General features: G+C 63.8%; 47 protein-coding genes and 1 pseudogene (1 of these 48 cut by a window edge). 26 read left to right on the top strand and 22 right to left on the bottom strand.

The window, feature by feature from the left end:
* The 6 genes and pseudogenes from L867_RS27830 to L867_RS0116560 form a co-directional block, all read left to right on the top strand.
* Window positions 1-183, top strand: a 183-nt coding sequence (locus L867_RS27830; RefSeq protein WP_210163647.1) for a hypothetical protein, incomplete at its 5' end; no start/stop codon positions are given.
* Window positions 184-504: 321 nt separating this feature from the next.
* Entirely contained in the window at window positions 505-1,467 is a 963-nt protein-coding gene (gene lhpI, locus L867_RS0116575) for a bifunctional Delta(1)-pyrroline-2-carboxylate/Delta(1)-piperideine-2-carboxylate reductase (RefSeq protein ID WP_028737923.1), read from the top strand.
* A complete protein-coding gene (hrpB, locus tag L867_RS0116570) occupies window positions 1,467-3,929 on the top strand; it encodes an ATP-dependent helicase HrpB (RefSeq protein WP_408605991.1) in 2,463 nt (820 codons plus the stop codon). The genes lhpI and hrpB overlap by 1 nt, the downstream gene beginning before the upstream one ends.
* Window positions 3,930-3,955: 26 nt before the next feature.
* Window positions 3,956-5,248, top strand: coding sequence for an ActS/PrrB/RegB family redox-sensitive histidine kinase (locus tag L867_RS0116565; protein WP_028737921.1), 1,293 nt, complete (start codon window positions 3,956-3,958; stop codon window positions 5,246-5,248).
* Window positions 5,220-5,291: pseudogene (locus L867_RS28210) on the top strand (hypothetical protein); the annotation flags it as partial. The gene L867_RS0116565 and the pseudogene L867_RS28210, both read left to right, overlap by 29 nt.
* A gap of 43 nt (window positions 5,292-5,334) precedes the next feature.
* On the top strand, window positions 5,335-5,916 hold the full coding sequence (locus L867_RS0116560; RefSeq protein WP_028737920.1) for an ActR/PrrA/RegA family redox response regulator transcription factor: 582 nt from the start codon (window positions 5,335-5,337) through the stop codon (window positions 5,914-5,916).
* 3 nt (window positions 5,917-5,919) lie between these two features.
* On the opposite strand, the gene L867_RS0116555 is transcribed toward L867_RS0116560, so the two are convergent.
* The gene (locus L867_RS0116555; RefSeq protein WP_084638595.1) at window positions 5,920-6,405 is read right to left on the bottom strand and encodes an MmcB family DNA repair protein; all 486 of its coding nucleotides are present in this window, start codon (window positions 6,403-6,405) and stop codon (window positions 5,920-5,922) included.
* A 176-nt stretch (window positions 6,406-6,581) separates the two neighbouring features.
* Here L867_RS0116555 and L867_RS0116550 point away from each other — a divergent pair, with 176 nt between their 5' ends.
* Window positions 6,582-7,241, top strand: coding sequence for a L,D-transpeptidase (locus L867_RS0116550; protein WP_028737918.1), 660 nt, complete (start codon window positions 6,582-6,584; stop codon window positions 7,239-7,241).
* Window positions 7,242-7,314: 73 nt separating this feature from the next.
* Here the strand turns inward: L867_RS0116550 and L867_RS0116545 are convergent, their stop codons facing one another.
* From L867_RS0116545 to hslV, 6 genes are all read right to left on the bottom strand, one after another.
* Window positions 7,315-9,486, bottom strand: coding sequence for a malate synthase G (locus tag L867_RS0116545; RefSeq protein WP_028737917.1), 2,172 nt, complete (start codon window positions 9,484-9,486; stop codon window positions 7,315-7,317).
* Window positions 9,487-9,595: 109 nt separating this feature from the next.
* Window positions 9,596-11,602, bottom strand: coding sequence for a hydantoinase/oxoprolinase N-terminal domain-containing protein (locus L867_RS0116540; protein ID WP_028737916.1), 2,007 nt, complete (start codon window positions 11,600-11,602; stop codon window positions 9,596-9,598).
* 92 nt (window positions 11,603-11,694) lie between these two features.
* Window positions 11,695-13,113, bottom strand: a complete 1,419-nt coding sequence (locus L867_RS0116535) for a cytochrome P450 (RefSeq protein WP_037173647.1) — start codon at window positions 13,111-13,113, stop codon at window positions 11,695-11,697.
* Between the two features lie 38 nt (window positions 13,114-13,151).
* The gene (locus tag L867_RS0116530; protein WP_028737914.1) at window positions 13,152-14,078 is read right to left on the bottom strand and encodes a DUF1402 family protein; all 927 of its coding nucleotides are present in this window, start codon (window positions 14,076-14,078) and stop codon (window positions 13,152-13,154) included.
* Between the two features lie 166 nt (window positions 14,079-14,244).
* Complete coding sequence (gene hslU / locus L867_RS0116525; RefSeq protein ID WP_028737913.1) at window positions 14,245-15,552, bottom strand: ATP-dependent protease ATPase subunit HslU; 1,308 nt, start codon at window positions 15,550-15,552, stop codon at window positions 14,245-14,247.
* A gap of 32 nt (window positions 15,553-15,584) precedes the next feature.
* Entirely contained in the window at window positions 15,585-16,112 is a 528-nt protein-coding gene (hslV, locus tag L867_RS0116520) for an ATP-dependent protease subunit HslV (RefSeq protein ID WP_028737912.1), read from the bottom strand.
* Window positions 16,113-16,303: 191 nt separating this feature from the next.
* Between hslV and hisB the strand changes: the two genes are divergently transcribed.
* From hisB to coaA, 6 genes are all read left to right on the top strand, one after another.
* Window positions 16,304-16,912, top strand: a complete 609-nt coding sequence (hisB, locus tag L867_RS0116515) for an imidazoleglycerol-phosphate dehydratase HisB (RefSeq protein ID WP_028737911.1) — start codon at window positions 16,304-16,306, stop codon at window positions 16,910-16,912.
* 103 nt (window positions 16,913-17,015) lie between these two features.
* Window positions 17,016-17,666 carry an imidazole glycerol phosphate synthase subunit HisH gene (gene hisH / locus L867_RS0116510; RefSeq protein WP_028737910.1) on the top strand — a complete coding sequence of 217 codons (651 nt, stop codon included), beginning with the start codon at window positions 17,016-17,018 and terminating at the stop codon, window positions 17,664-17,666.
* A 27-nt stretch (window positions 17,667-17,693) separates the two neighbouring features.
* Entirely contained in the window at window positions 17,694-18,428 is a 735-nt protein-coding gene (gene hisA / locus L867_RS0116505; protein WP_028737909.1) for a 1-(5-phosphoribosyl)-5-[(5-phosphoribosylamino)methylideneamino]imidazole-4-carboxamide isomerase, read from the top strand.
* 13 nt (window positions 18,429-18,441) lie between these two features.
* Complete coding sequence (gene hisF / locus L867_RS0116500) at window positions 18,442-19,230, top strand: imidazole glycerol phosphate synthase subunit HisF (RefSeq protein WP_028737908.1); 789 nt, start codon at window positions 18,442-18,444, stop codon at window positions 19,228-19,230.
* A gap of 22 nt (window positions 19,231-19,252) precedes the next feature.
* Window positions 19,253-19,576 carry a phosphoribosyl-ATP diphosphatase gene (locus tag L867_RS0116495; protein WP_028737907.1) on the top strand — a complete coding sequence of 108 codons (324 nt, stop codon included), beginning with the start codon at window positions 19,253-19,255 and terminating at the stop codon, window positions 19,574-19,576.
* Window positions 19,573-20,568, top strand: a complete 996-nt coding sequence (gene coaA / locus L867_RS0116490) for a type I pantothenate kinase (RefSeq protein ID WP_028737906.1) — start codon at window positions 19,573-19,575, stop codon at window positions 20,566-20,568. Before L867_RS0116495 ends, coaA begins: the two co-directional genes overlap by 4 nt.
* Window positions 20,569-20,629: 61 nt before the next feature.
* On the opposite strand, the gene L867_RS0116485 is transcribed toward coaA, so the two are convergent.
* The 4 genes from L867_RS0116485 to L867_RS0116470 all read right to left on the bottom strand — a co-directional run bounded on the left by L867_RS0116485 (window position 20,630) and on the right by L867_RS0116470 (window position 24,028).
* The gene (locus L867_RS0116485) at window positions 20,630-21,256 is read right to left on the bottom strand and encodes an alpha-ketoglutarate-dependent dioxygenase AlkB family protein (RefSeq protein WP_028737905.1); all 627 of its coding nucleotides are present in this window, start codon (window positions 21,254-21,256) and stop codon (window positions 20,630-20,632) included.
* 42 nt (window positions 21,257-21,298) lie between these two features.
* Complete coding sequence (gene lysM, locus L867_RS0116480) at window positions 21,299-21,772, bottom strand: peptidoglycan-binding protein LysM (protein WP_028737904.1); 474 nt, start codon at window positions 21,770-21,772, stop codon at window positions 21,299-21,301.
* Window positions 21,773-21,881: 109 nt separating this feature from the next.
* Window positions 21,882-22,316: an alternative ribosome rescue aminoacyl-tRNA hydrolase ArfB gene (gene arfB, locus L867_RS0116475; RefSeq protein ID WP_028737903.1), complete on the bottom strand. Its 435-nt coding sequence runs from the start codon at window positions 22,314-22,316 to the stop codon at window positions 21,882-21,884.
* Between the two features lie 101 nt (window positions 22,317-22,417).
* Window positions 22,418-24,028 carry a phosphoenolpyruvate carboxykinase gene (locus L867_RS0116470; RefSeq protein WP_028737902.1) on the bottom strand — a complete coding sequence of 537 codons (1,611 nt, stop codon included), beginning with the start codon at window positions 24,026-24,028 and terminating at the stop codon, window positions 22,418-22,420.
* 338 nt (window positions 24,029-24,366) lie between these two features.
* Between L867_RS0116470 and L867_RS0116465 the strand changes: the two genes are divergently transcribed.
* The 12 genes from L867_RS0116465 (at window position 24,367) to trxA (ending at window position 41,982) form a co-directional block, all read left to right on the top strand.
* Window positions 24,367-25,089, top strand: coding sequence for a response regulator transcription factor (locus L867_RS0116465; RefSeq protein ID WP_210163648.1), 723 nt, complete (start codon window positions 24,367-24,369; stop codon window positions 25,087-25,089).
* Between the two features lie 82 nt (window positions 25,090-25,171).
* Entirely contained in the window at window positions 25,172-26,917 is a 1,746-nt protein-coding gene (locus L867_RS0116460) for a sensor histidine kinase (RefSeq protein WP_269748270.1), read from the top strand.
* A complete protein-coding gene (locus tag L867_RS0116455) occupies window positions 26,914-27,372 on the top strand; it encodes an HPr kinase/phosphorylase (protein ID WP_028737899.1) in 459 nt (152 codons plus the stop codon). The genes L867_RS0116460 and L867_RS0116455 overlap by 4 nt, the downstream gene beginning before the upstream one ends.
* Window positions 27,373-27,500: 128 nt before the next feature.
* Complete coding sequence (locus tag L867_RS0116450) at window positions 27,501-27,902, top strand: PTS sugar transporter subunit IIA (protein ID WP_028737898.1); 402 nt, start codon at window positions 27,501-27,503, stop codon at window positions 27,900-27,902.
* Between the two features lie 14 nt (window positions 27,903-27,916).
* Window positions 27,917-28,189: an HPr family phosphocarrier protein gene (locus L867_RS0116445; RefSeq protein ID WP_037173644.1), complete on the top strand. Its 273-nt coding sequence runs from the start codon at window positions 27,917-27,919 to the stop codon at window positions 28,187-28,189.
* A gap of 175 nt (window positions 28,190-28,364) precedes the next feature.
* Window positions 28,365-29,765 carry an adenosylhomocysteinase gene (ahcY, locus tag L867_RS0116440; RefSeq protein WP_028737896.1) on the top strand — a complete coding sequence of 467 codons (1,401 nt, stop codon included), beginning with the start codon at window positions 28,365-28,367 and terminating at the stop codon, window positions 29,763-29,765.
* A gap of 277 nt (window positions 29,766-30,042) precedes the next feature.
* Window positions 30,043-32,571 (top strand): sensor histidine kinase, encoded by a 2,529-nt coding sequence (locus L867_RS25545; RefSeq protein WP_084638597.1) that lies wholly within the window; start codon window positions 30,043-30,045, stop codon window positions 32,569-32,571.
* Window positions 32,568-34,106 (top strand): tRNA (adenosine(37)-N6)-threonylcarbamoyltransferase complex ATPase subunit type 1 TsaE, encoded by a 1,539-nt coding sequence (gene tsaE, locus L867_RS0116430; protein WP_028737895.1) that lies wholly within the window; start codon window positions 32,568-32,570, stop codon window positions 34,104-34,106. Before L867_RS25545 ends, tsaE begins: the two co-directional genes overlap by 4 nt.
* Window positions 34,103-34,846 (top strand): nucleotidyltransferase family protein, encoded by a 744-nt coding sequence (locus tag L867_RS0116425; RefSeq protein ID WP_028737894.1) that lies wholly within the window; start codon window positions 34,103-34,105, stop codon window positions 34,844-34,846. The genes tsaE and L867_RS0116425 overlap by 4 nt, the downstream gene beginning before the upstream one ends.
* 3 nt (window positions 34,847-34,849) lie before the next feature.
* Window positions 34,850-38,041 carry a double-strand break repair protein AddB gene (addB, locus tag L867_RS0116420; RefSeq protein ID WP_028737893.1) on the top strand — a complete coding sequence of 1,064 codons (3,192 nt, stop codon included), beginning with the start codon at window positions 34,850-34,852 and terminating at the stop codon, window positions 38,039-38,041.
* Window positions 38,031-41,585: a double-strand break repair helicase AddA gene (gene addA / locus L867_RS0116415; protein WP_028737892.1), complete on the top strand. Its 3,555-nt coding sequence runs from the start codon at window positions 38,031-38,033 to the stop codon at window positions 41,583-41,585. Before addB ends, addA begins: the two co-directional genes overlap by 11 nt.
* A gap of 76 nt (window positions 41,586-41,661) precedes the next feature.
* Window positions 41,662-41,982, top strand: coding sequence for a thioredoxin (gene trxA, locus L867_RS0116410; protein ID WP_028737891.1), 321 nt, complete (start codon window positions 41,662-41,664; stop codon window positions 41,980-41,982).
* 48 nt (window positions 41,983-42,030) lie between these two features.
* Here trxA and L867_RS0116405 read toward each other — a convergent pair whose 3' ends face one another.
* From L867_RS0116405 to L867_RS0116370, 8 genes are all read right to left on the bottom strand, one after another.
* Complete coding sequence (locus L867_RS0116405; RefSeq protein WP_408605989.1) at window positions 42,031-43,374, bottom strand: bifunctional folylpolyglutamate synthase/dihydrofolate synthase; 1,344 nt, start codon at window positions 43,372-43,374, stop codon at window positions 42,031-42,033.
* Window positions 43,375-43,420: 46 nt separating this feature from the next.
* On the bottom strand, window positions 43,421-44,329 hold the full coding sequence (accD, locus tag L867_RS0116400; protein WP_028737889.1) for an acetyl-CoA carboxylase, carboxyltransferase subunit beta: 909 nt from the start codon (window positions 44,327-44,329) through the stop codon (window positions 43,421-43,423).
* A gap of 38 nt (window positions 44,330-44,367) precedes the next feature.
* Window positions 44,368-45,207: a tryptophan synthase subunit alpha gene (gene trpA, locus L867_RS0116395; RefSeq protein ID WP_028737888.1), complete on the bottom strand. Its 840-nt coding sequence runs from the start codon at window positions 45,205-45,207 to the stop codon at window positions 44,368-44,370.
* A gap of 1 nt (window position 45,208) precedes the next feature.
* Complete coding sequence (gene trpB / locus L867_RS0116390) at window positions 45,209-46,429, bottom strand: tryptophan synthase subunit beta (protein WP_028737887.1); 1,221 nt, start codon at window positions 46,427-46,429, stop codon at window positions 45,209-45,211.
* Complete coding sequence (locus L867_RS0116385; RefSeq protein WP_028737886.1) at window positions 46,426-47,100, bottom strand: phosphoribosylanthranilate isomerase; 675 nt, start codon at window positions 47,098-47,100, stop codon at window positions 46,426-46,428. Before L867_RS0116385 ends, trpB begins: the two co-directional genes overlap by 4 nt.
* 72 nt (window positions 47,101-47,172) lie before the next feature.
* Window positions 47,173-47,928 carry a M48 family metallopeptidase gene (locus tag L867_RS0116380; RefSeq protein ID WP_028737885.1) on the bottom strand — a complete coding sequence of 252 codons (756 nt, stop codon included), beginning with the start codon at window positions 47,926-47,928 and terminating at the stop codon, window positions 47,173-47,175.
* Window positions 47,929-48,011: 83 nt separating this feature from the next.
* Entirely contained in the window at window positions 48,012-48,440 is a 429-nt protein-coding gene (locus L867_RS0116375; protein WP_028737884.1) for a DUF2852 domain-containing protein, read from the bottom strand.
* A gap of 136 nt (window positions 48,441-48,576) precedes the next feature.
* Complete coding sequence (locus L867_RS0116370) at window positions 48,577-49,857, bottom strand: polyhydroxyalkanoate depolymerase (RefSeq protein WP_028737883.1); 1,281 nt, start codon at window positions 49,855-49,857, stop codon at window positions 48,577-48,579.
* A gap of 333 nt (window positions 49,858-50,190) precedes the next feature.
* Here L867_RS0116370 and L867_RS0116365 point away from each other — a divergent pair, with 333 nt between their 5' ends.
* The gene (locus L867_RS0116365; protein WP_028737882.1) at window positions 50,191-50,790 is read left to right on the top strand and encodes a nitroreductase family protein; all 600 of its coding nucleotides are present in this window, start codon (window positions 50,191-50,193) and stop codon (window positions 50,788-50,790) included.
* Between the two features lie 63 nt (window positions 50,791-50,853).
* Here the strand turns inward: L867_RS0116365 and gyrB are convergent, their stop codons facing one another.
* The 3 genes from gyrB to L867_RS0116350 all read right to left on the bottom strand — a co-directional run.
* Window positions 50,854-53,289: a DNA topoisomerase (ATP-hydrolyzing) subunit B gene (gene gyrB, locus L867_RS0116360; protein ID WP_028737881.1), complete on the bottom strand. Its 2,436-nt coding sequence runs from the start codon at window positions 53,287-53,289 to the stop codon at window positions 50,854-50,856.
* Window positions 53,290-53,429: 140 nt separating this feature from the next.
* On the bottom strand, window positions 53,430-53,795 hold the full coding sequence (locus tag L867_RS0116355) for a helix-turn-helix domain-containing protein (RefSeq protein ID WP_028737880.1): 366 nt from the start codon (window positions 53,793-53,795) through the stop codon (window positions 53,430-53,432).
* Window positions 53,792-54,006 carry the 3' end of a Smr/MutS family protein gene (locus L867_RS0116350; RefSeq protein ID WP_028737879.1) on the bottom strand. The gene runs 340 nt beyond the window's last position, so 215 of the gene's 555 nt are visible here — the last part of the coding sequence; its start codon lies off the right edge, out of view; the stop codon is at window positions 53,792-53,794. Before L867_RS0116350 ends, L867_RS0116355 begins: the two co-directional genes overlap by 4 nt.

The raw sequence follows: 54,006 nt of genomic DNA, 5'->3' as shown, positions 1-54,006 counted from the left end.
AAACGTGACCGTCTGCGTATCATTCGTAGAAAAGCCCTAAAGCTCTTCCCGCGACGCCGCCGTCCACGTTTCTCTTTCTTCTCATCTTCAATTGTCAAAAAACAGACGACAATCAGCCGTCACAAAAACTCAACACCAAACCATCCGGTCCGGCAATCCATCAGCATCTCAGCCAATTTCTAGAGGTTTCCTTAGAACGAAAGACTTCGTCGCCAGCAGCGCCGCCGCCCTCGTTCAGTGAGCGGGTTATAGTTCGACCCAATATCCCAAGTCAACAGCACCAAAACAAAAAATCCGAAAAATCATGCAAGCCGTTGTTATGTAATGGATATTCAATGTCTGTGGCCTAGCGACCCGAGAGAGAGGTCCGATTTTCGCCCGAGGACGGAGCCGCAGCGGTGGCAGTCCGCGCTGCAGGCGCAAAGTCGCCCGCCTTCATGCATTGGCGCTTGAACGGTGGCCCGCTCTTGCTAGTGTCGGCACGCATTCGACAAGGAGAACAGCATGCTGGTGTTGCACGAAACCGAAACCGCCCAGGCCCTCAAATGGGCCGACCTCATTGATGCGATCGAGCGCATGTTCCGCGGAGAATGCGTCATGCCGGTTCGCCATCACCATGACGTGGCGGTGCCCGGCGAGGCGAACGCCACGCTGCTCCTGATGCCGGCCTGGGTTCCGGGCGACTATATCGGCGTGAAGCTCGTCTCCGTCTTTCCCGACAATCATACGCGCGGCCTGCCGGCGATCTATGGCAGTTATATCCTGTCCTCCGGCAAGACCGGCAAGATGCTGGCCGTGGTCGACGGCGGCGAGCTCACAGCGCGGCGGACCGCCGCCACCTCGGCGCTGGCCGCCCGATATCTCGCGCGGGCGGATGCCTCGCACCTGCTGGTGGTCGGAACGGGGCGGCTCTCCCTCAATCTCATGCAGGCGCATGCGAGCGTTCGTCCGATCACCCGCGTCTCCATCTGGGGACGCAATCTCGCCAATGCGGAAAAGACAGCCGAGGAGGCCCGCGCGCTGGGCGTCGACGCCGTCGCCTGCACGGATCTCGAAGGAACCGCGCGGACGGCGGACATCATCTCCTGCGCGACGCTTTCCAGCGAACCGCTGGTCCATGGCGCCTGGCTGAAACCCGGCGCCCATCTCGACCTGATCGGCGCCTTCAAGCCGACCATGCGCGAGAGCGACGACGAGGCGGTGCGGCGCGCAACGATCTTCGTCGATACGCGGGCCGGCGCCATGAGCGAGGCCGGCGACATCCTGCAGCCGCTCAAGGCAGGCGTGATCAGCGAGACCGATATCAAGGCCGACCTCTTCGATCTCGTCGCGGGCCGCCACGAGGGCCGCTCGGACGAGGCGGAAATCACCCTGTTCAAGTCGGTCGGGGCCGCCCTCGAGGATCTCGCCGGCGCGATCCTCGCCTACGAGACCGTCATGGAGCCGTTCACCCGCCAGGAATCGTGATGCCCGTCACGCTGCCGCATCTGCCGGTCTCCGACAGCCTGCCTGCCCTTGCCGCGGCGTTGAAGGAGAAGAACCGGGCGATCCTGTCTGCGCCGCCCGGCGCCGGCAAGACGACGATCGTGCCGCTGCATCTCTTGGGCGAGGCCTTTCGCGGCGACGGCCGGATCATCCTGCTCGAACCGCGGCGGCTGGCCGCGCGCGCCGCCGCGGGCCGCATGGCAAGCCTGCTCGGGGAGGCGGTCGGCGAGACCGTCGGCTACCGCATGCGTCTCGACAACCGCATCTCGGCGAAGACCCGCATCGAGGTGGTGACCGAGGGCGTCTTTGCCCGGATGATCCTGGAGGACCCCGAACTTCAGGGCATTGCCGCCGTTCTTTTCGACGAGTTTCACGAGCGCTCGCTCGACGCCGACTTCGGGCTGGCGCTGGCGCTCGATGCCCAGACGGCCCTCAGGCCGGATCTGCGCCTTCTGGTGATGTCGGCGACGCTCGATGTGGAGCGGATCGCCGCGCTGTTCGGCGACGCGCCGGTGATCTCGAGCGAGGGCCGCAGCTTTCCCGTCGAGATCCGCTATCGGGACCGGCCGGGCGGCGAGCGGGTCGAGGATGCCGTGGCCTCGGCCATTATGCAGGCGCACCAGCCGGAGAGCGGTTCGATCCTCGCCTTCCTGCCGGGCCAGGCGGAAATCCGCCGGGTGGCCGAACGGCTCGAAGGCCGGTTCGACGAGACCACCCTGGTCGTGCCGCTCTACGGCAATCTCAGCCAGAAGGAACAGGATGCGGCGATCCGCCCCGCGTCCGCCGGCAACCGCAAGATCGTGCTCGCCACCTCGATCGCCGAGACCTCGATTACCATCGACGGCGTGCGGGTGGTGATCGACAGCGGCCTGCAGCGCCTGCCGGTCTACGAACCGTCGACCGGCATCACCCGGTTGGAAACGGTCAGGGTATCCCGCGCCTCGGCCGACCAGCGGGCGGGCCGCGCCGGCCGTACCGAACCGGGCATTGCCCTTCGCCTCTGGCACTCCGGCCAGACGGCAGCCCTTCCCGCCTTCACCCCACCGGAGATCCTGTCGGCCGACCTGTCGAACCTCGTGCTCGACATGGCGCATTGGGGCGTGCTCGATCCGACCGGGCTCGCCTTCATCGACCCGCCGCCTGCGGCCGCGTGGAACGAGGCCCGCACGCTGCTTCGCCTTCTCGGCGCGCTGGACGCCTCGGGCGCGATCACCGCAACGGGCCGGCAGATCCGTTCGCTCGGCCTGCCGGTCCGGCTCGCCGCCATGATCCTGGCGGCAGCCAGGACGGGCGCGGCCCGCCAAGCGGCGGAACTCGCCGTGTTGCTGACCGAACAGGGCCTGGGCGGCACCGGCATCGACATCGAGGACCGCCTGCGCCGGTTCCGCCAGGAGGGTGGTGACCGTGCCGTCTCGGCCCGCAAGCTGGCCGAGAGGCTGGCCTCGAGTGCCGGCCCGTCGAAGGCGGCAACGATCTCGTTCACCGCCGGACAACTGCTGCTGCACGCCTATCCCGACCGCATTGCGCTGAAGCGCGGCGGACGCGGCCGCTTCGTGATGGCAAACGGCCGTGGGGCCGAGATCGCCGAGACCGAGCGGCTGGCCGGGGCCGACATGCTGGTGATCGCCGACCTGACCGGACGCGCCGCACAGGGTCGCGTCCTGGCGGCGGCCGAAATCGGCAAGGCGGAAATCGAAGCCATGCTTCCGGATGCCATCCAGCGCCGCGAGGAGTGCTTCTTCGATGCCGCGAGCCGGCAGGTTCGGGCGCGGCGGGTCACCCGGCTCGGCGCGATCGTGCTGGAGGAAACCCCGCTTGCCCGGCCTACCGGTCCCGCCGCGGCCGAGGCGCTGGCCGAGGGCGTGCGGCATATCGGCATCGGCGCCCTGCCCTTTTCCAAGGCGGGCGAGCAGCTGCGCCAGCGGGTCGGCTTTTTGTACCGGACGATCGGCGAGCCCTGGCCGGACCTGTCGGATGCCGCCCTGCTCGATTCCCTCGACAGCTGGTTCACGCCCTTTCAAACGCATGCGCGCGGCATCGACGACCTTTCGCCCGGCACACTGTATGACGGTCTCGCTTCGCTCATTCCCCACGGGCTGCAGCGCGAACTCGACCGGCTGGCCCCCACCCATTTCACCGCGCCGACGGGGCAGAATCATCCGATCCGTTATGACGGCGCCGAGCCCGTGCTGTCCATTCGCGTGCAGGAGCTTTACGGCCTCAAGACGCATCCGGCGATCGGCGGCGGCAAATTGCCGCTCGTCCTGGAGTTGACCTCACCGGCGCATCGGCCCATCCAGACGACCCGCGACCTGCCGGGTTTCTGGGTGGGTTCGTGGAAGGACGTACGGGCCGACATGCGCGGGCGCTATCCGAAACATCCGTGGCCGGAGGATCCGGCCGGGGCCTTGCCGACGACGCGTGCCAAGCCGCGCGGCACCTGAAACGACTGCACCGAGGAGGTGAGAGGATGAGCACACCGGACACCGCAATCCAGTTCGGACCATCGAGCCGGCGACTGCGCCTGCAGACCCTGGTATGGCTGCGTTGGCTCGCGGTCGCGGGGCAAGGTGCCACCGTGCTCGTCGTTGCTTTCGGGCTGCAGTTCCCGCTGCCGCTCGTCACCTGCGCAGCATTGATCGGCGCCTTGGCGGCGGTCAATTTCCTGCTGTCCGTCGGCTTCCCGCCGACCTACCGGCTCGAGCCGATCGCCGCCTTCGCTGTGCTCGGCCTCGACCTCCTGCAGCTCGGCGCCCTGCTGTTCATCACCGGGGGGCTTGCCAACCCGTTTGCACCGCTGATCTGCGTGCCGGTGATCATTTCCTTTGCCTCGCAGCCGCTCCGGCATGCGCTGGCGCTCTTCGCGCTCGCCATGATGCTGATCTCTGCGCTGCCGTTCTCGCCCTACCCGCTTCCCTGGTATGCGGGCGATGCCCCGACGCTCCAGCCGGTGATGCAGCTCGGCGTATGGTTCGCCATCACCTCGATGATGGCCTTTGCCGCCTTCTACGCCTATCGCGTTTCCCAGGAGGCGACGTTGCTGGCCGACGCGCTGTCGGCAACCGAACTGGTCCTGCAGCGGGAAAAGCACCTTTCGCAGCTCGACGGGCTTGCCGCAGCCGCCGCACACGAGCTCGGCACGCCTCTTGCCACCATCAGCCTGGTGGCCAAGGAAATGGAGCGCGAACTCGGCAAGGATGAACGCTTCGGCGAAGACATCCAGCTCCTGCGCAGCCAGAGCGAGCGGTGCCGCGACATCCTGAAACGCATCGCGACACTGCCCTCCGAGAGCGAGGAGCACATGCGCCGCCTGCCGCTCTCTTCGCTCATCGAGGACGTGCTGGCGCCGCATCGCGAATTCGGCATCAAGCTGGAACTGATCGAGACGTCGGATCGCGCCAAGGAACCGGTCGGCATCCGCAATCCGGCGATCCTCTACGGCCTTGGCAATCTGATCGAGAACGCCGTCGATTTTGCCCGGGAAAGGGTTACCGTGACCGTCGAGCACGACGCGTCCAAGGTGGCGATCACCATCGAGGACGATGGCATCGGCTATTCGCCGGACGTGCTGCAGCGCATCGGGGAGCCCTATGTGACAAATCGCCATCGCGACGACAAGGCAGGCGGGCTTGGGCTTGGGCTCTTCATCGCCAAGACCCTGCTTGAGCGTTCGGGCGCGCGGCTGAGCTTCGAAAACCGCCCGCCGGAAACGCCGGGTGCCCGGGTGGAAATCGTCTGGCCGCGGCACCGGATGGAAGCCTAATTGTGGCGAAATGACTTTACCGCATGGCCATTACTGGCCATAACCACACACGGACGCTCAAGATTGCCCCGCAGGATTGCCTAGCCATGACAGAAAACGCAACCTCCGACCCTTCGCCGACAAACGGCGCCAACGCCCTGGGTCCAAACCCGACCTTGCTGATCGTCGACGACGATGTGCCCTTCCTGCGCCGTCTGGCCCGGGCGATGGAATCGCGCGGCTTCGTCGTGGAGACTGCGGCTTCCGTCGCCGAAGGTGTCGCCAAGGCCAAGGCCACGCCGCCGGGCTACGCGGTGGTCGATCTCAGGCTCGGCGACGGCAACGGTCTCGACGTCATCGAGGCCATCCGCCAGCACCGGACGGACACCCATATCGTCGTGCTGACCGGCTACGGCAATATCGCAACGGCGGTCACGGCGGTGAAGCTCGGCGCGCTCGACTATCTGGCAAAGCCGGCCGACGCCGACGAGATCTTCCTGGCGCTGACACAGCGTCCGGGGGAAAAGGCGGAAGTGCCGGAAAATCCCATGTCGGCCGACCGGGTCCGCTGGGAGCATATCCAGCGGGTATTCGAGAGCTGCGACCGCAACGTGTCGGAAACGGCGCGCCGGCTCAACATGCATCGCAGGACGCTGCAGCGCATTCTCGCCAAGCGCGCGCCGAAATAACAGTCAGTCCCGCACCGGTGCGTGCGCGGCCCATTCCGCCATCATCAGGCGCTGCGCCGCAGAACGGGAAAAGTCGAGGGTGACGGCCTTGCGGGTGGCCGGCGGCAGCTTGTGTTCGGGCGCCTCGCGCAACAGGTGGGCGCCGTATCCATCCGAGAGCAGCAGGCCGCAATCCTCCGGGAAGATGTCGAGCGGTACGTCCGGATGGGTGGCGAAGAACAGCCGGTCGCAATAGGCGCGGTAATCCGGCCATTTCCGATCGACGCGAAAATCCTCGATCGAGGATTTGATCTCGATGATCCAGATCTCGCCCTTCTCCGAGAGACCGACCAGATCGGCGCGGCGGCCGTTGGCAAGCGCCAATTCGGGCAGGACGGCGAGCCGCATGTCGTGCAGCAAGACCTGGACGCCCCGCCGCACAAGCATAGCCCGCTCCGACTGGCGTCCATCGATTAACGGATTGTTTACGGCGATAGAAAGAATCGTCATGTTCTTGTCCAGGGAAGCTGATCCGCATGTTGCAAAAAAGCCATGTGGAGTCATTTTGCAACGCCGAAGCCATCGGGCGGCGATCCGCTACTTGCAAAGGCGCTTTTAATCAAAAATAAACCATAATCAAAGATGGTCGAGATCACCATCTCCTAGCCCAAATGAACGAGTTTCCCATGCGCCTCCGCAATGCACTGACTGTGTTCGGCCTCGTCGCGACGATCGCCCTGACAGGTTGCACGACCACGACCGATACCCAGCAGGCCGAAGCCACGACGGCCAAGATCTTCACCGACTCCTATGGCAGCGTCACCGACGCTGGCTATGCACTGCCGGCGATCCCGATCAACAAGGTCAACAAGAAGTTCCACCGGCAGATCGTCGCCTACCCGACCACGGAAAAGGCCGGCACGATCGTCGTCAACACGCGCGAGCGCTTCCTTTACTATGTCCTGCCGAACGGCAAGGCGGTCCGCTACGGCATCGGCGTCGGCAAGCAGGGCTTTGCCTGGCAGGGCGAGGCCTATATCGCCTGGAAGCAGGAATGGCCGACCTGGCACCCGCCGAAGGAAATGGCCGCCCGCAAGCCGGACGTCGCCCAGTATGTCGAAAACGGCATGGGCCCTGGCCTTCGCAATCCGCTCGGCGCACGCGCCCTCTATCTGTTCAACGAGAAGGGCCAGGATACGCTGTTCCGCCTGCACGGCACGCCGGAATGGGCCTCGATCGGCACTGCCGCCTCGTCGGGCTGCATCCGCCTGATGAACCAGGACATCATCGACCTCTACAGCCGTGTCCGTCCGGGCAAGGGCGCACGCGTCGTCGTCCAGCAGTAAGCGCTTCGAAGCTTTCCCATGCAAAAAGCCGCCGGAGCGATCCGGCGGCTTTTTCGTTTGCGCTTTGCTCGGCTCAACCTGCGAGGCTGGCCTTCAGTTCGAGGCGGCGGCGATGCAGGACCGGCTCGGTATAGCCGTTCGGCTGCTCGCGGCCCTTCAGCACCAGGTCGAGTGCCGCCTTGAAGGCGATCGACCCGTCGAGATTGCCGGCCATCGGCCGATAGGCGGGATCGCCCGCGTTCTGGCCATCGACGACGACGGCCATCCGCTTCATCGTCTCGAGGATCTGCGCCTCGGTGACAACGCCGTGATGGAGCCAGTTGGCCATGTGCTGGGCGGAGATGCGCAGCGTCGCGCGGTCTTCCATCAGGCCGACATTGTTGATGTCGGGAACCTTGGAGCAGCCGACGCCCTGGTCGATCCAGCGCACGACGTAGCCGAGAATGCCCTGGGCATTGTTGTCGAGTTCGCGCTGGATTTCTTCCAGCGTCCAGTTCGGGCGCACGGCCACCGGCACCGAGAGGATGTCGCGCAGCCTGGCGCGCGGGCGGCTCTTCAGGCCGGCCTGGACCTCGGCGACGTTGACGCGGTGGTAGTGCGTGGCATGCAGGGTGGCGGCAGTCGGCGAGGGAACCCAGGCGGTGTTGGCGCCGGCCTTCGGATGGGCGATCTTCTGCTCCAGCATGGCCGCCATCAGGTCCGGCATGGCCCACATGCCCTTGCCGATCTGCGCATGGCCGGACAGGCCGCATTCGAGGCCGATGTCGACGTTCCAGTTTTCATAGGCCGAGATCCAGGCCGCCTGCTTCATGTCGCCCTTGCGGATCATCGGGCCGGCTTCCATCGAGGTGTGGATCTCGTCGCCGGTCCGGTCGAGGAAGCCGGTGTTGATGAACACGACGCGTTCCTTTGCCGCGCGGATGCATTCCTTGAGGTTGACCGTCGTGCGGCGCTCCTCGTCCATGATGCCCATCTTGATGGTGTTCGGGGCCATGCCGATCAGAGCCTCGGCGCGCGAGAAGATCTCGCAGGCGAAGGCAACCTCTTCCGGACCGTGCATCTTGGGCTTGACGACATACATCGAGCCGCTGCGGGAATTGGCCCGGCGGCCGTTCGTCCCGATGTCGTGCAGGGCGATCAGCGCGGTGACGGCGGCATCCATGATGCCTTCCGGCACTTCCTTGCCATCCCGGTCGAGGATCGCCGGATTGGTCATCAGGTGGCCGACATTGCGCACCAGCATCAGCGAGCGGCCATGCAGCGTGACAATCGATCCATCCGGCTTGGTATAGGTTCGGTCAGCGTTCAGCGCGCGGGTGAAGCTCTTGCCGCCCTTCGAGACCTCTTCGGTCAGGTCGCCCTTCATCAGGCCGAGCCAGTTGCCATAGACGACGACCTTGTCCTCGGCGTCGACGGCGGCAACCGAATCCTCGCAGTCCATGATCGTCGTGATCGCCGATTCGAGCCAGATGTCGTTGATATGCGCCGGATCGGTCCTGCCGATCATGCCGTTCGCATCGATGACGATCTCGGTGTGCAGGTTGTTCTTGGCCAGCAGGACCGCCTCGGGCTTGTCGGCAGCTCCGCGATAGCCGGCGAGCTGCGCGGGGTCGGAAAGACCGGTGACGCCGCCATCGGACAGCGTGACGAACAGCGCGCCGTCCTGGATCGACAGGCCGGCGACATGGCTCCAGCTACCGGCGGCAAGCGGTGCCGAATCATCGAGCAGCTGCCGGCCCCAGGCGATGACCTTGGCGCCGCGCACGGGATTGTAGCCCTTGCCCTTTTCGGCGCCGTCGGTTTCGGCGATCGCATCCGTGCCGTAGAGCGCATCGTAGAGCGAACCCCAGCGGGCATTCGCCGCGTTCAACGCATAGCGCGCGTTCATGACCGGAACGACGAGCTGCGGTCCGGCGATCCGGGTGATCTCGGCATCGACATTGGAGGTCGTGACCTTGACCTCGCCGCCTTCCGGCAGGAGATAACCGATCTCGCGCAGGAAAGCCTCATAGGCGTCCATATCGATCGGCGCACCGTTCTGCCGGTGCCAGGCATCGATCTTCGCCTGCATCTCGTCGCGCTTGGCCAAGAGCGCCCGGTTCTTCGGCGCGAGGTCGTGCACGATGGCCGAAAGACCCTTGAGATAGGTGTCCGGGTCGACCCCGGTTCCCGGCAATGCCTCCTCGATCAGGAACCGATGCAGTTCCGTGTCGATGGAAAGGCCGTGGCTTTCGATCCGGCTCATGACGCTGTCTCCTCGCAAATCTGGCTGTAACGTTGATGGTCGGACTTTGATCTGTTCTGATTCATTGTCAATCGAGCACAAATTACAAAGATTTGTGCCGGATTGGAAACTATTCCCCATGCGCCAGGCGCGGCCTGCCGCTCGCCGTGGCGATGAAACGCGCTTCGACGAGCTTGCGGCTGCCGTCGATCTCAGGCGCATCGATTTCCTCGACGAGGGCCAGTACCGCGTCGACGGCGCCATTCTGCCGGGCGTGTTCGAGTGCCGCTTCGCTGGCCCTGTCGCGCGCAGCCTCGAACGCCTTCTCCTCGTCCGTGAAGCGGCGGCCGTCTCCCGCACCCGAGAGCATGAAGATGCCGTCCTCCGGCGCGGTGACGAAGACGGTGACGGTGGCTCGGACCCGCCCCACCACCGCACCGACGGCATTGGCGACATCCGCATCCGTCGGGACTTCGCAGGCCACGGACAGCATGTCGCCGATTGCCGGATAGTAGACCGGGGCCGAGGCGCCGAGCCCGACCAGCGGGCGGTCGAGCGACAGGGCGAAGCGCACGATGCCGGCCTCACGCCGCAGCGCATGGTCGATGAGCAGCGAACGGGCGGGATCGACATCGGTCAGCCCGGCCTCGGGAAGGACGGCCGAGAGAATGACCTCCGCCGACTGGCGCGTCAGCCTGTCGACGATCCGTCGCGCGAGCTCTTCGGGCGAGGCCGCGATCGGCTGGCCGGCGCCGTTCTTGCGGCGCATGGCAAGCCTCAAACCAAGCTCGGCCGCCTCCGCATGCCATTGGCCCTGACGGCCAAGCACATGCATGGCGTCCGACGGCGTGATACCGCAGATATGCACGAGCCCGCGCGCCACCAGTCGATCGAGCGTCGCCAGCTGCGACGTTGCCGTCATCAGCTGGTCGAGCGCCACGGGCTCCGATCCGATACGGGCGAACAGCGCCGCTTCCTGCGCTGCCAGGCCGGCGGCCAGATGATCCGGCACGCCGGTGCGGACCGCAAGGCGCCCGTCATGGCGGCCCATATGGGCCGCGCGCAGCTGCCGTTCGAGAATGTCGATGACCGGGCGGCCATGCAGCGTGGCCGCCAGACTGAGCGGCACGAGGCGGCGCGGGCCGAGATCGATCCGCGCATTCATGCTGCGGTCGTCGATCCTCACCTCCGAGTCACCGCCGAGGCCATAGGTGCGCATGGCCACCGCCTCGACCATGGTGCGGTATCCGCCGACCACGGCACCGTCGGCGTCAAGGCGCGGGCGTCCGCCCTCGAGGATCGCCACGTCGGTGGTCGTACCTCCGATGTCGGAGACGACGGCATCGGCAAGGCCGGTCAGATGACGGGCGCCGACCAGACTGGCCGCAGGGCCTGACAGGATCGTCTCGATCGGCCGCAGCCGGGCCTCCGCCGCCGAGATGAGGGCACCGTCGCCGCGCACGACCATCAGCGGCGCGTCGATGCCGCGCCTTGTCAGAAAGTCCTCGCAGGCGCCGACAAGCCGGTCGATCATCGACACCAGGCGGGCATTGAGCAGTGTGGTCAGCGCCCGGCGCGGACCGCCGAGCTTGGACGACAGCTCGTGGCTGCAGGTCACCGGCAGAGGACAATGAGCGCGGATGAAATCCCGCACCCGGTTTTCGTGCGAGGGATTGCGCACGGCGAAATAGCCCGCGACGGCAAAGGACGACACCGTCCGGCTCAGTTCCGGCAGGGCTTGCTCCAGCGGAGAGAGATCGAGCGGCGTCTCGGTACCGTGCACATCATGGCCACCGGTCAGATAGATGGCGGGATCGGAGCCGAGCGCATCGGCGAGGCCGTCGCGCTTCAGATCATCGGGGCCGAAGCCGATCATGACGAGGCCCGCGCGTCCCCCCTGCCCCTCGACCAGCGCGTTTGTCGCCAGCGTCGTCGACAGCGACACCAGACCGATTGCCTCGACCGAGACGCCGGAGGTTTCGATGACCTTTTCCAGCGCTTCCGCGATACCGATCGCCAGGTCATGGCGCGTGGTCAGCGCCTTGGCCTTGGCCAGGATACCCTGCGTCTCGCTGTAGAGCACCGCGTCGGTATAGGTGCCGCCGGTATCGATGCCCAACAGGTAATGAAGTGTCACGCCAGCTGCCTCGGTCTCTCAGAATTCCACCAACACGGATCACGCTGTTATCGCATGGGGAAACCGAGCGGCAATAGCTGACAAACGGCAAATCATGGCCGCGAAACCGCAGACCGCGCGGTGACCCGCATCGGCAGGCCACCGGCCGGCTGCACCGTCAGTTTCTGCACGGGCCATGGCCTGGTTTCGGCGGTCATGTCGAAGCGATAGCGCCGCATCAGGACGGCGAGCGCGATCACCGCCTCCTGCAGGGCGAAGGTTGCGCCGATGCAGACCCGTGCCCCGGCGCCGAACGGCAGATATTGAAAGCGGCCTATCTTATCGCGGTTTTCCGGCAGGAACCGGCTCGGGTCGAAGGCCCGCGGGTGTTCCCAGTAAAGCTCATGCCGGTGCAGCGTCCAGGGCATGATCAGGATCGTCGCACCCTTGCGGATATCGATCGCGGTGCCGTCGGGCGCCTCGAAGCGGTCATCCGCAACGGTCTGGCGATTGATCGACGGTGCCGGCGGATAGAGCCTCAGCGCCTCCTCGAAGGCCGCACGAACCAGCGGCATGCGCTCCAGCCAGTCGACCGGATCCGCGCCGCTGTCGAGCACGGCGTCGATTTCGACCTCCATGCGATCCCGGATGTCAGGACAATTGGCGACGCAGAAGAAGGTCCAGGCGAGCGCCCGGGCGGTCGTCTCATGGCCGGCGCCTATGAAGGTCAGGATGTTGTCCTCGACCTCCTCGGTCGTCAGGCCCTGCGGCCCTTCGACTTCGAGCAGCAGGGTCAGGAAATCGCGCGGCGCTGATTGGGGGTCCCGCACTATCGCCGCCTTGCGCTTTTCCATGGTTGTCCGGACCAGCGCACGGAACTTGCGCAATACTCCACGACCACGCACCCGGGCGAGCCTGGGAATCCACTCCGGGGCCGCCAGCATGTCGAGCGGATCGATCCGTCCCATATGGTGCAAGAGCGCATCGACATCACCGGCAACGTCATCGCCATCGGTGGCGATCTCGCCGGAAAACAATGTCTCCGAGAGAATGAGATAGGTGAGCCCGGTCATGTCGACGGCGATATCGCGTACCATCCCTCGCGCATCCGCCGTCGCGTAGCGCGCGGCGAACTCCTCGCTCTTTTCCAGCATCTGGCGGGCAAAGCCGCGCGCGTGGCGCGGGGTGAAGACGGGTGCCATCGCCTTTCGCGAGCGCTTCCACACCCCGCCCTCGGCGGTCAGCAGCCCGTCGCGCAGGATGGGGCGCAGGACCAGTTGCCGGACCTTGTCCATCACGTAGTTGCCGGCATTGTCGACCAGCACGTGGCGGATCAGATCCGGATCGTTGACGATCACGGTGGTGCGGCCGAAAAACCGGGTTTCGATCCAGGGCAGAGTGTAAGAGGGGACGCCCCAGAGTTCGAGCGGGTTGCGCAGGACGGTCCGGATGATCTCGAGCTTCGACGGCGGATATGGGCGCGGAACGGGCGCTGGCGGCTCGAAAAGGTCGGGGCTGTCGACAACTGCCATGATTCCGCTCCGCGGTGGCGCGATCAGCCCGGAGCGGGCTAGAACAGCGCCTTGAGTTCACTCAGGCGGTCGTTGACCAACCACCCGTAATAGTTCTCTTCCGGCCAGACCGGCGATCCGGCGCCGGCATTGCGGGCCGCCAGCGCCCGGGCCCGCTGCAGCGAGTTGCCGACGTTGAACAGCGTGGCCGTCACTCCGGGATTATGCGAAATATCCATGCCGGCGACGGTGCGGTAGTCGTCGATCGACTTGCGCAGTACGCCCGCCATGAAGGCCAGCGAAATGTCGGGCTCCATGATCGCCTTGTAGACGCCGGCCGCATCGTTCTCGTCCAGCCTGGCGACGCCCGACTTCTGCGAAACCAGATCCGACAGCATCAGCGCCGTCAGCGGATTGATCTGCCCGAGACCGAAGGTCTGGCCGGCGTAGAAGGGCTGGAAGAACACAGCGCTGAAGCGGTTGTTGGGATAGGACTTGCCGCCGACGCTGTGGCCGCGGAACTTGGTTTCCCAGACGTCCTCGCGGCACGACCACAGCTTGTAGGAATCCTTCATCGCGGCGCATGCGGAAAATTCCGGGCGGGAGACGAAGTCGGAAATCCCCTCGCCGTCATAGGCGAAACGGAAGCTGTTGCCGGCATAGGATGCCGCCTTCACGTAATAGCTCTGCAGGCTGTCATAGGCATCGACGTTGAAGGTATGCTCGCCGACGATCGCACCCACCATGTGGATCGGATCGATGCCGTAGGCAGCCGCCGTCTTCTTGATCTTCGAGCGCAACCGGTCGTCGGACGCGAGAAGGTCACGCACCTTCTCGTATTTCAGGTCGAACGTGGTCTTTCCGGCCTGGGTACGGCGCACCGAAGCGCCCGGGATCGGCGGCTGCTCGGCATGGCGGTTGCCTTCGGGCACGACACGGAGCGACCCTGCGTTCACACCTGCCGGCGCAAGAACAAGCAGCGCCAGGAAGAATGCCCGAGTAAATCGACCCACGATACCTTCACCCCCAAGTTTTCAAAATGCAGATTGCTTTCCGGCGCCACCCATACAGAAGCAAGGCCGTGTTTGTCGACCTTGCCCTGCGTCACATTTGCGGCATTCCTTCGGCGGAACCCACATATTTTGCCTTGCGCTAAAGGATATAGCGCGACAGGTCCGCGTCCGCAGCAATTTCGCCGACATGCTCGGCGACATAGGCCGAATCGATCATCACCTTCGAACCACCCCGATCAGGTGCGTTGAACGAGATATCGTCCAGCACGCGTTCCATCACGGTCTGCAGACGGCGCGCACCGATGTTCTCGACCGAGGTGTTGAGCTTGACCGCGACATCGGCCAGCGCATCGATCGCATCTTCGGTGAAGTCGAGATCGAGTTCCTCGGTCGCCATCAGCGCCTTGTACTGGCGGATGAGGCTCGCTTCGGTTTCGGTCAGGATGCGACGGAAGTCTTCCTTGGTCAGAGGCTTCAGCTCGACGCGGATCGGCAGGCGGCCCTGCAATTCGGGTAGCAGGTCCGAAGGCTTCGATACGTGGAAGGCGCCGGACGCGATGAAGAGGATATGGTCCGTCTTCACCGGCCCATACTTCGTCGACACAGTGGTGCCTTCGACCAGCGGCAGCAGGTCGCGCTGAACGCCTTCGCGCGACACGCCGGCACCCATGCCGCCTTCCCGCGCGGCGATCTTGTCGATCTCGTCGAGGAAGACGATACCGTCGTTCTCGGCCGAGCGCACCGCCTCGCGCTGGATCACTTCATTGTCGATCAGCTTGTCGGACTCGTCGCGGATCAGGTCGGCATAGGAGGCCTTGACCGTGGTGCGCACCTTCTTGGTGCGGTTGCCCATGGCCTTGCCGAACATTTCCGACAGGTTGAGGATGCCGACATTGGCGCCCGGCATTCCGGGAACCTCGAAGCCGGGCATGCCGCTGCCGCTGTCGGCGACCTCGATGTCGATCTCCTTGTCGTCCATCTCGCCGGCCCTAAGCTTCTTGCGGAAGCTGTCGCGGGTGGCAGGCGAAGCCGTCGAGCCGACCAGCGCATCGAGAACGCGTTCCTCGGCGCCGGCATGGGCCTTGGCCTGGACCTCGGCGCGCTTCTTTTCACGCACCAGGCCGATGCCGACCTCGACCAGATCGCGGATGATCTGTTCCACGTCGCGGCCGACATAGCCGACTTCGGTAAACTTCGTCGCCTCGACCTTGATGAAGGGCGCGCCCGCAAGCTTGGCGAGGCGCCGCGAGATTTCCGTCTTGCCGACGCCGGTCGGGCCGATCATCAGGATGTTCTTCGGCATCACCTCGTCGCGTAGGTCCTCGTCGAGCTGCTGACGCCGCCACCGGTTGCGCAGCGCGATCGCCACGGCACGTTTCGCCTCATGCTGTCCGATGATGAAGCGGTCGAGTTCGGATACGATCTCGCGGGGAGAAAAAGTCGTCATATCGCTTGTTCCAATGGTCGGAGGAAAGAGGATCAGTTGTCGCTGTCGAGCGACTCGACCACGATATTGTCGTTGGTATAGACGCAGATCTCGGCGGCGATCGCCATGGCCTGGCGGGCGATCTCTTCTGCCGACTTGTCGCTGTCCATCAGGGCGCGGGCAGCAGCGTAGGCATAATTGCCGCCGGAGCCGATCGCCATCGCGCCATGCTCCGGTTCGAGCACGTCGCCATTGCCGGTGATGGCAAGGGTGATGGTCTTGTCGGCGACCAGCATCATGGCCTCGAGGTTGCGCAGATACTTGTCGGTCCGCCAGTCCTTGGCAAGCTCGACGGCAGCGCGCATCAGCTGGCCGGGATATTGCTCGAGCTTCTTTTCCAGACGCTCCAGCAGCGTGAAGGCATCGGCAGTCGCGCCGGCGAAACCGGAGATCACGTCGCCCTTGCCGATCCGGCGGACCTTGCGGGCATTGCCCTTCATCACGGTCTGGCCGAGGCTGACCTGGCCGTCGCCCGCCATGATGACCTTTCCGCCCTTCCGCACAGTAATAATCGTTGTCATTTACGCACCTGTTGGCCCGTCTGCCGGGCGTTCGATTGGGAACGCGAAATCGTTCGGTTGATCCCTATGTAAGTGGACCTCGCGCGAATGCAATCTTGTGACGCATCGCGGAAAAGCACGGCCTGCTTTTGCTGGATATTTAACCGACCGCCTGATAAGGAACCCCTGACCAAGGCATGGAGCGGACCCTGATGGGCGAAACAATGATCCGTCGCACGGGAAGCATTTCCCGCAAAACCAACGAAACCTCCGTTTCGGTTTCCGTCAATCTCGACGGCACCGGCGCGGCGAAGATTTCCACGGGCGTCGGCTTCTTCGATCATATGCTCGACCAGCTTTCGCGCCATTCGCTCATCGACATGGAGATCGACGTCAAGGGCGACCTGCACATCGACGACCACCATACCGTCGAGGATACCGGCATCGCCATCGGCCAGGCCATCTCCAAGGCGCTCGGCGACCGGCGCGGCATCACCCGCTATGCCTCGATCGACCTTGCCATGGACGAGACGATGACCAAGGCGGCGATCGACGTCTCAGGCCGACCCTTCCTCGTCTGGAATGTTGCCTTCAGCGCGCCGAAGATCGGCACCTTCGACACCGAACTGGTGCGCGAGTTCTTCCAGGCGCTGGCCCAGAATGCCGGCATCACGCTGCATATCTTCAATCACTACGGCGCCAACAACCACCATATCGCCGAGACCTGCTTCAAGGCCGTGGCCCGGGCATTGCGGACAGCCGTCGAAATCGACCCGCGCCAGGCCAGCCGCGTTCCCTCGACCAAGGGCACCCTCGTCTGAGGTCTGCCCGACCGGAAACGGCGGAAAGCAGCTTGATCATCGCTTTGCGGCGTGCCGGGGTTTTGACCCCATGGCGTCGCGTTTAGGAAAAGGACGTTCGACGATGCGCGTGGCGATCATCGACTATGGATCCGGAAATCTCCGCTCGGCAACGAAGGCCTTCGAACGGGCAGCGCGCGAAAGCGGCGTCGACGCGGTCATCGAGCTGACCGACAAGGCCGATCGCGTTGCCACAGCCGACCGAATCGTGCTGCCGGGCGTCGGCGCCTATGCCGACTGCCGCCGGGGGCTCGACTCGGTTCCTGGCATGCACGAGGCGATCGTCGACGTCGTCGAGAAGAAAGCCCGCCCCTTCTTCGGCATCTGCGTCGGCATGCAGCTGATGTCGAGCCGCGGGCTGGAAAAGACGATCACGCCCGGCTTCGACTGGATCAAGGGTGATGTGGTCGAGATGACGCCGGACGATCCGACCCTCAAGATCCCGCAGATCGGCTGGAACACGCTCGACCTGCACCAGCCGCATCCGTTGTTCGACGGGATCAAGACGGGGCCGGACGGCCTGCATGCCTATTTCGTCCACTCCTACCACCTCGCCGCGGAAAATCCGGATGACGTGATAGCCACCACCGACTACGGCGGACCGATGACGGCCTTCGTCGGTCGCGCCAATATGGTTGGTGCGCAGTTCCATCCGGAAAAGAGCCAGACGCTCGGCCTCAGGCTGATCGCCAACTTCCTTTCCTGGCAACCGTAAGTCTCCTTCAGTATCGGACATTTCCGCATGATCCTTTTTCCCGCCATCGACCTCAAGGACGGCCAGTGCGTGCGGCTCAAGCTGGGCGACATGGAGCAGGCCACCGTCTACAACACCGATCCCGGCGCCCAGGCGAAGGCCTTCGAGGACCAGGGTTTCGAATGGCTGCACGTGGTGGACCTGAACGGCGCCTTTGCCGGGACGAGCGTCAACGGGGCAGCGGTCGACGCGATCCTGAAAGCAACAAAGAATCCGGTGCAGCTCGGCGGCGGCATCCGCAGCCTCGAGCATATCGAAAACTGGCTTCATCGCGGGCTTTCGCGCGTCATCCTTGGTACCATCGCCGTGCGCGACCCGGCGCTGGTGATCGAGGCCTGCAAGCGTTTCCCCGGCAAGATTGCCGTCGGCATCGATGCCAAGGGCGGCAAGGTGGCGGTCGAGGGCTGGGCGGAGGCCTCGGAACTCGGTGTGATCGAGCTTGCGAAAAAATTCGAAGGGGCAGGTGTATCGGCGATCATCTATACCGATATTGATCGAGACGGCATCCTGACCGGCATCAACTGGGAATCGACGCTTTCGCTTGCCGACGCGGTTTCGATCCCGGTGATCGCATCAGGCGGGCTTGCATCGATCGACGACATCCACCGCATGCTGCAGCCCGACGCGGCCAAGCTTGAGGGTGCCATCACCGGCCGCGCACTCTATGACGGCCGCATCGACCCGGCCGAAGCCCTGGCGCTCATCCGCGCCGCTCGCGCCTGAACGAGGATAGACCATGACGCTGAAAGCCCGTGTCATTCCCTGCCTGGACGTCAAGGACGGCCGTGTCGTCAAGGGCGTCAACTTCGTCGACCTGATCGACGCGGGCGATCCCGTCGAGGCGGCCAAGGCCTATGACGCCGCCGGTGCCGACGAACTCTGCTTCCTCGACATCACCGCATCGTCCGACAATCGTGACACGATCTTCGAGGTCGTCGCGCAGACGGCGGACCAGTGTTTCATGCCGCTCACCGTCGGCGGCGGCGTGCGCACGATCGCCGACATCCGCAAGCTGCTGCTCTGCGGGGCCGATAAGGTGGCGATCAATTCGGCGGCGGTGAACAATCCGGATTTCATTGCCGAGGCGGCCGACAAGTTCGGTGACCAGTGCATCGTCGTGTCGATCGACGCCAAGCAAAGGCGCAAGCAGGAAGCCGGCGGCGACAATCTGAGCGCCTGGGAGATCTATACGCATGGCGGTCGCACGCCGACCGGCATAGATGCAGTCGAATTCGCCAGGAAGATGGTCGAGCGTGGTGCCGGCGAACTGCTGGTCACATCGATGGACCGGGACGGAACGAAGATCGGATACGATCTCGAACTGACGCGAACCATTGCCGATGCCGTGCGCGTTCCGGTGATCGCCTCGGGCGGGGTCGGCACGCTCGACGATCTGGTCGCCGGCATCAGGGATGGGCACGCGACGGCCGTGCTCGCCGCCTCGATCTTCCACTTCGGTACCTATTCGATCGCCGAGGCCAAGCAGTATATGGCCAACCACGGCATCGCCATGCGGCTCGACTGATTGCCCGCGAAAGGGAACTGCAATGAGTGACTTCTCCCTCACCGACCTCGAACGAATCGTCGCCGACCGGGCCCAGGCCCGGCCTGACGAATCCTGGACGGCGAAGCTCGTCGCCGGCGGCCAGTCGAAAGCCGCCAAGAAGCTTGGCGAGGAAGCCGTCGAAACGGTGATCGCGGCAATCAAGGACGACCGTGAAAACCTCGTCTACGAGAGTGCCGACCTCCTCTATCACCTGATGGTCGTATTGAAAATCGCCGACATCCCGCTTAAAGCCGTGCTCGAAGAGCTTCAACGGCGCACGGCCCAGACGGGCCTCAGCGAAAAAGCCAGCCGGCAGGATCCATGACGACAGCGACACGGGAATCCGAAACGCCAGAAGCACTCGACCATTTCCAGGCGGATGGATATTCCCCCTATCTGTTCTTCGATTCGGAGGAATGGTCGCATTTCAGGGCCGATACGCCGCTGACATTGACCGCCGACGAGGTTAAGCGACTGCGCTCGATCGACGACCCGATCGACCTTTCCGAAGTGCGCCGGATCTACCTGTCGCTGTCGCGCCTGCTCTCGGCCCATGTCGAATCCTCGCAACTGCTGTTCCAGCAGCGCAATCGCTTCCTCAACACGTCGAACATTTCAAAGACGCCGTTCGTCATCGGCATCGCCGGATCGGTCGCGGTCGGTAAATCGACGACGGCCCGCGTCCTCAAGGAACTCCTGGCGCGCTGGCCCTCGAGCCCGAAGGTCGACCTCGTCACCACGGACGGCTTCCTCTATCCCAACGCCCATCTGGTTCGGCACAAGATCCTGAACCGCAAGGGCTTTCCGGAAAGCTACGACATCGGCGCGCTGCTGCGTTTCCTCTCGGCGATCAAGGCCGGTCTGCCCAACGTCAAGGCGCCCGGATATTCGCATCTGACCTATGACGTGCTGCCCAACGAGTACAAGATCGTCGACCGGCCGGACATCCTGATCTTCGAAGGCATCAATGTGCTCCAGTCGCGCGACCTGCCGGCCGACGGCAAGATCGTGCCGATCGTCTCTGACTTCTTCGACTTCTCGATCTATATCGACGCGGAGGAGAAGCTCATCCACCGCTGGTATGTCGACCGTTTCATGAAGCTGCGGCAAACCGCGTTCCGCGACCCCAACTCCTACTTCCATCGCTATGCCACGATCAGCGAAGAAGAGGCGCTGGAGATCGCCGAGGGTCTGTGGAAGAACACCAACCTGAAGAACCTGCGGGAGAATATCCTGCCGACCCGCCCCCGCGCCGACCTCATCCTGCGCAAGGGCGACAATCATCTGGTCGAGCAGGTCGCGCTGAGAAAACTGTAGGCGATATATAGCCGGCAGTTTATTCAATAGCCCGCCATGTTTGCCGGATTCACAGACCCGCTCAAGAGTTGACCCGCCTCAGCGTCAGGTTGATGCGCCCGCCGTTCTTCAGCAGGGTCGAGGTCGACGGATAGATGCGATCCACGCCATGGAAGCACAGGCGCCCTGCCCCGCCGATGACGAAGACGTCTCCGCTCGTGAGCTTCATCGACATGGTCGGATCCTTGCGATTCGTTCCGCCGATGCGGAAGAGGCACGCGTTGCCCAGCGAGATCGACACGACCGGCGCGTCGAAATCCTTCTCGTCGCGATCCTGATGCAGGCCCATGCGGGCATTGTCGTCGTAGAAATTGACCAGGCACGCCTCCGGCTGCTTGTCTGAGCCGGCAACCCGGTTCCAGATATCGAGCAACATTGCGGGAATGGCGGGCCATGGTTTTCCCGTGACCGGATGATTCGGCTGGTAGCGATAGCCGCGTTGTTTGTCCGTAACCCAGCCGAGCGGGCCGCAATTGGTCATGCGGACCGACATTTCCTTGCCGGTTCCGGGCATGACGGGAACGAAGAGCGGTGCTTCCGCGACGATTTCACGGATTGACGCGACCAGTTGCTCCTGCCCGCCGCGATCGATGAAATCCGGAAAATAGCGGAGCCCTTCGGGCAATGTGCGCTTGGTTTCTTCAGGCATGGACGAACGGCGGCCTCATCGGCCGCCGCCTTCATTGCAGATTCAGTCGGCAAGGTCGGGAATGCGCAGCACCTGACCGGGATAGATCTTGTCGGGGTGGGTGAGCATCGGCTTGTTGGCTTCGAAGATCACCGTGTGCTTGGCGCCGTTGGCCTTGCCATAGTGCGCCTCGGCGATCTTCCAGAGATTGTCGCCCTTCTTGACTGTGTAGAAAACCGGCTCCTTGGGCGCGACCGGTGCCGCCTCAAGCGTCTCGGCGATCTTCAGGTCACCGGCTTCGACCTTGGAAATGCCGAGCGTGTTGCCAACGGCGATGACCGCCTTTTCGAAGGCCGACTGATCCTTCACGGTTCCCTTCAGCACGACCTTGTCGTCGACGACAGTAACTTCGACCTTTTCGGTGCCGAGATCATGTGAGGCAAGTTCCTTCTTGACCGCTTCCGCGTCGGGAGTGTCGTCATCGCCGCCGATGCCGAGCTTCTTGCCTGCACTCTTGATAAAACTAAACAAACCCATGGGAATTCCCCTTCTTGTCCGGTCCGGCTTCAGATGAAACCACGGCGCAGCAAAACACAAGCAGATATCTAAAATATGTCGTGCTGTATTAGGTCGCAGTCTGGCGAAGCTAGTCTCCTCCGGGCCGGCCGCGCATCTTCTTGACCTCGGACCGCCCCGACTTTTCCTTCAGCCGGCGCTCTACCGACCCCTTGGTCGGCTTGGTCTTCTTGCGAGGCGGCGGGGGCGGCGCGGCGGCGGCGAGGATCAGTTCCTTGAGGCGCTCGCGTGCGTCTTCCCGGTTGCGCTCCTGGCTGCGGAACCGGTTCGCCTCGATCATCAGCACGCCTTCCTTCGAAGCACGCCGTCCGGCGAGCTTCAGGGCATTCTCCTTGACCCGGTCGCTCAGGGCGGGAGAACCGGCGATGTTGAAGAACAGCTGGACGGCCGTCGAGACCTTGTTGACGTTCTGTCCGCCCGGCCCGCCGGCCAGCACGAATTGCTCCGTCAGCTCCCAGCCGGCGATCGTGATGCGATTGTTGATGACGAGTGCGTCGCTGGCCATGTTCGGTCTCCGTCCGCTCTATTTCACATTCGAACGCGGAGGAAAACAAGAAACCCGGCGGATCGCTCCGCCGGGTTTCTTTCAGTTCTCGTCTGACGCCATTATTCCGCAGCGATATTGGCGCTCGGAGCGGCGGCACGCACGGTGTGGTCGACGTGATCTTCGAACTTGGCGAAGTTGGTGATGAACATCGCCACCAGCTTCTTGGCCTGGGCATCGTATTCCGATGCATCGGACCAGGTCGAACGGGGATCGAGGATCTTCGAGTCGACGCCTTCGACGGCCACCGGAACGGCGAAGCCGAAGTTCGGATCGACGCGGGTTTCCACCTTCTTCAGTTCACCGTTCAATGCACCGGCCAGCAGGGCGCGGGTGGCCTTGATCGGCATGCGATGACCGACGCCATAGGCGCCGCTGGTCCAGCCGGTACTGACCAGCCAGCAGTCGACATTGTGCTCGGCGATCAGGTCGCGCAGCAGATTGCCATACTCTGCCGGATGGCGCGGCATGAACGGTGCGCCGAAGCAGGTCGAGAAGGTGGCTTCCGGCTCGGTCACGCCCTTTTCCGTACCGGCGACCTTGGCGGTATAGCCGGACAGGAAGTGGTACATGGCCTGTTCCGGGCTCAGGCGAGCGATCGGCGGCAGCACGCCGAAAGCATCGGCGGTCAGCATGATGATCGTCTTCGGATGGCCGGCGCGGCCGGTGTCCGATGCGTTCGGAATGAAGTGCAGCGGATAGGCGCAGCGGGTGTTTTCGGTGCGCGAGGCATCGTTGAAGTCCGGCACGCCGGCATCATCGAGCACGACGTTTTCCAGAACGGTGCCGAAACGCTTGGTGGTGGCGTAGATTTCCGGCTCGGCTTCGGCCGACAGACGGATGGTCTTGGCGTAGCAGCCGCCTTCGAAGTTGAAGATGCCGTGCTCACCCCAGCCGTGCTCGTCGTCGCCGATCAGCGTGCGGCTCGGGTCGGCCGAGAGCGTCGTCTTGCCGGTGCCCGACAGACCGAAGAAGACGGCAGCGTCGCCGGCCGGGCCGACATTGGCCGAGCAGTGCATCGGCATGACGCCCTTCGGCGGCAGCATGTAGTTGAGCGCGGTGAAGACCGACTTCTTCATTTCGCCGGCATAGGAAGTGCCGCCGATCAGAACGATGCCGTTGGTGAAATCGCAGGCGATGACCGTCTCCGAGCGGCAACCGTGGCGTGCCGGGTCGGCGCGGAAGCTCGGAAGCGTGATGATGGTCAGCTTCGGCTGGAATTCAGTGAGCGTGGAGCGCTCCGGACGGATCAGAAGATTGCGGATGAACAGCGAGTGCCAGGCAAGCTCCGTCACGACGCGGGTCGGCAACTCGTTTTCCTGGTCGGCACCGCCGATAAGGTCCTGGACGAAGAGTTCCTTGCCGGCAGCATGGGCCAGCATGTCCTTGTGCAGGATACCGAAGTGTTCCGGCGACATGGGCTTGTTGTTGTCCCACCAGATCTGGTCGTCGGTGTGGCTGTCGCGGACGATGAACTTGTCCTTCGCCGAGCGGCCAGTATGCTGCCCGGTCACCGCGCAGAGCGCGCCGTCGGCGGTCAGCACGGCTTCGTTGCGGCGAATCGCCTCTTCGTAAAGGTCGCGCTCACGGAAATTATAGTAGATGCGAGCCGCATCACCCAAACCGATCGCTGCTACCCCTACGAGGGGATTATTTACACCAAGCTCCTCCATGAGCGCGCATCCTCTATATTAGAAACGGTGACGTTGAATTTTCGCGAACCTAGTGTCCGAGTTTTCAAAACGCAATAAGCAAAACCAAAATCAATCAATAATTTCAAATATTTAATCGATTTAAATCCGAATATAGTTTTTTAAATCGGTTTGCATCGGCGTCTTTTGGTTGCCGTGCAGACCAATTGCACCCCTTTTGCCGGGCGGCTTCGGCCGCACCCCTTTATCTTTGCCACAATTTGTTCCACCTTTATCCCCAATAAGCGCAGCCAACGTTGCCACACCCTGGGCTGGGACAATACCAGGAGCCGCGCTTCATGATGACGGAGACCAACAATATGCAGACGATCGCGCTCGTTGACGACGACCGCAATATTCTCACTTCCGTATCGATCGCGCTTGAGGCCGAGGGATACAAGGTCGAGACCTATACCGACGGCGCTTCGGCGCTCGACGGTTTGCTGGCGCGTCCGCCGCATCTTGCCATCTTCGACATCAAGATGCCGCGCATGGACGGCATGGAGCTTTTGCGGCGGCTCAGACAGAAGTCCGACCTGCCGGTGATCTTCCTGACCTCGAAGGACGAGGAGATCGACGAACTGTTCGGGCTGAAGATGGGCGCCGACGACTTCATCACCAAGCCGTTTTCGCAGCGCCTGCTGGTCGAGCGGGTGAAGGCCATCCTGCGGCGCGCAGCGAGCCGGGAAAATCTTGCGGCCGGCGGCACGGCCAAAACCGGCGCCGAACAGCAGGCTCGCACGCTGGAGCGCGGTCAGCTGGTCATGGACCAGGAACGCCACACCTGCACCTGGAAGGGCGATCCGGTGACGCTGACAGTGACCGAATTCCTCATCCTGCAATCGCTGGCTCAGCGTCCCGGCGTGGTAAAAAGCCGCGACGCCCTGATGGATGCGGCCTATGACGAGCAGGTCTATGTCGACGACCGCACCATCGACAGCCACATCAAACGCCTGCGCAAGAAGTTCAAGATGGTCGATACCGACTTCGACATGATTGAAACGCTCTACGGAGTGGGCTACCGCTTCCGCGAAGCGGCGTAAGCGCCGAAGCCATCGAGAACAGGCCGGTCGGGCAAAAGGGTAGAGATTGGTCAAACGCGTTTCCGAAGGGACCAACGACGAACTGGACAGCCTGACCGAACAGCGCCGTTTCCCGGTTCATCCCTTCACGCTCGTGCGCCGGATTTTCGGCCATGCGCTGTTCTCCAGCCTGACCCGACGCATCGTCTTCTTCAACCTCGCCGCACTGATCGTTCTCGTCGGCGGCATCATGTATCTCAACCAGTTCCGCGAGGGCCTGATCGACGCGCGCGTCGAAAGCCTGCTGACGCAGGGCGAGATCATCGCCGGCGCGATTTCCGCCTCGGCATCGGTCGACACGAACTCGATCACCATCGATCCGCAGAAGCTCCTCGAACTGCAGGCCGGGCAGAGCATCACCCCTGTTCCGAACGACGAGGACCTTGAATTCCCCATCAATCCGGAACGGGTCGCACCCGTGCTGCGCCGGCTGATCTCGCCGACCCGCACGCGTGCCCGCCTGTTCGACGCCGACGCCAACCTACTGCTCGATTCGCGCCATCTCTACTCGCGCGGCCAGGTCCTGCGCTTCGACCTTCCGCCGGTCGAGGACGAGACGTCGAGCATCACCGACTGGATCGCCCGCATCTTCAACATGGCCCTGCAGCCTTCGAACCTGCCGGTCTACAAGGAAGCCCCCGGTGGCGATGGATCGATCTACCCGGAAGTCATGAATGCGCTGACCGGGGTTCGCGGTGCCGTGGTTCGTGTCACCGACCGGAGCGAACTGATCGTCTCGGTCGCCGTGCCCGTCCAGCGCTTCCGCGCCGTGCTCGGCGTGCTCCTGCTCTCCACCCAGGCCGGCGACATCGACAAGATCGTCCATGCCGAACGGCTGGCCATTCTGCGCGTCTTCGGCGTCGCGGCGCTCGTCAATATCGTCGTGTCGTTGCTCTTGTCTTCGACCATCGCCAATCCGCTGCGGCGACTCGCCGCTGCCGCCATCCGTGTCCGGCGCGGCGCCAAGGAGCGTGAGGAGATTCCGGATTTCTCCGCCCGCCAGGACGAGATCGGCAACCTCTCGGTAGCCTTGCGCGAGATGACGAACGCACTCTACGACCGCATCGACGCGATCGAGAGCTTCGCCGCCGACGTCAGTCATGAGCTGAAGAACCCGCTCACCTCGCTTCGCAGCGCCGTCGAGACGCTGCCGCTCGCCAAGAACGACCAGTCACGGCAGCGGTTGATGGACGTGATCCAGCACGATGTGCGCCGGCTCGACCGGCTGATCAGCGACATTTCCGACGCCTCGCGCCTCGATGCCGAACTGGCGCGCAGCGATGCCAAGCCTGTCGATCTCGAAGTCCTGCTCTCCAGCCTGGTCGACGTCTCGAGACAGATCCGCAGCACCAAGAAGCCGGTCGAACTCGACTACATCATCGACCAGAAGCCGGGTGCCAAGGCGCGCTTCATTGTTCCCGGCCACGATCTGCGGCTTGGCCAGATCATCACCAACCTGATCGAGAACGCCCGTTCCTTCGTGCCCGAGGTCGGCGGCAAGATCACCGTCAAGCTGTCGCGCACCCGCAGCCGCTGCCTCATCCAGATCGAGGACAACGGACCCGGCATCCAGGCCGAGGACATCGATCGGATCTTCGAGCGCTTCTATACCGACCGGCCCGACGGCGAGAGCTTCGGCCAGAATTCTGGCCTTGGCCTTTCCATCAGCCGGCAGATCGCCGAAGCGCATGGCGGCACCCTGAAGGCCGAAAACATGATCGACAGCGCAAGCGGCCGCATTCTTGGCGCACGCTTCATCCTCGCCCTGCCTGTCGAGGCGGCATCTTGAGCGCCCGCGGCGTCAACATCCATGCCACAGCCATCGTCACCGGCACCACCGGCCTCATCTTCCTCGGCCCGTCCGGATCGGGAAAGTCGGCGCTCGCCTTCGATTGCCTGAGCGAAGCCCGGCTTCACGGGCAGTTTGCGGCACTGGTGGCGGACGACCAGGTCTTCATCTCGCGTTTCGGCACGCAGGTGATGGGTGCCAGGCCGGAGACGATCAGAGGGCTGATCGAACTGCGCCACGGCGGCATAGCGCGGGTCGAGAGCGTTCCCCGGGCTATTCTCCACTATGCAGTCCTGCCGGTCCACCGTGCCGCGGCCGAGCGACTGCCGGCACAGGGCACGCAGGCGACACTGCTCGATGATGTCCGATTGCCGGCCATCTACGTGCCGGCGGATGTGCGCCTGCCTTTTTCCTTCATAAATGCCCTGATCTCGGCCTGGACTGTCCCTCGTTAGGCTAAGACGCTACAGTTTGCGCTTGAACTTCGGATTTTCATCGCCAAGATGGCGTCCCACCGATGGACGAAGTACCTGCGTTGCGTTATCTCCGCCATCTGTCTGCGCAGGCAAGAGGTAGTAGAAGAATGATCGGACTTGTGCTTGTCACCCATGGCAAGCTGGCTGAGGAGTTTCAGCATGCTGTAGAGCATGTCGTCGGCCCACAGAAATTCATCGAAACCGTTTGCATCGGTCCGGATGACGACATGGACCAACGGCGCCAGGATATTCTGGATGCAGTGATGCGTTCCGATGACGGCCATGGCGTGATCATTCTCACCGACATGTTCGGCGGCACCCCGTCCAACCTCGCCATATCCGTGATGAACACCGGCCGGATCGAAGTGATCGCCGGCGTCAACCTGCCAATGCTGATCAAGCTGGCGGGCGTGCGCGGCGAAAACGATATGGAGAAGGCACTGGTGGACGCCTCCGAAGCCGGTCGCAAGTACATCAATGTCGCCAGCCGCGTCCTCAGCGGCAAGTGATCGAAAGCCCTTCCATGCCGAATTCCCGGGACCTCCTGATCATCAACAAACGTGGCCTGCACGCGCGCGCATCCGCGAAGTTCGTCCAGACGGTGAGCGGCTTCGACGCGATCGTCCACGTCACCAAGGACGGCACGACCGTCGGCGGGACCTCGATCATGGGGTTGATGATGCTGGCGGCGAGCCCCGGCTGCTCGATCCAGGTCAGCGCCACCGGCAGCCAGGCCGACGCGGTTCTCGACGCGCTGGAAGTGCTGGTCGCCGACAAGTTCGGCGAGGAAATATAACCGGCGCTTAATCATATAAAGACATAAAGACCTCTTTATGTCTCCTTGCCATCGGCGACAATCCCTGATAAATGCGGATCAGAAACCCGTCTTTTGCAGAGGGGTCACGAATGGTGTTTGCCTGGCACCCGAAGCGGAACCTGGCCTGCACCGTCATCCGAGCCGGGAGAGCTTCATGACCGCACACAACGACTATATCGTCGCAGACATTGGCCTTGCCGATTTCGGCCGCAAGGAGATCGAGATCGCCGAAACCGAAATGCCGGGGCTGATGTCCTGCCGCGCGGAATTCGGCCAGAGCAAGCCCCTCAAGGGCGCCCGCATCACCGGTTCGCTTCACATGACGATCCAGACCGCCGTCCTGATCGAGACGCTGGTCGCGCTCGGTGCGGAAGTGCGCTGGGCATCGTGCAACATCTTCTCGACCCAGGACCATGCCGCTGCTGCGATCGCCGCCGCCGGCATTCCGGTCTATGCCGTCAAGGGCGAAAGCCTTGAGGATTACTGGACCTATACGGACCAGATCTTCCAGTGGCGCGACGGTGGCGTCTCGAACATGATCCTCGACGACGGTGGCGATGCCACCATGTACATCCTGCTCGGCGCCCGCGCCGAAGCCGGCGAGGACGTTCTCTCCAACCCGCAGTCGGAAGAAGAAACCATTCTGGTTGCCCAGATCAAGAAGCGCCTCAAGGCATCGCCGGGCTGGTTCACCAAGCAGCGCGACGCGATCAAGGGCGTCACCGAAGAAACCACCACCGGCGTTCATCGCCTCTACGAACTGAGCAAGAAGGGCCTTCTCCCCTTCCCGGCAATCAACGTCAACGACTCGGTCACCAAGTCGAAGTTCGACAACAAGTACGGCTGCAAGGAATCGCTGGTCGACGGCATCCGTCGCGGTACCGACGTGATGATGGCCGGCAAGGTCGCCGTCGTCTGCGGTTACGGTGACGTCGGCAAGGGTTCGTCGGCTTCGCTGCGTGGCGCCGGCGCCCGCGTCAAGGTGACGGAAGTCGACCCGATCTGCGCCCTGCAGGCGGCCATGGACGGTTTCGAAGTGGTGACGCTCGAGGATGTCGTCTCCTCGGCCGACATCTTCATCACCACCACCGGCAACAAGGACGTCATCCGCATCGAGCACATGCGCGAGATGAAGGACATGGCGATCGTCGGCAATATCGGCCACTTCGACAACGAAATTCAGGTTTCGGCACTGCGCAACCTGAAATGGACCAACGTCAAGCCGCAGGTCGACATGATCGAGTTCCCCAAGGGCAACCGCATGATTCTGCTATCGGAAGGCCGTCTGCTCAATCTCGGCAATGCCACGGGGCATCCGTCCTTCGTCATGTCGGCCTCGTTCACCAACCAGGTTCTGGCCCAGATCGAGCTTTATACCAAACCGGGCGAGTACAAGAACGAGGTCTACGTCCTGCCGAAGCACCTCGACGAAAAGGTCGCCCGCCTGCATCTCGAAAAGCTCGGCGTGAAGCTGACCGAGCTGTCGGAAGAACAGGCCGCCTATATCGGCGTCACGCCGCAGGGTCCGTTCAAGGCTGACCACTACCGCTATTAATATTCTTCTGGATATCCACTAAACCTAGTAGTCGCAGTCTTGACAAAGGCTGCGACTTCTTTTTTGGGGCCGACCCTTCCCGCTCATTCCCTTAGGCAGTATTGTTTTAGAACTTGATTCGTGGCGCACCCATCAGGTGCGTCGGCGAAATGGGATGTCTTGTCGACGATGCGGCACATAGGACGGAGACAGACCGAGGATGTCGGTAAAAAAATGCGGCCCGTTCAAACGGGAAACGGCAGCGGCTATGGATGCCCAGGTTTCGCGGCGGCGAGCCATGGAATCTAGCGACGAAAGCAAAAGCGCAGGCGAAAAGCCGCGTTCGCGCTTCAGGCGCGATCTGCTGCCCCACCTGTGGAAGGCCTGCATGGGCGGAACGATCCTCACCGGTCTGTTCGCGCCCGGCCTCGCCCGGTCTCAGACGAGCGTGCCGCCGGCCGAAAAGCTCTTCACTTCGGTCGAGATGGTCGGTTACGCCTTGGTGCTCGGGATTCTCTCGGCAGCGATGCTTTCGGCCGGCTGGCTGATCCGCCAGCGCGGTCGGTTGGAGGCGGAAGGCGCAGAAATGCGTTCGGCCCTCTCCGATGCGAACCAGCGCATCTCCCGCTACCAGGCGCTGATCGCCGACAAGAACCGGCGGATCGTGATCTGGGACGGCCAGAACAGCAAGCCAGAGTTTCTCGGCCAGCTGCCGGCCGAAACCGGGGCGCCGCAGACGGACGGCGAGTTCCTCGCCTTCGGCCGCTGGCTGAAACCCGCCTCGGCCGGCGACCTCGAAAGAGCGATCGAGGCTCTGCGCTACAAGGCCGAGAGCTTCGACGTCATCATCGAAACGCATCGCGGCGAGGTCATCGAGGTGCAGGGCCGTCTCTCCGGAGGTCGCGCCTTTGCCCGATTCGTGGCGCTCAACAATCTGCGTGCAGAACTTGCCGAACTGAAGATCGAACGCAATCGCCTGCGAAACTCCATCGCGACCTTCGAATCGCTGCTCGACGCGATCGAGCAGCCGGTCTGGCGGCGTGACACGGAAGGCCGGCTGATCTGGGTCAACCACGCCTATAGCGAGGCTGTCGAGGCGGGTTCGCCCGACCAGGCCGTCCGCGAGGCCCGGGAGATTCTGACCAGCCTCAGCCGCGAAAAGATCAAGGCGAGCGCGACGCCGGAATCGCCCTTCCACGATGTCGTTTCCACCGCGGTGCGCGGTAAGCGGACCTTCTTTGATGTTGTCGACGTTCGCGAGTCATCCGGTTCATGCGGCATGGCCGTCGACGTCAGCGGCGAAGAGGCGTTGCGCGAGGAACTGGCCCGGACGCTGAAGAGCCATGCCGAGACGCTTGAGCACCTGGAGACGCCCGTTGCTATCTTCGACGGCGAGCGTCGCCTGCAATTCTTCAACCAGCCGTTCCAGAAACTCTGGGACCTCGAGCCGCTGTTCCTCGAATCACGTCCGGACCACGGCGAGCTGCTGGATCGGCTGCGTTCGGCGCGCAAGCTGCCGGAACAGCTGAGCTGGAAGGCGTGGAAGGAAAACACCCTTTCGGTCTATCGCTCGCTCGAGACGCAGACCGACCTGTGGCATTTGCCCAACGGTCAGACGCTGCGCATCATCGCCTCGGCCCATCCGCAGGGTGGTGCGACCTGGGTGTTCGAGAACGTCACGGCGCAGTTCGATCTGGAAAGCCGCTACAATACGCTGCTCCGCGTGCGCGGCGAGACCATCGACCACCTGTCCGAAGGTGTGGCCGTGTTCGGTCCGGACGGCCGCATCGAGCTGTCGAACCCGGCCTTCCGCGCGCTCTGGGGCATCACCGAGGCGGATTCGAAGCAGGGCACCCATATCAAGGCGATCGAAGCCGCCTGCGCACCGTCCTATGACGGCGCCGACGGCTGGAAGGCCTTTGCCAAGATGATCACCAGCTTCGAGGACGAACGGCCATCGAGCCAGGGCACGCTGGAACTCTATTCCCGACTGGTGCTCGACTATGCCGTGACGCCGTTGCCGAACGCCCAGACCATGCTGACCTTCGTCAACAAGACCGACAGCGTTCTCGCCGAGCGGGCGCTCAAGGAAAAGAACGAGGCACTGCGCAAGGCCGACGAGCTGAAGAACGACTTCGTCCAGCACGTGTCCTACGAACTGCGCTCGCCGCTGACCAACATCATCGGCTTCACCGACCTGTTGAAGACGCCGGCGATCGGTCCGCTCAACGAGCGCCAGTCGGAGTATATCGACCACATCTCCACCTCGTCCTCGGTCCTGCTGACCATCGTCAACGACATTCTCGACCTGGCGACCGTCGATGCCGGCATCATGCGGCTCGACTATGCCGACATTGATCTCAACGATCTGCTCGACGACGTCTCCATGCAGATGACCGATCGCCTGCAGGAGGGCAATGTCTCGCTCGAGATCGCGGCATCGGCCCATCTTGGCCACATCGTTGCCGACCAGCAGAGGCTGAAGCAGATCCTCATCAAGATTCTCACCAATGCGGTGAACTTCGCGCCGGAAGGCTCGTCCATCGAGCTGAAATGCTGGCGCGAGGACGCCGATTTCGTCTTTACCGTCCACGACAACGGCTGCGGCATGTCCAAGGACATGCTGGCGACCGTGTTCAACCGCTTCTCGACCAATGGCAAGACCGGCAAGCGCAGCGGCGCTGGCCTTGGCCTTTCCATCGTCGAGAGCTTCGTCAACCTGCACAACGGCACGGTGTCGATCGACAGCGAGCCGGGTCGCGGGACCACGGTGTCCTGCCGCATTCCCTCTGCCGCCCAACCGCAAGCCATCGCCGCCGCCGAATGACCGACACGCTACCGAGCCTCTCGCTTCACCTCGCCACCGAGGCTGACACGATCCGCCTCGGTGAGGAACTGGCGCTGGTGGTGAAGCCGGGCGACTGCCTGGCATTGTGGGGCGATCTCGGCGCCGGCAAGTCGACGCTGTCGCGCGCGCTGCTCCGGGCGATGGCAGACGACGACTATCTCGAAGTGCCGAGCCCGACCTTCACCCTCGTGCAGAATTACGACCTGCGCCTCGCTGTCGCGCATTTCGATCTCTATCGCCTTGCCGATCCGGGCGAGCTTGAGGAGATCGGTTTTGCCGATGCGCTCGACACCGGCGTCTGCCTCGTCGAATGGCCCGACAAGGCCGGCACCAGCCTGCCGACAAACCGTATCGACATCACCTTCGGCTTCGATGCCGAAGGCGGGCGACAGGTGACGATCACGGCGCCCGCGCCGAAGATCGCGCGCATCGAACGCGTTTTTTCGATCCGTCGCTTCCTGGACGCCCATGGCTATGCCGGCGCCCGGCGCCGCCACCTCACCGGCGACGCATCGACGCGCGCCTACGAGTACATCTATCCGGCTGACGGCAGCGCGCGGCGGGTGCTGATGGATGCGCCGCGCCAGCCCGACGGCCCGCCGATCCGCGACGGCAAGCCCTACTCGCAGATCGCCCATCTCGCCGAGGATGTCTATCCCTTCGTCGCCATCGACCAGGCACTGCGTCAGCGCGGCTTCGCCGCGCCGGAGATCTATGAGCGGGATTGCGAAGCCGGCCTGCTGTTGATCGAGGATTTCGGCCCGGAGACCGTTCTCGACGAAGACGGCAAGCCGATCCCCGAGCGTTACCGCGCCGGCGTCGCCTGCCTTGCCGCACTCCATGCCACCCGTTTCGAGCGGGACATCGAGATCGAAGCCGGTCGCGTGCATCACGTTCCCGACTACGACCGGACCGCCATGAAGATGGAGGCCGAGTTGCTGATCGACTGGCACCTGCCGTGGAAACGGAACGGCGCCGTAGCGACCGACGCAGAGCGAGCCGAGTACCTGGCGATCTGGGACAGCCTGATCGACCAGCTTGCCACGACCGAAAAGACGCTCGTGCTGCGTGACTTCCACTCGCCGAACATCATCTGGCGGAGCGAGCAGCAGGGCATCCAGCGGGTGGGCCTCATCGATTTCCAGGATGCGATGATCGGCCCCTCGGCCTATGACCTCGTGTCGATCGTCCAGGATGCCCGCGTGACCGTCGAGCGCGACCTGGTCGACCAGCTGATGGCGGACTATCTCGGCCTTCGTCGCCAGGAGCCTGGCTTCGACGAAGCCGATTTCCTCAAGGCCTGGGCCATCATGTCGGCGCAGCGCGCCTGCAAGCTCAACGGACTCTGGGTCCGGCTGATGAAGCGCGACCACAAGTCCGGCTATATGAAGCACATGCCGCGCACGCTCTGGCACCTGTCGGTCGCCTTCGAGCACGAAAGCCTTGCCCCCTTGCGCGACTGGTGTGCAAGGGTTGGAATCGGCGAGACCGAATCACTTCCTAAGGCACGATGAAGATCAACAACGCGATGGTACTCGCAGCCGGGCTCGGCACCCGGATGCGGCCGATTACCAACAGCATGCCGAAGCCGCTGGTCCCGATCGCCGGCAGGCCGATGATCGACTATGTGCTCGATACGCTGGTTGCCGCCGGCGTCGAGAGGGTCGTGGTCAACGTGCACCATTTCGCCGAGCAGATGGAGGCCCATCTCGCCGGGTATCGCGGGCTGGAAATCCTCATTTCCGACGAGCGTGCGGCGCTGATGAATTCCGGCGGCGGACTGGTCAAGGGACTGAAGCTGCTCGACCGTTCGCCCGCCTTCGTGATGAATGCCGACCTGTTCTGGATCGGCGACGAAAGCGCGGACAAATCCAATCTGTGGCTTCTGGCCGATTTCTTCGACCCGGCGCTCATGGACATGGCGCTCCTCTGCGTGCCGCTTGAAAGAACGACGGGCCATAACGGCAAGAAGGACTTTTCGCTCGGCAGCGACGGACGGCTGAAACGCTACGAGGACGGCGATGCCAATCCCGTGGTCTATGCCGGCGCGATCGCGCTGATGCCCGAATTGTTCGACGACGCACCCACGGATGCCTTCAACCTCAACATCTATTTCGACCGGGCCATCGCCAGCAGCCGGCTCTACGGCATTGTGATGACCGGCCAGTGGCTGACGGTCGGCACGCCCGAGGCGATCGGCGAGGCGGAAGAGACGATCCGGCGGTTCGGAAACCCGATCAGCGACGGAGCCTGAGCGATGGCACGGGCGCACCAACCGCGTGTCCTGACGATACCGGCCGGGTTGCCCTTCCTCAAGGTGCTGGCAGCGCGGCTGCTCGACGGGACCCTTGCACCCGACTACCGCTACGATCCCGGCGATCCGCTGTCGCTCGCCCGGGTGACGATCCTCGTGCCGACGCGGCGCGCGGCGCGTGTTATGCGCTCCGAATTTGTCGACCTGCTGGGCGGTCGATCCGCCATCCTGCCTATCATCCGTCCGCTTGGCGAAACGGAAGAGGATGGCGGCTTCTTCGAGGCCGATGCGCCGGCGCTGCTCGACCTCGCGCCCCCCGTCAGCGGCACGGTCATGCTGCTGGAACTGGCGCGCCTCATTCTCGCCTGGCGCAATCAACTGCCGGCGATCGTCCGCAGCATTCATGCCGACACCCCGCTTGTCGCGCCGGCGAGCCCCGCCGATGCCGTCTGGCTGGCCCGCGCCCTTGCCGAACTGATCGACGCCGTCGAGACGGAAGGCCGCGACTGGGCGGATCTGGTCAAGCTCGACGTCCGCGACTTTGCCTCCTGGTGGCAGCTGACGGTGGAATTCCTCAAGATCGCCACCGCCTTCTGGCCGGCACGGCTGGAGGAACTGACGCGCTCCTCGCCCGCCCTCCATCGCGACGCGGTGCTGAAGGCCGAAGCGCAGCGTCTTGCCAAGCTTGAGGGCGGCCATCCCGTCATCGTCGCCGGTTCCACCGGGTCAATCCCGGCGGCGGCCGACCTCATCGCCGCGATTGCCGCGCGGCCGGAGGGCGTCGTCGTGCTTCCTGGGCTGGACACCGTGATGTCGCCGGAGGACTGGCTGAAGGTCGGCCTCGAACCGGAAGCCGGCCGGTCGGCCGAACCCGCGAGCCGCGGCCATCCGCAATACGGCCTGTTCCGGTTGCTGCAGCACCTGCAGGTCGACCGGACCGAGGTGGAACCGCTCGGCGCGGCAGACATTGCGCTTGCTGAACGCGCCGAGGTCCTGTCGTGCGCCATGGCGCCGGCCGGTGCGACGGATGCCTGGCAGGCATGGCGGACCGAATTCGGAGACGAACGCCTGGAGCGGGCCTTTGCCGACGTGGCTTTGATCGAGGCGGCAAACGAGCGCGAGGAGGCGACGGCGATCGCCATCGCGCTTCGCCTGGGTCTCGAGCAGCCCGGCGCCGATGGCGGCGAAAGCCGCGTGGCGCTGATCACGCCGGACCGGGCGCTGGCGCGGCGGGTGACCGCCGAGCTCGCGCGGTTCGGCATCATCGCCGACGATTCGGCCGGCACGCCGTTCAGCGCCACGCAGCAGGGCATTCTCACCCAGCTTCTGCTCGAAGCGACCTTGCGCCCCGGCGATCCGGTGCCGCTGGTCTCCGTCCTGAAACATCCCCTCTCCCGCTTCGGCCTGGCGCACGACGCCTATCGCGAGGCGGCCGACGCCCTTGAGATGATCGCCCTTCGCGGCGGTATCCAGACGGTCGACCTCAGCACCCTGCCCGCCCTTCTCGAACAAAGGTTCGCCGAGCAGGCCACCGACCGCCATGCGCCGCAATGGCGTCTCTCGCTGTCGGCCGAATCAATCGAGGGCGCGCGCGACCTGGCCACACGGATATCGCGGGCGGTCGAGCCGCTGGTTTCCGTCTTGGTGCGCATTTCCGACGGACGCGTGCTGACCGACAAGCTGGCGCTCGGCGACTGGGCAGGGCGGACCGGTCGCGTGCTGGAGCAGGTCTGCGCCGACGAGCGTGGCGACCTGTCGGCGCTCTGGTCGGATGAAGCCGGCGAGACGCTGGCCAGCCATCTCGGCGAGATCATGTCGGCGGACGGTCGGATCGAGGCCGACGGGCCGCAATGGATCGATATCTTCGGCGCGCTGACGGCGAGCGAAGCGGTGAAGCCGAAGGCCATGCGGCACCCGCGTGTCTTCGTCTTCGGCACACTCGAGGCGCGGCTGCAAAGCGTCGACATGCTGGTGATCGGCGGGCTGAACGAAGGCTCATGGCCGGGCCAGACCACCAACAATCCTTTCCTGTCGCGCATGATGAAGGCCGAGATCGGGCTGGAGCCGCCCGAGCGGCGAATCGGCCAGCTGGCCCATGATTTCCAGATGGCGAGCGGCACCCGCCATCTCGTCTATGCGCGCGCGCTGCGCCAGGGGTCCGCCCCGACTGTAGCCTCCCGCTGGCTGCAGCGGCTGGTGGCGCTCGGCGGCCGCGAATTCGAAAGCCGGCTCAAGAAGCGCGGAGATGCCTACCGGCACTATGCGGCGATGCTCGACCGCAGCGAAGCCCAGGCCCCGGCGCAGCGCCCCGCACCCAGGCCGCCAGCGGAATTGCAGCCGAAACAATTCTCCTTCAGCGAAGTCGGGGCCTTCCGGCGCGATCCCTATGCGCTCTATGCGCGGCGCATCCTGAAGCTCGACCCGGTCGACGGCTTCAACCAGGATCCCGGTGCTGCCGAGCGCGGCACGCTGTATCACAGGATCGTCGAGCGTTTCGTCAGCGAGGGCCATGATCCGGCCGACCTACGCTCGCTCATCGAGATGCAGCGGATCGTCGACACGCTTTTCGACGCCGAACGGCTGCCCGTCCACATCGACATCGTCTGGCGGCAGCGGTTCGCCAGCGTCGGCCGTGCCTTCGTCGCCTGGGAACGCGAACGGAGGCCGGAGATCCGCAAGACGCTGACCGAGGCGCGTGGGCGCATCGAGCTGCCCAACGGCATCACGCTGACCGGCGTCGCCGACCGCATCGACCTCAAGGGTGCCGGCCATGCCGACATCATCGACTACAAGACGGGGCTGAGCCCCAGCGTTGCACAGGCGCGCAGCCTGCTTGATCCGCAGCTGGCCCTGGAGGCAGCCGCACTGCGTGCCGGTGCATTTCGGGATGCCGGTCGGCTGAGCCCCGAGAACCTTCTCTATGTCCGCCTGAAGCCGGCCGACAGCCTTCTCGTGGACCAGGTGAACAACGAACTCACCGGCCGGGGCGACAACAAGAAGTCGGCGACCGATCTCGCCGATCAATCGATCGAGGAACTGGCGAAGTTCGTCGAGGCGCTGAGAAGCGGCGAACGGGGCTATGTCTCGCGGCTGATCCCGGCCCAGCAGAACGATTACGGCGGCGAATACGACCATCTCGCGCGCGTGGCCGAATGGTCGACCGCCGAAAGCGAGGAGGCCGCCGATGTCGAGTGACGACACGCTTCTGCCTGCCGGCGACGATCCGGCCGAATGGCTCGACTGGACGACGTTGCAGCAGGCGGTCGCCTCCGATCCGGAGCGCTCGGCCTGGGTATCGGCCAATGCCGGATCCGGCAAGACCCATGTCCTGACCCAGCGGGTGATCCGCCTGTTGCTCGCCGGCGCAAGACCGTCCTCGATTCTTTGCCTCACCTATACCAAAGCCGCCGCGTCGGAGATGTCGAACCGCGTCTTCTCCCGGCTTGCCGAATGGGCCACCCTGCCGGACGACGTGCTGGCGGACAGGCTCTATGCCGTCGAGCGCCGCCGGCCGGACCGCATCAAGCTCGCCGAGGCGCGCCGGCTGTTCGCCCGAGCGCTGGAGACACCGGGCGGGCTGAAGATCCAGACCATCCACGCTTTCTGCGAGGCGCTGCTGCACCAGTTTCCCTTGGAAGCCAATGTCGCCGGCCATTTCACCGTGCTCGACGACCGGGCCGCCTATGCGGTCCTTGCCGAGGCACGCCGTACGTTGCTGACCGCAACCTCCGCCGAAGACGATGCCGTGCTGGCCGAGGCCTTCTCGCAGGTTCTCAGCATCGCCGACGAGAGTGGCCTGGAGACCCTGCTTGGCGACCTCGTGGCCAATCGCCACGCGGTGAGAGCCTTCACCCGCCTGGCGGAGAAGGCCGGCGGGGCGGACGCGCTGCTGCGCAAGGGGCTCGGGATCGATCCGGGTGAAAGCGAAGACACCCTGCTGCAACAGAGCTGGCCCCTGCCCTCCCTGCCGGGACCTGTCCTCACGGAGTACATTCTTCTCGCGCGGGAAAAGGGCGGCAAGACGGTCCAAGAGGTTGCCGACCTGCTGGAGATGGCGGCCCACGAGCCCGATCCGCGCAAGCGCATCGATCTCGTCGAGGCGGTCTTCTTCACCAAGGGCGGCAAGCCGAAGGCGGATACCTCGCTGATCGCCGCGGCGATGACCAAGGCGGCGCCGCACCTGCGTGATGCCATGCTCGAAGCCCGGGAGCATTTTGCCGCCCTTCAGGACCGCCTGCGGATCCTGCGCATGTTCCAGGCGACCATGGCCGCACTGATCCTCGCCGAGCGACTCGACGAGGACTACGAGGAGCTGAAGAAGAAGCGCAGCCAGCTCGACTTCGAGGATCTGATCGTGCGCACCGCCGAGCTGCTGCTGCGCAGCGATGTCGGACCCTGGGTGCACTACAAGCTCGACCAGGGCATAGACCACATCCTCGTCGACGAAGCCCAGGACACCAGCCCGGTGCAGTGGTCGGTCATCCGTTCGCTGCGGGAGGACTTCTTCTCCGGCGAGAGCGCGCGCAGCCTGACCCGCACCTTCTTTGCCGTCGGTGACGAGAAACAGTCGATCTATTCCTTCCAGGGCGCGCGCCCGGAACGCTTTTCCGAGGAGGCGTCGGTCACCGCCCGGGCGGTGGAAGCGGGAAGCCAGACCTTCAGCGCGGTGCGTCTGCCGCTGTCGTTCCGATCGACCATGGCGGTACTCTCGGCCGTCGACCAGGTCTTTTCCGTCGCCGACAACGCCCGGGGTCTCAGCGCCGGCGGCGACAGCGTGGTTCACATGTCGAGCCGCATCGGCCATCCCGGCGCGGTCGACCTATGGAACATGATCGCGGCCGAGCCGATCGACAAGACGGAGGACTGGACGGCCCCCTTCGACGCCACGCCGGAAAGCGCGCCGTCGGCGATCCTGGCGCGGCGCATCGCATTTACGATCGAGCAATTGATCGGCAAGGAAACCATCATCGAGAAGGGTAAACGCCGGCCGATACGCGCCGGCGACATTCTCGTGCTGGTGCGCAAGCGCGATAGCTTCGTCAATGCCCTGACCCGCGCGCTCAAACGGCGCAACAATATTCCCGTTGCCGGCGCCGACCGGTTGAAACTCACGTCGCACATCGCCGTGCAGGATCTTCTGGCGCTCGGCCGGTTCATCCTGCTCCCGGCCGACGACCTGTCGCTTGCAGCGCTGCTGAAGAGCCCGCTGTTCAACCACAGCGAGGACGACCTGTTCGAACTGGCCGCCAACCGCCCGGAGCATTGCGGTCTCTGGCCCCATCTCCAGCGCTCGGCAGACGAAGCGCCGGTCCTCTGGAGCGAGACCACTCGGCGCCTGCGGGAGTTTCTGACCCTGTCGCGATCGCTGCCGGTGCATGATTTCTATGCCCGCGTGCTCGGCATGCATGGCGGGCGACGCGCCTATCTTGCCCGCCTCGGCAGCGAGGTGAGCGATATTCTCGACGAGTTCCTGAGCTTCGCGCTCGCCTTCGAGACGGCCGGGCTGCCCGGACTGCAGGCCTTCGTCTCCACGCTCGAGACCGAGGCGCCGGAGGTGAAGCGCGAGCAGGACAAGGATCGCGACGAGGTGCGGATCATGACGGTGCACGCCTCGAAGGGACTGGAAGCGCCGATCGTCTTCCTCGTCGATGGCGGCGGAAAGCCCTTCAACCATAGCCATCTCGCCAAGTTTCGGCTGGTCGAGACCGGTAGCGGCCTGCCGCCCCTGCCGATCTGGGTTCCCAACAAGGCGCTGTCCAATTCGCTGACGGACGCGGACGTCGAACGCCGCAAGCAGATGGCAGAGGAGGAATATCGCCGGCTTCTCTACGTGGCGATGACGCGCGCGGCGGACCGCCTGGTGATCTGCGGCTATCGCGGCGTGCGCGAGCCCGGCGAGATCTGGCACCAGATGATCGCCGATGCCCTGCGCGACAAGGCGGAATACTGCTCGGAAGTCCAGTTCTCCGGTCCGGACGGCGACTGGGACGGCTTGAGCTGGCGGCTGCCGGGCCTCGAGAAGGAATTCGAGACGGAGAGTGCCCGGACCATCGATGCGCTCGACGACGTCCTGCCCGATGCGCTTCTGCGCCCGCTTCCCGTGACCCCGGGCCTGCCTCGGCCGCTCAGCCCCTCCGGCGCCGGCACGATGATCATCGACGAGGCGGATGATGCGCTCGTCACCTCGCCTCTGTTTGCCGAACGCGAATCGGCCGGCATTGCCCTGCAGAAGGGCCGGCTGATCCACCGCATGCTGCAGATGCTGCCGCAGGTTCCCGCAGGGGAACGCGAGCCGGCTGCCAGGCGCTATGCGGCACGGGCGGCACGGTTCTGGCCGTCGACGGAACGGGAAGCCCTCGTCTCGACGATCATGGCGGTGCTCGACCACCCTGCCCTCGGGCCGGTGTTCTCAAGCGACGGTCAGGCCGAGGTCTCGGTCATGGGGAGCTTCATGCTGAACGGCGAAGAACGGGCCGTTTCCGGCCGTATCGACCGCATGGCGGTGGTCGAGGGCCGGGTCGTGCTGGTCGACTACAAGACCAATCGCAGCGCGCCCCGGAGTGCCGCGGAAGCGCCCCTGTCGCACCGCGCCCAGCTCGCAATCTATCGCGAGATCCTGCGGCCGCTCTATCCCGACAGCACCTTCGATTGTCTCCTGGTCTATACCGAGACCGGCACGATCATCACGCTCGACGAGGACACGCTGGCGCAATCGCTTGCCGCGCTCAAGACATCGTGAGATACCGCATATTGAAATCAGGGCCGGATACCATCACATATCTAGTCAAATCCCATTACCGGCAAAGGAGCAGCCCATGGCTACGGTAAAAGTCGACAATTCCAATTTTCAGGCTGAAGTTCTCGATTCGGCAGAGCCCGTGGTCGTCGATTTCTGGGCCGAATGGTGCGGCCCGTGCAAGATGATCGCCCCGAGCCTTGAGGAAATCTCCAACGAGATGGCCGGCAAGGTGAAGGTCGTGAAGATCAATATCGACGAGAACCCGGAAATCGCCGCCAAGTTCGGCGTGCGCTCCATCCCGACCCTTGCCATGTTCAAGGATGGTGAAGTGGCCGACATCAAGGTCGGCGCCGCACCGAAGACCGCGCTGACCAGCTGGATTTCCAGCGCCGCCTGATCGGCCTTGTCGCTGCATTCAAAAAGCCGGGAGAGATCCCGGCTTTTTTCATTTGGGGGGGGTGCCGTTGTCGGCGAGAACATTGCCGACGAGATAGAGCGAGCCGCCGATCAGGATGCGCGGCGCCGGCATGTCGGGATCGATCCGCTCGCAGATCTCCTCAAGCGCCTCGGCCACTGTCGACATGGGCGCAGCTACTAGGCCGGCATCGAAGGCGGCATGGGCCAGCGCCACGGGATCGAGTGCCGCATCCGTGCCGCGGATCGGCACAGTGAACACGTCCTGGGCGATGTCTGCAAAGGCGCGGAAATAGCCAACCGGATCCTTGGTGTTGATCATGCCCGTGATCAGGTAGAGCGGCCGCGACTGGCGCTCCTCGAAACCGGCCATCGCCTCGGCGATCACCTCGCCGGCACCGGGATTGTGGCCGCCGTCGACCCAGATTTCCGCACCCGCAGGAGCATGGGCGATCAGCCTGCCCTCGGTCAGCCGCTGCAGCCGTCCCGGCCATTCGACCGAGGTCATCGCCTTCTCGGCCACGGCATTGGAAACTTCGAAGCCGGCCGCCTTGACGGCACGGATCGCGGCCGCCGCATTGCCATACTGGTGGCGTCCCGGAAGCCGCGGCAAGGGCAGGTCCATCAGGCCGAATTCGTCCTGGTAAACAAGCCTGCCGAATTCCTCATGCGCGCCGAAATCCTGGCCGAACACCGCGTGCGGACATCCCAGCCGTTCGGCCGTCGCCACCAGAACCTCACGGGCGGAATCATATTCCTGCTGGCCGATGACGACCGGATAGCCCTTCTTCATGATGCCGGCCTTCTCGGCGGCGATCAGTTCGACGCGGTCGCCGAGATAGGGCTGATGGTCGAGCGAGATCGGCATGATGACCGATACGGCCGGGGCCTCGATCACATTGGTCGCGTCGAATCGGCCGCCGAGACCGACTTCGATGATCGCCACATCGGCCGGCTGCTCGGAAAAGAGCAGGAAAGTTGCTGCCGTGAGAATCTCGAACACCGTGATCTGCTGACCGCCGTTCGCGTCGGCGATGCGCCTGAGCACGCTGGCAAAGATCTCGTCATCGACGAACTGGCCCGGTCCGCCCTTGACGCCGATTCGGTAGCGTTCGTGCCAGCGCACCAGATGCGGCGAGGTGTGGACATGGACCGAAAGGCCCTGAGCCTCGAGCAGCGCCCGGCAGAAGGCCGTGACCGAGCCCTTGCCGTTGGTGCCGGCCACATGGATGACGGGCGGTAGCCTGTCCTGCGGATTGCCGAGCACCTCCAGCAGCCGCCGAATGCGATTGAGGGATAGGTCGAAGCCCTTGGGGTGCAACCCCATGAGCTCGTCGATTACCTGTTCTGCCTTGCTGAAGGCGGGCTCGGCCATGTTCAAGATTCCGCTGCTTCGCCTCGATCGGCAGAAGGGTTCTGGCTTACGCCGAAACCTTCTGGGGTTCGGCCTTCGCGGCAGGCACAAGGTCGCCGACGCCCACCGGACGCTTCAACATGATCTTCAGCACCCGCGCCAGCAATGACGGGATGTCGTGGCGCTTCGCCACCATGTCGATCATGCCGTGCTCCAGAAGATATTCCGAGGTCTGGAAGCCTTCGGGCAGCTTTTCGCGGATGGTCTGCTCGATCACGCGCTTGCCGGCAAAGCAGATTTCCGCACCGGGTTCGGCAATGTGCAGGTCACCCAGCATGGCATAGGAGGCGGTCACGCCACCCGTGGTCGGGTTGGTCAGGACGACGATATAGGGCAGGCCCGCTTCCTTCAGCATGTCGACCGCGACCGTGGTGCGCGGCAGCTGCATCAGCGAAAGAATGCCTTCCTGCATGCGTGCGCCGCCCGAGGCCGGGAACATGACCAGCGGGCACTTCTCGGCGATCGCGCGCTCGAAGGCCTTGACGATGGCTTCGCCCGCGGCAATGCCGAGCGAGCCGCCCATGAAGTTGAATTCGTGCACGACGGCGACGAGCTTGACGCCCTCGACCGTGCCGACGCCGGCAAGGATCGTGTCCTCCTGGTCGGTCTTCACCCGGCTGTCCTTCAGACGGTCGGCATATTTCTTCGAATCGCGGAATTTCAGCGGGTCCTGCGCCACCTTCGGCTGCGGCAGGGCCTCGTACTGGCCGCCATCGAAAAGATCCGCCAGGCGAGCCTTTGCCGGCATCTTCATGTGATAGCCCGAGGCCGGGATCACCCACTTGTTCTCTTCGAGATCCTTGTGGAAGACCATCTCCCCGGTTTCGGGGCACTTGATCCAGAGATTGTCGGGAACCTCGCGGCGGCCCAGCATGGAATTGATCCGCGGCCGCACGTAATTGGTAATCCAGTTCACTTGGCTAACTCCTGACTGTCCCAGTCCATATGGGAAGACTATTCGGCAGCGGCAAGGCGGGCGGCATGGACGCCGGCCGACAGGCCACGCACGAAGGTGGCGACCGACTGCACCGTATCGGCCGAGGCTTTGCCATCCTTGTCGAGCGAGGTCGCGACCTGATTGACGATCGCGGTGCCGACGACGACACCGTCAGCATTGGCGCCGATCAGGCGGGCGTGCTCGGCGGTCTTGACGCCGAAACCAACGCAGACCGGCAGTTCGGTCTGGCTCTTGATGCGGCCGACGGCACCCGCGATCTTCGACGGATCGGGCAGCGCCGAACCGGTGATGCCGGTCATCGACACGTAGTAGACGAAGCCGGACGTGTTGGTCAGCACCTTGGGCAGGCGCTTGTCGTCCGTCGTCGGCGTCGTCAGGCGAATGAAGTTGATGTCGCGCTTGCGAGCCGGGAGGCACAGTTCATCGTCCATTTCGGCCGGCAGGTCGACGATGATCAAGCCGTCAATGCCGGCTTCGAGCGCGTCATCGAGGAAGCGTTCGACGCCATAGACGTAGACCGGATTGTAGTAGCCCATGATGACGATCGGGGTCGTGTCGTCACCCTTGCGGAATTCGCGGGCCATCTGCAGCGTCTTCTTCATCGTCTGGCCGCCCTTGAGCGCACGCTGGCCGGCCATCTGGATGGCCGGGCCGTCGGCCATCGGGTCGGAAAACGGTGCACCGAGTTCGATGACATCGGCGCCGGCGCCGGGCAGCGCCTTCATGATTTCCAGCGAGGTTTCGTAGTCCGGATCGCCGCCCATGAAATAGGTGACGAGCGCCGGCCGGCCCTCAGCCTTCAGTGCGGCGAATTTCTTGTCCATACGAGCGGTCATGTCAGAGCCCCATACCGAGAATCTTGCCGACGGTGAAGATATCCTTGTCGCCGCGGCCACAGAGATTCATCACGATGATCTGGTCCTTGTCCATCTTCGGCGCGCGCTTGATGACTTCGGCAAGCGCATGGCTCGGCTCGAGAGCGGGAATGATGCCCTCGGTGCGGGTCAGCATCTGGAAGGCGGCCAGCGCCTCGGTGTCCATGATCGGCACGTATTCGACGCGACCCTGGTCTTTCAGCCAGGAATGCTCCGGACCGATGCCCGGATAGTCGAGGCCGGCCGAGATCGAATGGCCTTCCTTGATCTGTCCGTCGCCATCCTGCAGCAGGTAGGTGCGGTTGCCATGCAGGACGCCCGGCGAACCGGCCGTCAGCGAGGCGCAATGCTCTTCGCCGTCGAGGCCCTTGCCGCCAGCTTCAACGCCGACGATCTTGACCGACGCGTCGTCGAGGAAGGGATGGAACAGGCCGATGGCGTTCGACCCGCCACCGACGGCCGCCACCAGCATGTCCGGCAGCCGACCTTCGGCCGCCATCATCTGTTCGCGGGTTTCGCGGCCGATGACGGACTGGAAGTCGCGGACCATTTCCGGATAGGGGTGCGGACCGGCAGCGGTACCGATCATGTAGTAGGTGTCGTCAACGTTGGTGACCCAGTCGCGCAGCGCCTCGTTCATCGCGTCCTTCAGCGTGCCGTGACCGGAGGTCACGGGCCGCACTTCGGCACCGAGAAGCTTCATGCGGAAAACATTCGGCGCCTGGCGCTCGACATCGGTCGCGCCCATGTAGACGACGCAAGGGATGCCGAAGCGTGCGGCAACGGTCGCCGAGGCGACCCCGTGCTGGCCGGCGCCGGTCTCGGCGATGATGCGGGTCTTGCCCATGCGCTTGGCCAGCAGGATCTGGCCAAGGCAGTTGTTGATCTTGTGGCTGCCAGTATGGTTCAGTTCGTCGCGCTTGAAGTAGATCTTCGCGCCACCCAGCTCTTCCGTCAGCCGTTCGGCGAAGTAGAGCGGGCTCGGACGGCCGGTATAATGCGTATTGAGATGCGTGAGTTCGGCCTGAAATTCCGCATCGGTCTTCGCCTTTTCCCACTCGGCCTGCAGGTCGAGGATCAGCGGCATCAGGGTCTCAGCGACAAAGCGGCCGCCGAAGATGCCGAACAGGCCGTCTTCGTCGGGTCCTTCTCGGAAGGAATTGGGTCTCGGTGTCTCGTTCACTGTGCGCTCCCTGAAACCGGCTCGCGAACCGAAGCCCGTTCGACTGCCGCGAAAAACTCGTCCATCTTATCCAGATCCTTGACGCCCGGTGCACTCTCCACGCCGGACGACACATCGATGCCGCGCGCGCCTGTTTCCCGCAGCGCATCGGCAATGTTGTCCTTGTTGAGCCCACCGGAAAGCATGTAATCGACATCGGCGTCAAGCGTTCGCAGGACACGCCAGTCGAACGACACACCGTTGCCGCCCGGCAGATCGGACCCCGCCGGCGGCTTGGCGTCGAACAGGAACCGATCGGCAATACCGATATAGGGCTCGATCCGCTTCAGGTCATCGGGCTCGCGGATGGAAAATGCCTTCATCACCGGAAGGCCGGTAACGGCCTTGATGGTCAGCACCCGCTGCGGGCTCTCCGCACCATGGAACTGCAGGATGTCCGGCCGCACGAGCGCGATGATCTCGTCGAGATCGTCATTGTCGGCATCGACGGTAACGGCGACGATCTTGGCCCGTCCCCTCGCCCGATCGGCCAGTATGCCGGCGAGGTCCGGCTCGATGTTGCGCGGGCTTTTTCCGAAGAAAATGAAGCCGACATGCGTCGCGCCCCGCTCGACGGCGCGATCCACCGCCTCCGGCGTCTTCAATCCGCAGATCTTGATATCGGGTCTCATGGCTGCGGAAGTCGCACGAAAACGCAAAAGAGTCGAGCCAATTTGCGACGCGGCCGGTTCGTCCCGACGACTTCAATCGAAGTCGATGGCGTGGAGCTTCGTGCCGTGGCGCTTCAGCCAGGTCTTGGCGGTATCCATGTGCGGGCAGAGATCACGACACAGCGACCAGAAGGCCGGTCCGTGGTTCATCTCCCTGAGATGGGCGACCTCGTGCGCGGCCAGGTAGTCGATCACCGGCGGCGGCGCCATGACGATGCGCCAGGAGAAACTCAGGGCTCCGTCCCAGGAACAGGAGCCCCAGCGGCTGCGGGTATCCTTCATCGTCAGCGATTTGTACGGACGTCCGACAGCCTTGGCATGGCCGGCGACCAGAACCTCCAGGTCACGCCGCGCCTCCTTTTTGAGAAAATCGCCAATCCGACGTCCAAGATGTTCTTCCATGCCGCTGACGCTCAGAACTGGGCCGATCTCGGAATCGATGGCCTCAGTCAGGCCGCGCAACCGGCCGGAGTGAATGATGCGATGGGGCACGCCGCGCAGCAGGATTTCGCCGCCGTCCGACAGGCGTGTGTCGGACGCAAACTTCGCAAGCTTCACTTCGAGCCAACCGCGATGGCGTTCGAGGAAATCGGCGATTTCACGTTCCCTGAGACCCGGCGGAACTGTCATCTTGAGACCCCGGCCGCCCGGCTCGATGCGCAGCGTGATGCGCGTGGCGCGCGGGTTGCTGCGGATCACCAGCGGCATCTCGCGACCACTCACCGCGAGAACGCGGCTCGAAGTCGCCGGCGCCTTTGCCCGGGCCGTCTTCTGCAGGAAGGAAAACATGGGTCTCGTCTTAGCCGATTCGCCGATTGCGCGCATGAAAAAGCCGGCACCCCAAGGTGCCGGCCGATTGCAGTCCGGAAGGATCAGACGCCGGAGGCGCCGGAGGTCACGTCGCCGTTGCGACGTTCGGCGGCACGTTCGCGCATGAAGCGGTCGAATTCTTCCTGATCCTTGGCGCGGCGCAGCTCGCGTGCATACCGGTCGAAGTCGGCGCGCATCTCGTCGAGCTTGCGGCGTTCCTCTTCCAGGCGGTCGAGTTCGGCCTTGCGCCAATCGTCAAAGGCCACATTCCCGGTCGTGAAATGCGCGCCGCGGAATCCGCCGCTGCGGCATTTGCTGAAAAGGCCGTCGGCCGTCTGGTTGGCGCTCTGCTTGAAGGAGCGGAACCGATCGCCAAAGACAATATAGGCCAACATGGCCAGACCAAGCGGCCAGAACACCATGAAGCCGAGCACCATCAAGGCAACAGTCGCCGGCGTCCAATCCGGCCGAAGCAATGCTGACTGGTTCATCATCGATTACCCTCGCTTTCGTCGGCGGCGCTATGCCATCCGATGAAATCGATGTGGGAAACGCCCCCCTTGGGTTCAAGGAGAGCGTTTTCGCAATCGGCTAATGTACTGAAACGCTCACGAAAAACGTGAGTGGTCAGGCGGACTTGCCGCCCTTGATAACCCGCTTCACCGGGCTCTGCTTCACGCCTCGGCTCTGCTGGGTCGCAAAGGCGATGATGCGCGGGGCGATTTCCTTGCGGAACCGCGAACCGTTGAACACGCCGTAGTGCCCGACATCAGGCTGCAGATAGTGCATGCGCTTGTCATCGGGAATGTTCGGGCAGATGGTCTGGGCCGCGCGCGTCTGGCCGACACCGGAGATGTCGTCATTCTCGCCTTCGACAGTGAGCAGCCCGACATTGCGGATCGCCTTGGTATCGACCAGCTTGCCACGATGCAGCATCTCGCCTTTCGGCAGCGAATGCTTGATGAACACGGTATCGACCGTCTGCAGGTAGAACTCGGCGGTCAAGTCCATCACGGCCAGGTACTCGTCGTAGAAGTCGCGGTGCTTTTCGGCCGAATCCCCGTCATTCTTGACGAGGTGCATGTAGAATTCCTTGTGGGCGATCATGTGCCGATCGAGGTTCATCGACATGAAGCCCGACAATTGCAGGAAGCCCGGATAGACAGAGCGCATGAAGCCCGGCTGCGGCCAGGGGACGTTCATGACGACGTTGTCCCTGAACCAGTCGAGCGGCTTGTTCTGGGCAAGCTCATTGACGGCGGTCGGATTGATGCGGGTATCGATCGGTCCGCCCATCAGCGTCATCGACGCCGGCGCGAGCGGATCGCCATTGGCCTCCATCACGGCCACGGCCGCAAGAACGGGGACCGAGGGCTGGCAGACGGCCACCAGGTGCGTGTCGGTACCGAGATGACGGACCATCTCGATCACGTAGTCGATGTAGTCGTCGAGATCGAAACCACCATCCGTGACCGGGACCATGCGGGCATCGATCCAGTCGGTGATATAGACGTCGGCGTTCTGCATCAGCGCTTCGACGGTTCCGCGCAGCAACGTCGCATAATGGCCCGACATCGGCGCCACGACCAGGATGCGCGGACCCGGCGCCGTACCGGCCGGCAAATCGCGGTGAAAATGGATCAGGTTGCAGAACGGCTTCTGCCAAACGATATCCTCGCGGACAGCGACGGTTTGGCCATTCACCGTCGTGGTGGGGAGACCGAATTCCGGCTTGCCGTAGCGACGCGTCACGCGCTCGAACACTTCAAGCCCCGCTGCCATCGTCCGCCCGACCACCGTGTGGGACAGGGGATTAAGCGGATTGCGGTAGGCGAGCCGCATGGCATCGGCGGTGGCCCGGAAGGGAGCCATGACCGCATGGTTCATTTCATAGAGCTGGTAGAACATGAAATTTCGCCGCCTTTTCGTTTCCGCTGTGTCGCGGTTTGCCAGTCGATCTTTAAAACTAGCAGAGTTTGGTTAATTAGGAACTTCTTTGTTCATGCTTGCCCCCCTGATATCAGGGGATGGAGCACGATACGCTTCGAACTGACAATTGCACGAAGGCGTTAAAGTTCCACGGGCGAAGCTGGTTAACATTCCTGCCTTGTCTCATTCGGTCGGTCGCCTGGCTCGAAAGTGCACCTTGCAAGCAGAGGTCCGGCTCATATCTAACCTTTGTCGCAGTCGCCAGATCGCACTGGCCTGTCCACCGCATTCCCACCCGGAGCTCTCGTCCCCATGACCACAAGCAATAGCCGCTCATCCGAATTCGACATCGATCCGATCTTCCTCGACCGATGGTCGCCCCGCGCCTTTACCGGCGAAGCGATGGACAAGACCGTGCTGTTGACGATTCTCGAGGCTGCCCACTGGGCGCCCTCCGCCAGCAACTACCAGCCCTGGCGCTTCATCTACACATTGAACACCGCGCCTGACTGGGAACGTTTCGTCGGCCTGCTCAATGAATCGAACCAGGTTTGGGCGAGGTCCGCATCAGCACTGGTCTTCCTGTTTTCCGATAGCTTGAGCCGCAGGGATGACGGATCGGAGCCGAAGCCGCTGCGCAGCCACAGCTTCGACACAGGCGCCGCCTGGGCGATGCTGTCGCTGCAGTCACTGCGCTCCGGCTATCTCGCGCATGCCATGGGCGGCGTGGATTTCGACAGGGCCATCGATGCGCTCGGCGCGCCGGCGGGCTTCCGTGCCGAGGCCGCAGTGGCCATCGGCAAGCGGTCCAACCCGGCCGACCTGCCGGATCACCTCAGGGCACGCGAGGTGCCTAACCGCCGTAAGAACCTCTCCGAGGTCGCTTTCGCCGGCGCGTTCCCCCGCGGCTAGTAAACACGAATTAACCAAATGTTTCACGTGAATCACTCCTTAGCCGGATTCACGTGAAATTCCTCAGATGTCGAGGTTGGCGACGCTCAAGGCATTTTCCTGGATGAACTCGCGGCGCGGTTCAACCTCGTCGCCCATCAGCCGCGCGAACAGGCTATCGGCATCGGTTGCATCGTTGACCCTGACCTGCAGCAGCGAGCGGACGTTCGGATCGAGCGTCGTTTCCCAGAGCTGCTCCGCATTCATCTCGCCGAGACCTTTGTAGCGCTGCATCGTCAGGCCCTTGCGCCCGACGGCGAAGATGGACGAGAGAAGTGCGCGCGGGCCTGAGATCTCGTTCTTCTCTTCCTTGCGCTTCAGGATCGGCGGGACGCCGTAGATGTCGTGAAGGCGGTTATAGAGCTGGTCGATGTGGCGCGCATCGGCCGAGCCGATCAGGGCGACATCGAGGTTGGCCGTCTCCTTGACGCCGCGCACCATGCGCTCGAAGCGCAGACCGCCCTCCTCCGTCACGTGTCCGCTCCAGCCGCGTTCCGTCTCTTCGGCGATCAGGTCGAGGCGCTTGGCCACGTCGGCGGCCGTCGCTTCCGCCCGTTCGCGGTTGTCGGTGAGTTCCGGATTGAGCGCGCCGGAAATCGCCGCCTGCTCGATGACGTTGCGGTTGTAACGCGAATGCAGGTTTTCGATCAGTGTGCGCAGGCGCAGGGCGTCCTGGATGACCTCGCGCAGATCGTGGCCGGCGCGGACTTCGCCATTGCCGAGCGTGAGTGTCGTGTCCTCGAGACCCATGGAGATCAGATAGTCTTCCAGGGCCTGCTCGTTCTTCAGGTACTGAACCGACTTGCCGCGCGCCACCTTATAGAGCGGCGGCTGGGCAATGTAGATGTGCCCGCGCTCGATCAGTTCCGGCATCTGGCGGAAGAAGAAGGTCAAAAGCAGGGTGCGAATATGCGCGCCGTCGACGTCTGCGTCCGTCATGATGATGATCTTGTGGTAGCGCAGCTTGTCGGCGTTGAACTCGTCCTTGCCGATCGAGGTGCCGAGCGCGGTGATCAGCGTGCCGATTTCCTGGCTCGACAGCATGCGGTCGAAGCGGGCTCGCTCGACATTGAGGATCTTGCCGCGCAGCGGCAGGATCGCCTGGCTCTCGCGCGAGCGGCCCTGCTTGGCCGAGCCACCTGCCGAGTCACCTTCGACGAGAAAGAGTTCGGATTTCGACGGATCGCGTTCGGAACAATCGGCGAGCTTGCCGGGAAGCGAAGCGATGTCGAGGACACCCTTGCGCCGCGTCAGCTCGCGGGCGCGCCTTGCGGCCTCGCGCGCGGCCGCCGCCTCGACGACCTTGCCGACGAGGATCTTCGCTTCGGCCGGATGTTCCTCCAGCCAGGTGCTGAGCGCTTCGCTCACCAGGCTTTCGACCACGGGGCGGACTTCGGAGGAGACCAGCTTGTCCTTGGTCTGCGACGAGAATTTCGGATCCGGCACCTTGACCGAGAGCACGGCGGTCAGGCCTTCGCGGCAGTCGTCGCCGGTCAGGCTGACCTTTTCCTTCTTCATCACGCCGGAACTATCGGCATAGGAAGTGATCTGGCGGGTCAGCGCGGCGCGGAAGCCGGCCAAGTGGGTACCGCCGTCGCGCTGCGGAATGTTGTTGGTGAAGCACAGCATGTTCTCGTGGTAGCTGTCGTTCCACCACATGGCGACTTCGACGGAGATGCCGTCCTTCTCGCTGCGGATCGCCACCGGCTTTTCCACGAGGGGCTTCTTGGCCCGGTCGAGATAGACGACGAAGGCTTCGAGGCCGCCGTCATAGACCATCTCTTCCTGGCGAATGTCGGAATGCCGCTTGTCGGTCAAAAGAATGCGGACACCGGAATTGAGGAATGCGAGCTCGCGCAGGCGGTGCTCCAGCGTGCCATAGTCGAAATCGATATTGGTGAACGTCTCGGGGCTCGGCAGGAAGGTGACTTCCGTGCCCGAGCGGCCCTCATATTCGCCGGTCACCGCCAGCGGCGCGTCCGGCACGCCGTGGGTGAAGCTCATTTCGCAGATCTTGCCGGCGCGGCGGATCTTCAGCTTGAGCTTGACCGAAAGCGCGTTCACGACCGAGACGCCGACGCCGTGCAGACCGCCGGAGACCTTGTAGGAATTCTGGTCGAACTTGCCGCCGGCATGCAGCTGGGTCATGATGACCTCGGCAGCCGACACACCCTCGCCGGTGTGGATGTCCGTCGGAATGCCGCGGCCGTTGTCGGTGACCGTGACCGAGCCGTCGGCGTTGAGCGTCACCGTGACGATGTCGGCATGGCCGGCCAGCGCTTCGTCGATCGCGTTGTCGACGACTTCGTAGACCATGTGATGCAGGCCGGAACCATCGTCGGTATCACCGATATACATGCCGGGGCGCTTGCGGACGGCGTCCAGCCCCTTCAGCACCTTGATCGAATCCGCGCCATATTCGGCTGATGCGGCGTTCTCGGCGATCGGTGTGTCGGTCATTCAGCAATCTTTCCAGTCATATATTCAACAGGCCTGATCCACGAATCAGCGGGTTCGGGCGAATGGACTATAAGAGGTTTGAGGCAAGTTCCAAATGCGGGATCCGCAAATCCCGTGGATATGCGGCCCTTCTCGGGCCATCAGGCAGGTTTTCCCGCTCCCTCGAGCAGGTTTCTCAAATCCCTTACCACATCCGGGGTGAGGACGCGAATCTTCCGCGCCAGGTCGTTCGCCAGCGCGGTATATTCGGCCGGCATTCCGGCCGTATCGATCACCACGCGAGGATTGGAGGCGTCGGCCACCATGAACAGATCTTCGGCCTCGTCCCAGATGATGTTGAAGTAACCGGCCACGCGCTGCAGGAAGTCGAAGTTCGGCCGCCCACGTCGGCCATGTTCCAGCGCCGAGAGATAGGCCGGCGAGACGCCGATGGCCGCCGCCATCTCCTTCTGCGATACGCCCTTCCTCTCACGAAGACCGCGCAGGGCCTCGCCGAACGGGGTCATCGCCGATCCCCCGCGCTGCGCGACAGGCGCACGTAGAGAGCCCCTTCGCCACCATGCTGCCGCGCCGCATTTTCATAGGAAGAGATGAGATAGCGAAACTCGGTCTTCGAGAACCACAGAGGAACGGCCCGCTTGAGGGCGCCATCGCTGCCGAGCGAGCTCCCCTTGCCGGTGATCACCAGCACATGGCGCAGGCCGCGCTCATGCGCCC

The sequence above is a fragment of the Paenirhizobium selenitireducens ATCC BAA-1503 genome, from assembly GCF_000518785.1.
Lineage (GTDB): Bacteria > Pseudomonadota > Alphaproteobacteria > Rhizobiales > Rhizobiaceae > Allorhizobium > Allorhizobium selenitireducens.
The sequence above is the reverse complement of the archived record's forward strand: the minus strand, read 5'-3'. Positions and strand labels throughout refer to the sequence as shown.

What these genes read in the sequence shown, in the direction of transcription:
- lhpI (WP_028737923.1), top strand. Translation starts at nt 505, where the DNA reads ATGCTGGTGTTGCACGAAACCGAAACCGCCCAGGCCCTCAAATGGGCC.
- hrpB (WP_408605991.1), top strand. Translation starts at nt 1,467, where the DNA reads ATGCCCGTCACGCTGCCGCATCTGCCGGTCTCCGACAGCCTGCCTGCC.
- L867_RS0116565 (WP_028737921.1), top strand. Translation starts at nt 3,956, where the DNA reads ATGAGCACACCGGACACCGCAATCCAGTTCGGACCATCGAGCCGGCGA.
- L867_RS0116560 (WP_028737920.1), top strand. Translation starts at nt 5,335, where the DNA reads ATGACAGAAAACGCAACCTCCGACCCTTCGCCGACAAACGGCGCCAAC.
- L867_RS0116555 (WP_084638595.1), bottom strand. Translation starts at nt 6,405, where the DNA reads ATGACGATTCTTTCTATCGCCGTAAACAATCCGTTAATCGATGGACGC.
- L867_RS0116550 (WP_028737918.1), top strand. Translation starts at nt 6,582, where the DNA reads ATGCGCCTCCGCAATGCACTGACTGTGTTCGGCCTCGTCGCGACGATC.
- L867_RS0116545 (WP_028737917.1), bottom strand. Translation starts at nt 9,486, where the DNA reads ATGAGCCGGATCGAAAGCCACGGCCTTTCCATCGACACGGAACTGCAT.
- L867_RS0116535 (WP_037173647.1), bottom strand. Translation starts at nt 13,113, where the DNA reads ATGGCAGTTGTCGACAGCCCCGACCTTTTCGAGCCGCCAGCGCCCGTT.
- hslU (WP_028737913.1), bottom strand. Translation starts at nt 15,552, where the DNA reads ATGACGACTTTTTCTCCCCGCGAGATCGTATCCGAACTCGACCGCTTC.
- hslV (WP_028737912.1), bottom strand. Translation starts at nt 16,112, where the DNA reads ATGACAACGATTATTACTGTGCGGAAGGGCGGAAAGGTCATCATGGCG.
- hisB (WP_028737911.1), top strand. Translation starts at nt 16,304, where the DNA reads ATGGGCGAAACAATGATCCGTCGCACGGGAAGCATTTCCCGCAAAACC.
- hisH (WP_028737910.1), top strand. Translation starts at nt 17,016, where the DNA reads ATGCGCGTGGCGATCATCGACTATGGATCCGGAAATCTCCGCTCGGCA.
- hisA (WP_028737909.1), top strand. Translation starts at nt 17,694, where the DNA reads ATGATCCTTTTTCCCGCCATCGACCTCAAGGACGGCCAGTGCGTGCGG.
- hisF (WP_028737908.1), top strand. Translation starts at nt 18,442, where the DNA reads ATGACGCTGAAAGCCCGTGTCATTCCCTGCCTGGACGTCAAGGACGGC.
- L867_RS0116495 (WP_028737907.1), top strand. Translation starts at nt 19,253, where the DNA reads ATGAGTGACTTCTCCCTCACCGACCTCGAACGAATCGTCGCCGACCGG.
- coaA (WP_028737906.1), top strand. Translation starts at nt 19,573, where the DNA reads ATGACGACAGCGACACGGGAATCCGAAACGCCAGAAGCACTCGACCAT.
- L867_RS0116485 (WP_028737905.1), bottom strand. Translation starts at nt 21,256, where the DNA reads ATGCCTGAAGAAACCAAGCGCACATTGCCCGAAGGGCTCCGCTATTTT.
- lysM (WP_028737904.1), bottom strand. Translation starts at nt 21,772, where the DNA reads ATGGGTTTGTTTAGTTTTATCAAGAGTGCAGGCAAGAAGCTCGGCATC.
- arfB (WP_028737903.1), bottom strand. Translation starts at nt 22,316, where the DNA reads ATGGCCAGCGACGCACTCGTCATCAACAATCGCATCACGATCGCCGGC.
- L867_RS0116470 (WP_028737902.1), bottom strand. Translation starts at nt 24,028, where the DNA reads ATGGAGGAGCTTGGTGTAAATAATCCCCTCGTAGGGGTAGCAGCGATC.
- L867_RS0116465 (WP_210163648.1), top strand. Translation starts at nt 24,367, where the DNA reads ATGCAGACGATCGCGCTCGTTGACGACGACCGCAATATTCTCACTTCC.
- L867_RS0116450 (WP_028737898.1), top strand. Translation starts at nt 27,501, where the DNA reads ATGATCGGACTTGTGCTTGTCACCCATGGCAAGCTGGCTGAGGAGTTT.
- L867_RS0116445 (WP_037173644.1), top strand. Translation starts at nt 27,917, where the DNA reads ATGCCGAATTCCCGGGACCTCCTGATCATCAACAAACGTGGCCTGCAC.
- ahcY (WP_028737896.1), top strand. Translation starts at nt 28,365, where the DNA reads ATGACCGCACACAACGACTATATCGTCGCAGACATTGGCCTTGCCGAT.
- L867_RS25545 (WP_084638597.1), top strand. Translation starts at nt 30,043, where the DNA reads ATGGAATCTAGCGACGAAAGCAAAAGCGCAGGCGAAAAGCCGCGTTCG.
- tsaE (WP_028737895.1), top strand. Translation starts at nt 32,568, where the DNA reads ATGACCGACACGCTACCGAGCCTCTCGCTTCACCTCGCCACCGAGGCT.
- L867_RS0116425 (WP_028737894.1), top strand. Translation starts at nt 34,103, where the DNA reads ATGAAGATCAACAACGCGATGGTACTCGCAGCCGGGCTCGGCACCCGG.
- addB (WP_028737893.1), top strand. Translation starts at nt 34,850, where the DNA reads ATGGCACGGGCGCACCAACCGCGTGTCCTGACGATACCGGCCGGGTTG.
- addA (WP_028737892.1), top strand. Translation starts at nt 38,031, where the DNA reads ATGTCGAGTGACGACACGCTTCTGCCTGCCGGCGACGATCCGGCCGAA.
- trxA (WP_028737891.1), top strand. Translation starts at nt 41,662, where the DNA reads ATGGCTACGGTAAAAGTCGACAATTCCAATTTTCAGGCTGAAGTTCTC.
- L867_RS0116405 (WP_408605989.1), bottom strand. Translation starts at nt 43,374, where the DNA reads ATGGCCGAGCCCGCCTTCAGCAAGGCAGAACAGGTAATCGACGAGCTC.
- trpA (WP_028737888.1), bottom strand. Translation starts at nt 45,207, where the DNA reads ATGACCGCTCGTATGGACAAGAAATTCGCCGCACTGAAGGCTGAGGGC.
- L867_RS0116385 (WP_028737886.1), bottom strand. Translation starts at nt 47,100, where the DNA reads ATGAGACCCGATATCAAGATCTGCGGATTGAAGACGCCGGAGGCGGTG.
- L867_RS0116380 (WP_028737885.1), bottom strand. Translation starts at nt 47,928, where the DNA reads ATGTTTTCCTTCCTGCAGAAGACGGCCCGGGCAAAGGCGCCGGCGACT.
- L867_RS0116375 (WP_028737884.1), bottom strand. Translation starts at nt 48,440, where the DNA reads ATGAACCAGTCAGCATTGCTTCGGCCGGATTGGACGCCGGCGACTGTT.
- L867_RS0116370 (WP_028737883.1), bottom strand. Translation starts at nt 49,857, where the DNA reads ATGTTCTACCAGCTCTATGAAATGAACCATGCGGTCATGGCTCCCTTC.
- L867_RS0116365 (WP_028737882.1), top strand. Translation starts at nt 50,191, where the DNA reads ATGACCACAAGCAATAGCCGCTCATCCGAATTCGACATCGATCCGATC.
- gyrB (WP_028737881.1), bottom strand. Translation starts at nt 53,289, where the DNA reads ATGACCGACACACCGATCGCCGAGAACGCCGCATCAGCCGAATATGGC.
- L867_RS0116355 (WP_028737880.1), bottom strand. Translation starts at nt 53,795, where the DNA reads ATGACCCCGTTCGGCGAGGCCCTGCGCGGTCTTCGTGAGAGGAAGGGC.